This window comes from Halomonas sp. SS10-MC5, from assembly GCF_015992245.1.
GTDB classification, from domain to species: domain Bacteria; phylum Pseudomonadota; class Gammaproteobacteria; order Pseudomonadales; family Halomonadaceae; genus Halomonas; species Halomonas sulfidoxydans.
The window spans coordinates 957,622-1,013,028 of the sequence record NZ_CP065435.1; the positions used below are offsets into that span (position 1 = coordinate 957,622).

The following is a 55,407-nucleotide window of genomic DNA, read 5'->3' on the forward strand; positions in this document are numbered from 1 at the left end:
GTGCTGTGCTCATGTCAGGTTCCCGTCGAACGCGAATCGAGAGCTCGCGGTGGCGCAGGCCACGGCAAGATTCCCGGTTGAGGGTGATGCAGGTTAGAAAGCAGGGCGGATTCTAGCGCAGCCGCCTGACAGACTGAACCAAGGATACAAGCGAAACTCGTATAGGAAATTGACGTGTGTCCAACTTTGCACGATTAAGTGCGGTTCCCATTGAGGTAGTTCAGAGGCATGTACAGGGCGGCGTACGACAGCCCGGGCGCTGGTTTGTCGAAGGGCTCGGCCCGCTGGAAGTGCGCGGTGACGGCAGCGTCGGGCGCCTGCTGATCGCCCATGGCGCGGGGGCTGGACAGCATTCTCTTTACATGAATCAATTGCGAGGTGCGCTCGCCGAGCAGGGCGTGCAGACCCTTGCCATCGAGTTCGCCTACCTGCAGCGTGCGAGCGCGAGGGCCGGCGAATCCCGCCGCCACCCATCGACCGCTTGGTAGAAGAATTATCGCGCTGGTGCGACATTCTGACACATCCTCATGGAGGTACCCCCTGGCTTGGCGGCAAGTCCATGGGCGGGCGTGTGGCCAGCCTGCTGGCGGCACGTGAAAAGGCCGCCGGCCTGGTACTGTGCGGCTACCCCTTCCATCCGCCGCGCCGGCCTGATCGCCTGCGCCTCGCGCACTGGCCCGACATCGACTGCCCCACCCTGGTGGTGCAGGGCAGCCGCGACCCGTTTGGCACCCGCGAGGAGGTCGAGGCCTATTCGCTGGGCGAGCGGGCATGCGTCCACTGGCTGGAAGATGGCGACCACGACTGGAAGCCGCGGCGGCGATCGGGGCGTACCCAGGCGAAACTGATCGAGGAGGGGGCGGCCGCGATCGCCGCTTTCATGAAAGCGCATCGGGTGCCACAGTGAGCAATGACACGAACGACGCGGGCTTGAGCCATTTACGTCTCGAGAAAACGTGCTGCCGAGGCCGTTTTGCACGGCCAGGGCATTGACAACCAAGCCGATCCCTGTAGAATTCAGCGCCACGTGACCAGGGGTGGTTAGCTCAGCTGGGAGAGCACCAGCCTTACAAGCTGGGGGTCACAGGTTCGAACCCTGTACCACCCACCATCGCGCCCAGACACGGGCGATGGCGAGATCCTGAACACGTAGGAAGCATGCAGCGGACCGGTAGTTCAGTCGGTTAGAATGCCGGCCTGTCACGCCGGAGGTCGCGGGTTCGAGTCCCGTCCGGTCCGCCATCGTTTCCGTCGCTGGTGTCATCTGTCGTGGACCGGTAGTTCAGTCGGTTAGAATGCCGGCCTGTCACGCCGGAGGTCGCGGGTTCGAGTCCCGTCCGGTCCGCCATGATGTCCCGGCCTGCAAGTCCTCATCGCAGCAGTGCGATATGCGTGGGTGATTAGCTCAGTTGGTTAGAGCACCAGCCTCACATGCTGGGGGTCACTGGTTCGAGTCCGGTATCACCCACCACGCGGACCGGTAGTTCAGTCGGTTAGAATGCCGGCCTGTCACGCCGGAGGTCGCGGGTTCGAGTCCCGTCCGGTCCGCCATTTCGATTTCAGGCCCCGAGCCCAGGCTCGGGGCCTTTTCGTATCGTCTATACTCCCTCCGTCTCGCCTTCGCCCGATGGGCACGAGCTGCGGCGTCTCCTGTCGCGAGAGCCCAGCGCACTTCGCCTTTGGGCGAAAGCGTCGCTTTTCCTTTGCGCCTGTCGTCCGGCTATCATACAGTTGTTTGAAATTATCGTGACTCGACCCCAAGGAGGAGTTCGGCGTGCGCTATCCTCATCTCTTTCGTCCGCTCGAGGTGGGCCATCTGACCCTGCCCAACCGCGTGCTGATGGGCTCCATGCATACCAACCTCGAGGAGGCGCCCAATGGTTTCGCGCGCCTGGCGGCCTTCTATGCCGAGCGTGCCCGTGAAGGCGTGGGACTGATCGTGACCGGCGGCATCGCCCCCAACCCCGAAGGGGCGGTGTTCCAGGGCGCGGCCACGCTGGAGCGGGCCGAGCAGGTGGCCGATCATCGCGGCGTGGTCGAGGCGGTGCATGCCGAGGGCGGGCGCATCTGCCTGCAGATCCTGCATGCCGGGCGCTACGCCTACTCGCCCGAGCTGGTCGCACCGTCGCCGCTGCAGGCGCCGATCAACCCGTTCGTGCCGCGCGAACTCAGCGACGCGGACGTCGAACGCCAGATCGCCGACTACGTACGCTGCGCCTCCCTGGCCCGCGAGGCCGGCTACGACGGCGTCGAGGTGATGGGCTCCGAGGGGTACCTGATCAATCAGTTCCTGTGCCTGCGCACCAACCAGCGCGACGACCGCTGGGGCGGCTCGCTCGAGAACCGCATGCGCTTCGCGGTCGAGATCGTGTCGCGGATCCGCGCGGCGGTGGGCGACGACTTCCTGATCATCTTCCGCCTGTCGATGATCGACCTGGTGGAGGAGGGCAGCACCTGGGAGGAGGTCGTGACGCTGGGGCGTGCCATCGAATCCGCCGGCGCCAGCCTGATCAACACCGGCATCGGCTGGCACGAGGCGCGCGTGCCCACCATCGTCACCAGCGTGCCGCGGGCGGCCTTCACCGAGGTCACCCGGCGCATGAAGGCCGAGCTCGCCATCCCGCTGATCACCACCAATCGCATCAACATGCCCGAGGTGGCGGAGCGGGTGCTCGCCGAGGGGCACGCCGACATGGTCTCCATGGCGCGCCCCTTCCTCGCCGATCCGGCCTGGGTGAGCAAGGCGGCCGAAGGACGCGACGACGAGATCAACACCTGCATCGCCTGCAACCAGGCGTGCCTCGATCACACCTTCCAGGGCAAGCTCACCTCCTGCCTGGTCAACCCCCGGGCATGTCACGAGACCGAGCTCGTCATCGAACCGGCCGAGACGCCGCGTGACGTCGCCGTGGTCGGCGGCGGCCCGGCCGGCATGGCGGCGGCACTCACCGCCGCCCAGCGCGGCCACCGGGTGGTGCTGTTCGAGCGCACCGGCGAGCTGGGCGGCCAGTTCAACCTGGCGCGCAAGATCCCGGGCAAGGAGGAGTTCGACGAGACGCTGCGCTACTTCAAGGTGATGCTCGACAAGCATGGCGTCACGCTGAAGCTCGGCAGCGAGCCCGACGTGCAGGTTCTGCGCGGCTTCGACGCGGTGATCCTGGCCAGCGGCGTGCGCCCGCGCCGGCTCGACCTGCCGGGCATCGAGCATCCCAAGGTAATGAGCTATCCCATGGCGATCCTGCATCCCGAGCGGGTCGGGCGGCGGGTGGCGATCATCGGCGCCGGCGGCATCGGCTTCGACGTGGCGGAGCTGCTCACCCACGTGGGGCATCCTTCGCTGGACCGCGAGGCCTGGTGCGCCGAATGGGGCGTGGACCTCGGCGTTGCCGAGCGCGGCGGCCTCCGCCCGCCCGAGCGCCCCGACACACCGCGCCAGGTCTTCCTGCTGCAGCGCAAGCACTCCAAGCCCGGCAAGGGGCTGGGCAAGTCGACCGGCTGGGTGCACCGGGCGTCGCTGCGCCATCGCGGCGTCGAGGCCCTGGCCGGCTGCGAGTACGTCGGCATCGACGACGAGGGCCTGCACATTCGCCACCACGAGGAGCCGCGCCTGCTCGAGGTCGACAGCGTGGTGATCTGCGCCGGACAGGATCCGGTCCGCGAGCTGCTCGAGCCGCTCCGGGAGGCCGGCGTGGCGGTGCACCTGATCGGTGGCGCCGACGAAGCCGCCGAGCTCGATGCCAAGCGCGCCATCGACCAGGGTACGCGGGTGGCGGCGGGGCTGTGAACGGCCGTCGGGGCGAGGCGGGTGGCGAAGTCGGCGCGGATGGGCGACCCTGGGGCCAGGGGGAAAGCCGACGACAGGGAGGTGCGAGTGACCCAGCCCGACGAGCCTCACGACCTGGAACAGATGCTCGACCGCTTCAAGCGTGCCGGGGGTGACGAAGGTGCCGGCCTGGTCAGCCTCGGCGACCTGCTCGACGAGGTCGGCCGTCGCTCCTTTGCCCCCCTGCTGCTGGTGCCCGGCATCATCACCCTGATGCCGGTGGTCGGGGACATTCCCGGCGTTCCCACCCTGATGGCCCTGTTGGTCCTGCTGGTGGCCGTACAGCTGCTGTTTAGAGCGCACCACTTCTGGATCCCGGGGTTCCTGTTGAATCGATCCGTCTCCAGGCAGAAGCTCGACAAGGCGATCGGCTGGAGCCGTCGGCCCGCGCGCTGGGTGGACAAGTGGCTCAAGCCGCGGCTGACCTTCCTGACCCACGGCGCCGGAATCGTCGCCGTTGCCCTGGCCTGCATCGTCATTGCCCTGGCCATGCCGCCGATGGAGGTGGTGCCGTTCACCGCCAACGGTGCTGGCTTCGCCCTCACGCTATTCGGCCTGTCCCTGATGGCTCACGATGGGCTCCTGGCCGCCGTGGCGTTCGCCGTGACGCTCGCCACCCTGGTCTTCGTCTACCTGGGGCTTTTCTAGCCCTTGGCCAGGAGCCGGCGCAGGTCGCTCACCACCGCCTCCCTGGCGTCGTCCTGGCGAATGAGCAGCTGTGCCTCGCCGTGGCGATCGAAGGCGAAGATCGCGCTGGGGTGGGACACCGTGTAGCGTCCCCCGTCGTCCTTCTCGCCATAGCCGTAGGTCACCCGGTAGCGGCGGGTCAGGGCATCCAGCTCCTCCTTGCTGCCGGTGAGGCCGACGAACTCGGGGCCGAAATTCGCCGTGTACTCGCGCAGGGCCTCGGCATCGTCGCGGGCCGGATCCACCGAAACGAACAGCACTCGCAGGTCGTCGCGCGCCTCCTCGCCGAGCTCGTCGAGGATCGAGTCGAGGTGCGCCATGCTGGCCGGGCAGACGTCGTGGCACTGCGTGAAACCGAAGAACAGCAGCGTCGTGTCGCCGCGAAAGGCCTGCGCCTCGACCCGCTCCCCCGACTCGCTTGTGAGCTCGAACGCCAGGGGCGGCATGAGACCGGCGATGTCCTTGGTCTGCCAGCCCGGGTCGGAGCAGCCCATCAGCACGCTGCCCAGCGCGAGCAGCCCCGCCAGAACCCGGGTGCGGCGCAGCGGGGGACGGCTTGGCGAGTCGGGGCGGGGCGTCGTGGGTCTCATGGCTGGGGGACTCCTTCTGGCTGTTCCGGTTGGCCCGGGCGCGCGTCGCCCTTGCCGGATAGAATGGCGCGAATCACGATCAGCACACCTGCCACGCTCATCATCGAGGCGGGGATCCAGGTGATCAGCCCGCCCAGTTGCTGGTCGGTCAGTGGCGCGATGGGCCAGGCGCGACCGCAGACGGCATAGACGTCGAACAGCACGTTCTCGCTGAAGGTGAGGTAGGCCCCCAGCAGGATTTGCGGCGGAATCACCAGCAGCAGGGCCAGGATGCGCATGCCGTACCCCAGCCCGCCCTGGCGCGGCGTGCGTGGGTCGAGCACCAGCCACCAGAACAGCAGGCCGTCGAGCAGCATGCTCCAGTTCATCACCTGGTAGCGTTGGCGGCTGAGCATGGCATCAAAATGGACCTCGGGGATGAGCCAGAAGTAGATCAGCCCGACGAACAGCAGGGGGGCGACTGCCGGATGCTGCAGCAGACGGTAGATCGGCCGCAGGAGCCGGGCTGCCGCGGCCCGCCCCGGGAGGTGGCGAAGGCGATTCGGCATGCCGGCCGCCAGGACCGGCAGCGGCGCGGCCAGGGCGATCAGGAACGGCGCTGCATGATGCAGCACCAGGTGCTGGGCGCGATGGATGAAGAACATGTACTGCGAGAGGTAATCGAAGTGAGTCTGCGTCACCGCATAGATCGCGCCGACGCCCAGCAGATAGGCGAGTGCACGCCAGGTCCCCGCTGCCTGCCGCCGATGTCGCTGCAGGCCGCGCAGGTACAGGCCCGCCGCAAGCAGGCAGGCGGCGCTCCAAGACAGGGAAAACTCCCAGGGCTGCAAGACGCCCATGATGCGCTCGAACTCGAGCATTTGCCTTCCTTTGCCTTCCTTTGCCGAGGCGGCGGCAGTCGCCGTCTGGAAGTGTGTCCTCCAGCATAGCGAACTTGACCGGCCAGGAAACACCCGGGCGACAGCGCCGGAGGGATGCTCTGCCATCGCTTCGTGTGAAGGAGCGCATTGCTGCGGAAGGCGTAAGGATCGGTGGCCACGCTCGGCAGCGACGAGCAGGCCGCGCCATCCTGTACTAGGGTGAAGGCGAAACAGGGTCGACGCGCCGGCTCTGATCCGGTATCGGCGCTGGCGACGCTTTCTCGCTGCCTCGCCGGAACCGAGCCGTCTGAACGCGCCCCACGGCGCGTCTATCGGATCTTGCATGGAATGCGCCGCGGTAGCGTTTCGCGCACGCATCAGCAATGGATTGTCACGCCAATGCCCCTCAGCAAGTACGTTCGCTCAACAGGGCTGGCCGGGGCCGCCGCTCCGCTTCTGTCTGCCTGCGAAGGCCCCCAGTCGGCCCTCGACCCGGCGGGCTCGGCCGCCGCGCTGATCGCCAGGCTGTGGTGGCCGACGCTGTTCGTCGCCGCCCTGGTCACGCTGCTGGTGCTGACGCTGCTGGCCGTGGCCGTGCTGCGTGCCCGTCGCAAGCAGGCCGCGCTGCCGCTGAACGCCAGGCAGAGTCGCAACCTGGTGATCGCCGGCGGCATTCTCCTGCCGTTGGCGGCAACGATTCCCTTCGCTCTCTCGAGCTTCTCCATCGGCCGAGTGATCGAGGCCCCCGTGCCCGACGTTGCCATGACCGTGGAGGTCATCGGCAAGCAGTGGTGGTGGGAGGTGCACTACCTGGACGAGACGGGCGAGCGCATCGCCACGACCGCCAACGAGATCCACGTGCCCGTCGGCGAGCCGGTCCGCTTCCTGCTCAAGTCGGACAACGTCATTCACAGCTTCTGGGTGCCCAACCTGAAGGGCAAGACGGACATGATGCCGGGGCGCTCCAACGTCACCGCGATGACGGCGGACGAGCCCGGCGTCTATCGCGGCCAGTGCGCGGAGTACTGCGGCACGCAGCATGCGCTGATGGCCTTCCTGCTGGTGGCCGAGGCGCCGGAAGCGTTCGATGCCTGGCTGGAGGGCCAGCGCCGGTCAGCGATGGAACCGGAGACGGGTGCGCAAGCCCAAGGGCGCGACGTGTTTCTCGATGCCGGCTGCGCCGGCTGCCACACCATCCGCGGCACGCCGGCCGACGGCGATCTAGGCCCCGATCTGACTCATCTTGCCGGTCGGCGCACGCTGGCCGGCGCCACGGTGCCCAACCGAATCGGACACCTCGGCGGCTGGATCACCGACCCGCAGCACGTCAAGCCGGGCAGCAGGATGCCGCCGAGCGACCTGACACCGGAGGAGCTCAAGACCTTGCTCGATTACCTGGAGAGCCTGGAATGACGCTCGAGACACCCGCCACCCCCCACGACAGGATCGATTCGGCGGAGCAGGCCACGCAGCTGGAGCGCACCTGGCATTCGCCCGGCGGGTTGCTTGGCTGGTTCACCCACGTCAACCAGCGCATGATCGGCAAGCGCTTCATCATTACCGCCTTCATCTTCTTCCTGCTGGCGGGGATTCTCGGCATCCTGATTCGCCTGCAGCTGGCCGGCCCCGAGCAGCAGTTCATCGGGCCGGAGCTCTACAACCAGTTCTTCACCATGCACGGCACGGTAATGATGTTCTTCTTCGCCATTCCGGTGATGGAGGGCTTCGCCATCTACTTCGTGCCGCTGATGGTGGGCACGCGCGACATGGCCTTTCCCCGGCTCAACGCCTTCGGCTATTACGTCTATCTGATCGGCGGGATCGTGCTGTTCGGCTCACTGCTGCTGAGCATGGCGCCCAACGCCGGCTGGTTCAACTACGTGCCGCTGTCGAGCAAGCTCTACTCGCCCGGCTACGGGGTCGACGTCTGGACGACCATGATCACCTTCATCGAGGTCTCGGCGCTGACCGCGGCGGTGGAGCTGATCGTCACCACGCTGCGGATGCGCGCGCCGGGCATGTCGCTGAATCGCATGCCGCTGTTCGTCTGGGCGGCGCTGGTGATGTCGTTCATGATCGTCTTCGCCATGCCGGCGGTGATCGTCAGCAGTACGCTGCTGATCCTCGACCGGCTGGTGAACACCCAGTTCTTCATCGTCGAGGGCGGCGGCGAGCCGCTGCTGTGGCAGCACCTGTTCTGGTACTTCGGTCATCCCGAGGTCTACATCATCCTGGTGCCGGCACTGGGCATGATCTCGACGATCATCATTACCTTTACCCGACGGCCGATCTACGGCTACACGGCACTGGTGCTGTCGGTGGTGGCCATCGGCTTCGTCAGCTTCGGCCTGTGGGTGCACCACATGTTCACCACCGGCCTGCCCCAGCTCGGCATGAGTTTCTTCACCGCTGCCAGCGTCACCATCGCCATCCCCAGCGGGGTGCAGATCTTCTGCTGGATCGCCTCGCTGTGGGGCGCCAGGATCCGCTTCGCCACGCCGATGCTGTGGGTGCTGGGATTCTTCGCCATCTTCGTCATCGGCGGGCTGACCGGCGTCATGGTGGCCTCCATTCCCTTCGACACCCAGGTGCACGACACCTTCTTCCTGGTTGCCCACTTCCACTACGTGCTGATCGGCGGGGCGGTCTTCCCGCTGATCGGCGCGACCTATTACTGGTGGCCCAAGATCACCGGCCGCATGATGAGCGAAACGGCCGGCAAGTGGAGCTTCTGGCTGGCTTTCATCGGCTTCAACGTGACCTTCTTTCCCATGCATCAGCTGGGGCTCGAAGGCATGCCGCGGCGCATCTACACCTATGTCGAGGAGATGGGCTGGGGCGATCTCAACCTGCTGGCGACGATCGGCTCCCTGGTGCTGGCGACGGGCTTCGGCGTCACGCTGATCAATGCCATCTGGAGCGTGCTGCGCGGCCGGCGGGCCGAGCCGAACCCCTGGGGCGCGCCGACCCTGGAGTGGGCGGCGGACTCGCCGCCGGCCTCCTACAATTTTCGCCATATCCCCGTGGTTGAGAGCCGCTGGCCGCTGTGGGACTGGGAGCAGGCGGGCGAACGTGCCGTCGTCACCGGCCTGCGTCATGACCGTCGCGAGGTGGTGCTCACCAGCGTCCTCGATGCCAAACCCGTGGGCGTGCAGGTGCTGCCCGCCCCGACCATCTGGCCGTTCGTCTCGGCCGTGGCCGCCTCGATGGGGTTCATCGGCATCATCTTCCATCCGATCTTCTTCGTGATCGCCTTCTTCCTGGTGGCCTTCACCCTGGTGGCCTGGTTCTGGCCACGCCGACCCTGGAGGGACGATTGATGAAAGTCGTGCAGGGGTTCGACGTCTCGGACATGACCCGTTTCAACCCCGACCAGCGCGCGCCATTGTGGTGGGGCATTCTCGGCCTGATCACGATCGAGTCGGCGGTGGTACTGACCTTCTGCGTCAGCTACATGTACTTGGCGGCCTACGCCGACACCTGGCCGCCGCGCGGCGAGTCGGCCCCGCCCATGCTGTGGCCGAGCATCAACCTGGGGCTGCTGATGCTGAGCAGCCTCACCATGTACCTGGCCGGACGCGCCATCAAGCGCGGCAACCAGCGCGGGCTGGCCATCGGCGTCACCGCCAGCGTGCTGCTGGCGACGACGGTGCTGGTGCTGCGCTCGCTGGAACTCATGGCCTACGAGTTCAGTTGGAAGGATCACGCCTACGGTTCGATCGTCTGGACCATCTCCGGCTTTCACTACGTTCACGTGACGTCGATCGTCTTCGGCAGTGCGGTAGTCGCCATCCTGGCCTGGCGCGGCTATTTCACCCGGCAGCGACAGATCGGCGTCGTGGTGGATACCAACTACTGGTATTTCGTCTGCTTCGCCTGGATTCCCTTTTATCTACTCTTGTACTGGGGGCCGCGCGTCTATGGCCAGTGAACCGGATCGCGGCGTGCTGCTGCACCCTCTGATGTTGTGGCTCGGCTGGGTGATCGGTCCCGCTGCCTGGGCGCTTCACCTGCTGGGCAGTTACCTGCTGGTGGCCCGGGCCTGCGAGAACGGCGTCATGTGGATGCTGCACGCCACGACCCTGGTCACCTTGTTGCTGAGCCTGGCCGGCGCTGCGATGGCCTGGCGACAGTGGGGCCGCGCCGGGCGGCACTGGCCGGGCTCCGGCGATGGCGAGGCGGGGCGCATGCGCTTCATGGCGGTCATGGGGCTGCTCATCAGCGCGTTGTCCGCGCTGCTCGTCGTGGCCGAAGGTGTGCCCAACTTCTTTCTGGGGCCGTGCCTATGACAGCGAGAACTGTGCTCCTCTTGCTGCCGCTGCTCATCGCCAGCGGCTGCAGCAGTGACGAAGCCGAGCCACCGCCGGGCGACCCGGAAGTGGGCCAGGCGGCGATCCGTGAGTACGGCTGCGGCAGCTGTCATGTCATCCCCAGCATCGGCGGAGCAGATGGCCGCACGGGGCCGTCGCTCGAGCGCATCGCCAGGCGTGTCTACCTGGCTGGCGTATTGCCCAACACGCCCGACGACATGGTGCGCTGGATTCGCGAGCCGGAAGCGGTCGACCCGCGCACGGCCATGCCGAACATGGGTGTCGGCGAGAGTGACGCCCGAAATATCACCGCCTACCTGTACACGCTCAAATGAACGATCAGGAACGCCAAGACTCCGTCCGTAGGATCCGCAAGCGGATCGAAATCCATGTCGGCCTCGCTATCGCGGCGCTGGTCGTCGCCATGGGAGTGGGCGCGGCCGGCTTCGTCTATTGGGGCGCTTATAACGTCTCGGCGCTGCAGCAGCATACCGAGCCCGTCTTCACCCTGCTCAACCTGGCGCTGGACCGCTCCATCCGCCAGCGAGCCGAGGAGATCGAGGTCCCGTCGTTGACGCCGGACATGGCCGAGGAGGGGCGACGCCTCTACCAGGCCCGCTGCGTGCAGTGCCATGGCGCGCCCGGCGTGGGCCGCGACGATGTCGGCAAGGGCATGACGCCGGTGCCGCCCAACCTGGCGCATACGGCGAAGGCCAAGAGCGCCGCCGAGCTCTTCTGGCCCATCAAGCACGGCATCAAGATGACCGGCATGCCGAGCTGGCAGTTCAAGTTCACCGACGAGCAGATCTGGACCATCGTCGCCTTCATCATGCAGATGCCGGAGATGTCCCCGGCCGATTACCAGGCGCTGCGCGGTGGTGATGCGCGCGAGCCGCCGCGCGACGTGACGACCGTGAGCGCCTCCGCTCCGGCACGTGCCGCCGCGGAACCCGATCCCGCCCGCGGCAAGCTGGCCCTGTATGGCTATGCCTGCATCGCCTGTCATCGTATTCCGGGCACGGTGGGACCGCATTCTGACGTCGGCCCGCCGCTCGCGGGCATCGGCGGGCGTCGCTATATCGCCGGGGTGCTGGCCAACACGCCCGAGAACATGGTGCACTGGCTGCGCCACCCCACCGAGGTGGATCCGCTCACTGCCATGCCGGACCTGGACGTGACGGAGCAGGATGCCCTGGACATGGCGGCCTATCTGGAGACGCTGAAATAGGTCTGCGGGCACCACGTTCGCAGCGATCCTGGACGCACCACCGGGTGAGTGGCGTTTGTTCCTGCCGGTGGCCGCAACTACGCTGTGTCAAGGGGCGCCCGGGCCTGATATTCGCTCAAGGAGAGACAAGGTCCGCGTATACACACTGGGCTTTTGAACGCAACGCGAGGGATTCGCATGGCGCTGCTCACCCTGACAACCGTCCTGTTGACGACCTTGGGCCTTGGATGTCTGCTGCAATGGCTGCCGGCCCGTGGACAGCCAAAGCCGACCTACCCCCAGCGGGCACCTTTTCTCGGTGGCGGCAGCCCCGATACGCATGCCTGGAACCGCTATCACATTCGCTACTACCCCATGACGCTGCTGCTGATCGCCTTCGAGATGGAGATGATGTTCATGTATCCATGGGCGGTGGTATTCGTCGAGAAGGGGGCCACGGCGGTCATGGAAATGGGCATGTTCCTGGCCATCCTGGCGGTGGGCATCGTCTACGCCTGGCGTGAGGGGGTGTTCCGGTGGCAGTGAGCTGGCAACGTCGCCTGGCGGCTCGCGCGCCGGCGGCCGTCTTCCTTGCCGAGGCGGCGCGTATCGGCCCGGTGCGCGAAACGCTTGCGCTCGTGCCCGGTATTCGTCTCGTCGACACGCCTCGCCATGCCAGCGTGCTGCTGGTGGCGGGCGTTATCCCGACCGGCTGGCGCGACGACCTGCGCCGTATCCACGATCAGTTGCCCGCCCCGTTCGCCAGCGTGTGGTGTCGTTGCGAGCCATTCGAGGCACTGCGCAACCCCATACGTATCGATGTCGTCGAGGCGTTGCCCCAGGGCGTGGTCGAGACGCATCGCGAGCTGATGCTGGGCAAGCGCGACAGTGCGCCCCGGCTGCTACCGGACGAGCCGCCGAATCCCTGGGAGGGGCTCGGCGACGATGGCCATGGCGGCGAGGGCATGATGGGCGGCACGCCCTACGGTCGGCCCATGGCCATGAACATGCAGGACGATCGTCGCGATGGCCTGACGCTGGATACGCTGACCTTCCGGCTGGGGCCGTTTCATTCCGCGTTGCCGCCGGGTCTTCAGGCCGAGGTCAGCCTGCAGGGTGATCTGGTGCAGGCCTGGACGGTCACGCGCAAGCCCTTCGCCGGCGTCGTCGAACCGATCTTTCATGCGGCTCGCCAGTCGTCGGTGCCGATCGCCGAGCTCGAGCTCGCTCGCGCCCGTCATCACCTGCACCGGCTTTACCGGGGGCTGTGGTTGGCAGGCTGGCCGACAATGGCGGAACGGGCCCTGCGCCTGGCCGAAAAGCTGGGTCCGAACAGCGATGTTGCGGGCCTGCGCCGCGAGCTGGAGCGCGGGGGGCTGTGGCGGCTGGCGCTGCCCGAGCCTGGTCGCGGCGTGCTGGACGAAGCGCAGGCGCGGCAGCTCGGTGGTCCGGCGGCCCGCGCGGCGGGCATCGATGCGGACCTGCGCAGCGAGGATTCCAGCTACCGTCGGCTCGGTTTTGCACCGACCTGCCGAGAAGCGGGCGATACGGCGGCTCGCTGGCGGCAGTGGCTCGACGAGATCGAGCAGTCCCTGTCGCTGGCCGGCCGGGCCGCCCGTTACGACCTGAAGACCGCCGAGACCGCTGCCGTCGAGACCCCGCGCGGCCCTTGGGCCGAGGGCTTCCCTCACGATATGAGCGACCTGCTGGGTGAGGTGCTCCCGGAACTGGAGTGGGGCGAAGCGCTGCTGACCCTGGCCAGCCTGGACGTCGCTGCCCTTGATCCGCTCCCCCTCGCTAACGACTGGCGGACCGGCTTCGCCGAGGCGAAACGGGAGGGGAGTCCATGATCCTCGATCAGTTGATCCTGCCGTGGCTGCTGGCCTGGCTGATGGCTGGCCTGGGCGCCTATCTCGTGGCCGTGCTCGACCGTTGGATGGCGACGGGCTCGACCCAGGCGGGAAGCGTTTGGCTCGCTCCCCTGGCCAGCGCCGCCTGGCTGTTGACGCAGCAGGCCACGACCACCGAGGCACCGGACGCAGGTGCCTGGCGGTTGGCGCCGGCGCTCTACCTGGCCCTGGCCGCCACGGGGCTGGCACTGGTGCCGTGGTCGCCGACGCTGGTCGGGGTCGACCTGGCGACCAGCCTGGTGCTGTGGGGCAGCCTGGAGGCGCTGGCCACGGTGGTGATCTTTTTGCATGGGTGGTCGGCCAATTCTCACCTGGCGTTGATCGGCGCCTACCGCTACGTCGCCTTGGGGATCTCCTACCTGCTGGTCAGCATGTTCGTGCTGATCGGCGTGGCGCTGCCGGCCGAGTCGCTGCGCTGGACCGAGGTGGTCGCAGCGCAGGAGTCGCTCTGGCACGTGGTGTCCCAGCCGCTGGGGCTGCCGCTGTTCCTGGTGGTGGGGCTGGGTCTGACCTTCTGGGGACCGCTCGACCTGGCCGACTCGACGGATCTCTCGACGGGCACCGCGGTCGAGCGTTCGGGCCCGCCGCGTCTGGTGTGGGCGCTGGCGCGCGCCGCCATGCTGGTGGCCTTCAGTGCGATTGCCGCCACCGCCTTCCTCGGTGGCTGGATGGGTCCCTGGCTGCCGGGGCCGGCCTGGCTGCTGCTCAAGAGCCTGGCGGTACTGGTGGTGCTGCTATGGCTGGGGCGTCGGCTGCCCAGGCTCGCTCCCGAGCGCTGCCTGACGCTGATGTGGGTGGTGCTGCTGCCGCTCTCCTTCGTCGACCTGATCTGGGCCGGGGCGGTGGCCCTGTGGATGGCCTGAGTGAGGCCAGGGAGCCGACATGACGCCAAGTCTCGCTACGCATATTGCCTTTGTGGTGCTGGCGGCGCTGGCCGTGCTCAGCGGCTGGCGGGTGTTCTGCACCGATTCGATGGTGCGGGCGTCGTTCTTCCTGTTGCTGTCGTTCATCGCCGTAGGCGGGATCATGATCCTGCTCACCGCCGAGTACCTGGGGGTGGCGATGTTCTTCATGATGGCCGTCGAGATGATGGTCATGGCGCTGTTCATGGTCATGTTCATGATGAACCCGGCCGGCCTCAATCCGATGAAGATGGTGCACCAGGAGAGAGTTGCCATCGTCGCCGGTGTCGCTGTCTTCGGCGTGCTCTCGGCGGTGGCCGTGCTCGGCGATTTTCCCGATATGCCGCTGCCGGCGGAGCATGCGCCGGTGATCTCGCTGGGCCGTGAGCTGCTCGGCGATTCGATGCTGGTCTTCGAGACCGCCGGCGTGGTGCTGCTGACCACCATGGTCGGCGTGGTGGTGCTGTCGAGCCGACGTGGCCGCTATGGCCGCGCCGACGAGGGCTCGGTACCGCCCGGGCTCGAGCCCGGCGGCGAGCCGGCAGGCCGGCCAAAGGAGAGCGAAGAGGAAAAAGGAGAAGAGGGCGGCCACGCCCACCAACACCACCATTAGCGATGACGCGGTGGAACGACGCGTAACACAGGCCAGGAGGGCGACATGACACTCACCACGCTACTCGTTCTTGCAGCGGCGCTGATCGGCATCGGCTTCTATGGGGCGCTGTCGCAGCAATCGTTCGTGATGCTGATGATGGGCCTCGAACTGATGCTCAACGGGGCGATGTTGGCGGCCGTGGCCTTCTGGGCCTATAGCGGCGCCGGTGCCCCCGAAGGGCAGCTGTTGACCATCGTGATCATGGCAGTCATGGCGATCGAGATGGCGCTCGGCTTCGCCCTGGTGGTGGCGGTGTTCCGCGCCAAGCAGGCCGACACGACCGAAGCCCTGAGCGAGTTGAAGCAATGACGCTCTGGGCCGTACCGCTGACGCCGTGGTTGCTGTCGCTGCTGCTTTACGGGGCCGGGCGGCGATTCGGGCCGCTGGCTCTCGGGCTCTCGGGCTCTCGGCGGGGGTGGCGCTATTGCTGACTCTTGCCGTGACGGGGCTTTCGCTGAACGCCGGGGTAGTGGCGAGCTATCGCTGGAGCGAGTCCCTGACGCTGGGGCTGGAACGCTCCCTGGCAGGCGACGTTTTCGCCTGGCTGGTACCGCTGGTGGCATTGCCGGTGACGCTCTATGCCGCGATCCATGTCAGACAGGCGCCGCACCGCCTGGTGGCCCTGCTGCTGGCCTTTGTTGGCGCCATGCAACTGTTGGTGCTGGCCAGTGACCTGCTGACCCTGCTGGTAGCCTGGGAGCTGGTCGGGGCCTGTTCCTGGGGCTTGATCCTGCATCGCTGGCAGGAGGAGGGCATCCCGAGCCAGGCGATGCACGCCTTCCTCGCCACCCGGCTGGGCGACCTGGGGCTGTATGTTGCCGCAGGGGCGCTGTTCGCCGGCACCGGCGGTTTCGGCTATGCCGCCCTCGACGATCTCTCGGGTGGGCTGTTGCACGTCGCCGTGGCCGGCATCGTACTGGCGGCGGCGGCCAAGTCAGCACAGCTGCCGTTCAGTGCTTGGTTGTTTGCCGCCATGGCCGGGCCGGTGCCGGCCTCGGCCCTGCTGCATTCGGCGACCATGGTCGCCGCCGGAACCTTCCTGCTCGCTCGGCTGGCGCCGCAGCTCGAGCAGGCCGCCTGGTTTTCGCCCCTGGTGATTTTCCTGGGGCTGGCCACGGCGCTGACAGGCGGCCTGGTGGCGAGCTGCCAGGGCCACGCCAAGCGGCTGCTGGCCGCTTCCACGTCGGCGCAGTATGGGCTGATGTGGGTCGCCGTGGGGGCGGGCTTCCCCGGTGTGGCACTGCTGCACGCCGTCACCCATGCCTGCCTCAAAGCGGGGCTGTTCCTGGTCGCGGGGCTGGCCGAACGGCGCGTCGACAGCTACCGGCTGGCGGACATGCGACTGGGGCGACAGCTGCCGGGCGTGGCGGGGGCGAGCCTGGTGCTGTGCCTGGCGCTGGCCGGCGTGGCGCCGCTGGGGGCGGCCTGGAGCAAGGAGCAGATCGCCTCCGCCGCCGTCGATATCTCGCCCTGGCTGGCGCTGTTTGTGGCCATCGCCGGCGGGCTCAGTGCGCTCTATGCCACCCGCTTCCAGCGGCTGGCCTTCGGTCGCTCGCCACGGCGACTCGTCTCGGGCCGGCCGCCGGCCGGGGCGGAGCGAATTTCGCTGGCGGGGCTGGCGCTTGCCACGCTGATGCTCTCGCTGCTGTGGTGGCGGCCGTTCTCCGAGTCGATCGCGGCGAACTTGGGGGTCGTGCTGCCCAAGGAGCATGCGTGGCTGATGGTGGTGTCGCTGGCGCTTGTGGCGCTGGGCATTGGCATGGGGCTGTGGTTAACCCGTGGGAGCCCGCGTGAGGCGGAACCGGCCTGGCAACCGGTCCTGGCCGACTGGTTCGGCCTGCCGACGTTGCATAGCGGCGTGGGATTGGGTGTCATGCGGTTCGCCCGGGCCCTGGCTCGCTTTGACGATCGGGTATTCGACTTGCCATTGACCCGCCTGGCGCAAGGTGCCAGTGCCGGTGCAAGTGGCCTGGCGCGTGGCGACGACGCCCTGCTGGCCGTGCCTATCAACCAGCTGGCAAAAGGCATTCACGCAACCGCACGAGGCTTGGCGCGCGGAGACGATCGGGTCGTCGACTCCGGCTTGATGATCACCGCGCGCTGCGCGCAGTGGCTGGCCGACGTCAACACTCGGCGCGGCGAATGGCTGGCCGACGGCCTGCCCAGTGCGCTGGCACAGGGGGTAGAGGCCGGCGGGCGCTGGGCCCGGGCGACGCAGTCCGGCCAGACCCACCACTACTACACCGCCATGGCCGCCGGCCTCGGTACGTTCTTCCTGCTGCTGCTGATAGGAGCCTCGATGTGATGCTGACCGTCGCGCTGTTCGCTCCCCTGCTGGGCGCTCTCCCGCTTGCCTTGAATTCGCGCTGGAGTGCCGCTCAGGCGCGCTGGATCGCCGTGGTAGCATCCGGCGCCTCGTTGCTGGCGCTGGCGCTGGCCTGGCTGACGTTCGATCCGGCCGGTCCGCTGTTCCAGCATGTCGACGAGGTGCAGTGGGTGCCGTCGCTGGGCATGGCCTACCGGGTTGGCGTCGATGGTATCGCCCTGGCCGTGGCGACCATGAGTGCGGTGCTGTTCGTTGCCGCCGTCGTCTATCCCTTCGATACCCGGGGGGAGGCGCGCCAGTACTATGCCTGGCTATTGTTCCTGCACGGCGTGTCGCTAGGGGTCTTCCTGGCCCTCGATCTGCTGATGTTCTATGTCTGCTTCGATCTCACTCTGGTGGGCATGTACTTTCTGATCGGGCGCTGGGGTCACGGCGACCCCCAGCTCGCCGCCTTCAAGTTCTTCCTCTATACCTTTGCCGGCTCGCTGGCACTGCTGCTTGGCATCATCGGGCTCTATCTCGCTCTCGAGACGCCGACATTCGACATGCGCGCCATCATCGAGCAGCAGCCGCTGGCGGGCAGGGGCACCTATGCCAGCCTGGTATTTCTGGCGATGATGGTGGGGCTGGCGGTCAAGACCCCGCTGGTGCCGGTGCATACCTGGCTGCCCCAGGCCCACGTCGATGCGCCAGGGCCGGCCTCGGCGATTCTTGCCGGGGTACTGCTCAAGATGGGTACCTACGGCATGATCCGGCTGCCGCTGGCCATGCTCGGCGAGACCTTCTCCCGTTTCGCCCTGCCGGTGGCAGTGCTGGCGCTGGTGGCGATTCTCTACGGTGCCCTGGTGGCGCTGGGGCAGACCAACCTCAAGCGGCGTATCGCCTATACCTCGATCAACCACATGGGCTACACCGTGCTGGGGATTGCCGTGGCCGCTTCGCTGATAGGCGGGCATGACGAAGCACGGCGGCTGGCGCTGACCGGTGCCACGGTGGAGATGGTTGCCCACGGCCTGATTACCGGCTCGCTGTTCCTGATCAGCGGCTCGCTGTGGCAGCGTACGGGGGATTATGCCATGGCGCGTTATGGTGGCCTGGCTCGCCGGGCGCCGCAGCTGACCGCATTGACCGTGCTGGCCGCCTTCGCCAGTCTCGGCATGCCGGGGCTGGCCGGCTTCGTCGCCGAGTTTCAGGTGTTTACCGGCACCTTCGCCGTCTATCCCTGGCTGGCGGTGCTGGGGGTGCTGGGCATCGTGATCACCGCGGCGCTGTTCCTCGACCTGCTGTGGCGGCTGTTCTTCGGCCGGCTGCCCGAGCACCTGGCACATTTCCCCGACCTCAACCGGATCGAAATCGGGGTGCTCGGTGTGCTGGCACTGGGGGTCGTGGCGATCGGTGTGGCGCCACACTTCCTGCTCGAGGTGGTTGAGGCCTCGGCGAGCCTGCTGGCCGGAGGACGCTGATGCCCGTGGCGGACCTGACCCCCGAACTGGCGCTGCTGATCGGGGCGGTGATGATCGTGTTGGGTGCCGCCTTCCTGCCGCACGCCCGCCAGGGCTGGCTGGCCGGTGCGGCTCTGGTGACGCTGACGATCGCCCTGGGTGCCGTCGTCGTGCAGTGGCCGGCAGCGCCTTCGCTAACGTTCTCTGGGGTGTGGATCCTGGATGCACCGGCCTCGCTGGCCAAGCTCGTCATTCTGGGTAGCGGCGCACTTGCCGTGGCGATGTCGCCCGACTGGATGCGCAGCGACCCGCGGCATGGCGAGTACTATGCGCTGTGCCTGTTCGCGCTGCTGGGCGCCGTGGTCATGGCGGCGGCTGGCGACAGCATGGAGCTGCTGCTCGGCGTGCTGCTCTCCTCGGCGGCGAGCTACCCGCTGGTGGCCTACCACCGCGGGTTCGCGCCGGCGCTGGAAGCGGGCATGAAGTACTTCCTGATCGGCGCTCTGGCCAATGCGCTGCTGTGTGTCGGGGTGGTCATGCTGTTCGGCCTGGTCGGTGACACCGACTACCGCGTCCTGGCCGCGTTTCTTGCCCAGAGCGACCGGCTGGTGCTCAGTGTGGCCGTGGGCTGCGTGATCCTGGGGCTTGCCTTCAAGCTGGCGGCGTTTCCGGCGCATGCCTGGATGCCGGATGTCGCCCAGGCGGCCCCGGCGCCGGTTGCGGCGATGCTCAGCGTGGCGCCCAAGGTAGGAGCGGCGCTGGCGCTGGCGCGTCTGGTGGCGCTGTTGCCGGGAGAGCAGGGGCTCTGGCTGGTAGCGCTGGTCTCGGCGGTCACCATGACCCTGGGCAACCTGGCGGCGCTTCGCCAGATCGACGTTCGCCGGCTGCTGGGCTGGTCATCGGTCTCCCAGTCCGGGTATGCGTTGATGGCGGTGGCCGTGATCGGGCGCGCCGAGGGTGCCGTGTCGGCATTGCTTGTCTTCCTCGTCGCCTATGCGCTGGCCAACCTGGCCGCCTTCGCCGTGGTCACTCATCTGCGCGGACGCACCGACCTTGCCGATTATCGCGGCCTGGCCAGGGCGCAACCCTTGGCGGCTGTGGTGCTGATCGTTGCCATGCTGTCACTGGTGGGCATTCCGCCGCTGGTGGGTTTCTTCGGCAAGTTCCTGCTGTTCGAGGCTACGCTGGCGGCCGACCATGCCTGGCTGGCCATAGTCGCGGCGCTCAATACCCTGGTTTCGCTGTACTACTACCTGCGAGTGGCTGCCGTCATGGTCTTTACGCGCCCAACCGGGCCCGTCGCGGTGTTGGGGGGGCATTCAAGGCTCGCCATGCTGGCAGGGGGCGTGGGAATCGTGGCGTCAGCCCTGCTCATGGAGCTCCTCCTGGGGGCGTCAGGCGTAGTCATGCTCCCCCTGCCGTCCTGACACCTCGGAGACAGGGGGCGGGGCTGGCGGCGAGAATGGGAGCGCAGGGAGGTCCTCCTCATGCGATCCGGCTGGCGAGACGAGGCAGAGCGGGGGCGGCGGGAAGCCCTGCGCTGCCTGCGTCCAAGCAGCGTTTAATTATCGCCATGCGCTGATCGAACCCTTGGCACGCCCTGCGTTCTCATGATTATCCTTACCTTGCGTTGATTCTTTGCCACCCACTCTGCCCCGAAGTGTCTAGGCTGATGAGTAACCCACGGTGGTCATACGGATCGATGGCCAGGGGGTAAGGCAAACAGGAGGCTTCGATGAGCATCTTCGATCATGTGCAGAACCGCTTCTCTCGTGTCCAGCAGGAGGAAATGAGCCTGCAGGAGTACCTGGAGCTGTGTCGTGAGGACCCCATGGCCTACGCCAGCGCCGCCGAGCGGATGCTGAAGGCCATCGGCGAACCCGAGGTGATAGACACCGCCAAGGATCCGCGGCTCTCCCGAATCTTTTCCAACAAGGTGATTCGCCGCTATCCGGCCTTCTCCGAGTTCTACGGCATGGAGGAGGCGATCGAGCAGATCGTGGCCTACTTCCGCCACGCCGCGCAGGGGCTCGAGGAGCGCAAGCAGATCCTTTATCTGCTGGGCCCGGTGGGCGGCGGCAAGTCGTCGCTGGCCGAGCGGCTCAAGCTGTTGATGGAGCGAATCCCGTTCTATGCCATCAAGGGCTCGCCGGTCTTCGAGTCGCCGCTGGGGCTGTTCTCGCCGGAGGAGGACGGTGAGCTGCTCGAGAAGGAGTACGGCATTCCGCGGCGCTACGTGAAGAGCGTGATGTCGCCCTGGGCGGCCAAGCGGCTCAAGGAGTACGGTGGCGACATCTCGCAGTTCAAGGTGGTGCGCCTGTATCCCTCGCGGCTCAACCAGATCGCCATCTCCAAGACCGAGCCGGGCGACGAGAACAACCAGGACATCTCCTCGCTGGTGGGCAAGGTCGACATCCGCCAGCTCGAGCTCTACTCCCAGGACGACCCGGATGCCTACAGCTTCTCCGGGGGGCTGTGCAAGGCCAATCAGGGGCTGATGGAGTTCATCGAGATGTTCAAGGCACCCATCAAGGTGCTGCATCCGCTGCTGACCGCGACCCAGGAGGGCAACTACAACCCCACCGAGGGCATGGGGGCGATCCCCTTCGACGGCATCGTGCTGGCCCACTCCAACGAGAGCGAGTGGCAGGCGTTCCGCAACAACCGCAACAACGAGGCGTTCCTCGATCGCGTCTACATCGTCAAGGTGCCGTACTGCCTGCGCGTGACCGAGGAGATCAACATCTACAAGAAGCTGCTCGAGCACTCTTCGCTGGCCGAAGCGCCCTGCGCGCCGGACACGCTGCGCATGCTGGCACAGTTCTCGGTGTTGTCGCGCCTCAAGGAGCCGGAGAACTCCAGCATCTATTCGAAGATGCGCGTCTACGACGGCGAGAACCTCAAGGACACCGACCCCAAGGCCAAGTCGATCCAGGAGTATCGCGATGCAGCGGGGGTCGACGAAGGCATGGACGGGCTCTCCACCCGCTTCGCCTTCAAGATCCTGTCGAAGGTGTTCAACTTCGACAACCACGAGATCGCCGCCAACCCGGTCCACCTGCTCTACGTGCTGGAGCAGCGCCTCGAGCAGGAGCACCTGCCGAAGGAGACCTTCGAGCGCTACCTGCGCTACATCAAGGAGTTCATGGCGCCGCGCTACGTCGACTTCATCGGCAAGGAGATCCAGACCGCGTATCTCGAATCCTACTCCGAGTACGGTCAGAACATCTTCGATCGCTACGTCACCTACGCCGACTTCTGGATCCAGGACCAGGAGTACCGCGATCCGGAGACCGGCGAGCTGTTCAACCGTCAGGCGCTCAACGAGGAGCTGGAGAAGATCGAAAAGCCGGCCGGCATCTCCAACCCCAAGGACTTCCGCCACGAGGTGGTCAACTTCGTGCTGCGGGCGCGGGCCCAGAACAACGGCATGAACCCCAGCTGGCAGTCCTACGAGAAGCTGCGCGGCGTGATCGAGCACAAGATGTTCGCCAACACCGAGGAGCTGCTGCCAGTGATCTCCTTCAACGCCAAGGCCTCCACGGCCGACCAGAAGAAGCACGAGGACTTCGTGGCCCGCATGAAGGAGCGTGGCTATACCGAGAAGCAGGTGCGGCTGCTCTCGGAGTGGTATCTGCGGGTGCGTAAATCGCAATAACCGGCGCGAGCCAGGAGGTCGGCATGACCTATTTCATCGATCGACGCGCCAACGCCAAGAACAAGAGCGCCGTGAACCGCCAGCGCTTCCTCGATCGCTACCGGACGCACATCAAGCGTTCGGTCGAGGAGGCCGTCAACCGCCGTTCGATCACCGACATGGAGCGTGGCGAGAAGGTCTCGATTCCGACTCGCGACATCTCGGAGCCGGTGTTCCAGCACGGCCCGGGCGGCAAGCGCACCATCGTCAGCCCCGGCAACAAGGAGTTCGTCGAGGGAGATCGCCTGCGCCGCCCCAGCGGGGGCGGCGGAGGAGATGGCTCCGGCGAGGGCGGGGCCTCCAACCAGGGCGAGGGCATGGATGAGTTCGCCTTCAGCCTGACCCGAGAAGAGTTCCTCGACTTCGTCTTCGATGGCCTGGAACTGCCGCACCTGGAGCGCAAGGCGCTCAAGGACCTGGACGAAGTGAAGCCGGTGCGCGCCGGGGTGACCCGCGATGGCGTGCCGGCGCGGATCAACATCGTGCGCTCCATGCGCGAGGCCTATGCCCGGCGCATCGCCATGCGCGCGCCCCTGCGCCGCGCGCTGCGCGCTGCACAGGAGGCGCTGGACGAGGAGGAGCGCAAGGACCCGGTGCTGCGCAACCCATCTCGCATCGCCGAACTCAAGGCCGAGATCGAGCGCCTCGAGAAGCGGCTCGAGGCGGTGCCCTTCATCGACACCTACGACCTGCGCTACAACAACCTGATCAACCAGCCGCAACCCTCGAGCAAGGCGGTGATGTTCTGCGTCATGGACGTCTCGGGCTCCATGACCCAGGCCCACAAAGACATCGCCAAGCGTTTCTTCCTGCTGTTGTACCTGTTCCTCGAGCGCAACTACGAGAAGGTCGAGCTGGTCTTCGTGCGCCACCACACCGCGGCCAAGGAGGTCGACGAAGAGGAGTTCTTCTACTCCCGGGAGACCGGCGGCACCATCGTCTCCAGTGCCCTGACCCTGGTCGACGAGATCATCACCCGGCGCTATCCGCCGACCCAGTGGAACCTCTACGTGGCCCAGGCCTCGGACGGCGACAACTGGGACGACGACTCGGTGAACTGCCGCGAACGGCTGATGAAGTCGCTGATGCCGCGCCTGCAGTACTACACCTACGTGGAGATCACCCCCCATGCCCACCAGGCGCTGTGGGAGGAGTACGAGACCGTGGCCTCCGAGTTCCCCGACCGCTTCGCCATGCGCCAGATCGTCGAGGCGGGCGATATCTATCCGGTGTTCCGCGAGCTGTTCAAGCGCCGTGCCGCCCATTGACGCGACGAGGAGGCATCATGACCCGACGCAAGCCGATCGCCACCGGTTCCGACTGGAACTTCGAGATCCTCGAGGCGTATGAGCACGAGCTGGCCAGGCTGGCCGACGAGTATCGGCTGGACACCTATCCCAACCAGATCGAGATCATCACCACCGAGCAGATGATGGATGCCTATGCCAGCGTGGGGATGCCGGTGGGCTATCATCACTGGTCGTTCGGTAAGCAGTTCCTGGCGGTCGAGCAGGCCTACCGGCGTGGCCAGATGGGGCTGGCCTACGAACTGGTGATCAACTCCGACCCCTGCATCGCCTATCTCATGGAGGAGAATACGCTGATGATGCAGGTGCTGGTGATGGCACACGCCTGCTATGGCCACAACTCCTTCTTCAAGGGCAACTACCTGTTCCGCACCTGGACCGACGCCAGCTCGATCGTCGATTACCTGGTCTTTGCCCGCAAGTACGTGGCCGAGTGCGAGGAGCGTCACGGCGTGACCGCCGTCGAGCAGCTGCTCGACGCCTGCCACGCGCTGCAGAACTACGGCGTCGACCGCTACAAGCGGCCGTCGCCGATCTCCGCCGAGGAGGAGGTGCGGCGCCAGGCGGAGCGCGAGGAGTACCTCCAGGCTCAGGTCAACACGCTATGGCGCACGATTCCCGGGCGTCAGCGGGCCGATGCCCTGCCCAGCGACCTGGACAGCGAGGAGGACCCCCTGGGGCTGCATGGGGGAGGGCGCTATCCTCCCGAGCCGCAGGAGAACCTGCTCTACTTCCTCGAGAAGAACGCGCCGCTGCTGGCGCCCTGGCAGCGCGAGATCGTGCGGATCGTGCGCAAGCTGGCGCAGTACTTCTATCCCCAGCGCCAGACCCAGGTGATGAACGAGGGCTGGGCCTCCTTCTGGCACTACACCCTGATGAACCGGCTCTACGACGAGGGCCTGGTGGACGAGGGGCTGATGCTGGAGTTCCTGCAGTCGCACACCGCGGTGGTCAGCCAGCCCGGCTTCGATAGCCCTTTCTACAGCGGCATCAACCCCTATGCGCTGGGTTTCGCCATGTTCAGCGACATCCGGCGCATGTGCGAGAACCCCACCGACGAGGATCGCGAGTGGTTCCCCGACACCGCGGGCAGCGACTGGCTCGAGGCGGTGCACTTCGCCATGCGCAACTTCAAGGACGAATCCTTCATCCAGCAGTTCCTGTCACCCAAGGTGATGCGCGACCTCAAGCTGTTCAGCATCGTCGACGACGACCAGGAGGAGATGCTCGAGGTCACCGCCATCCACGACGAGCGAGGCTATCGCCGGATCCGCGAGGCGCTGGCGCAGCAATATGCGCTGTCGCTGCGCGAGCCGAACATCCAGGTCTACGAGGCCAACATCCGTGGCAATCGCTCCCTCACCCTGCATCATGTGCAGGACAGCCGGCGTCCGATGGGCCGCAGCGTCTACCCGGTGATCCGCCACCTGCACCAGCTCTGGGGCTTCCCGGTGCGGCTGGAGTCGCTCTCGGAGGACGGGGCGGTGGTAAGACGCTACCAGTGGCCGTTACCCGACGAGGAAGGCAAGGAGTAGCCTGAGGGTTGGCGGGCCATGGGCCCGCTCACTCCCTGGTAACCCAGGACTGGCACCAGCCGCCGGGTTCGACGCTGTTCTGGGGAAAGAGCTGGCAGCCTTCGCCGCGGCGCTGGAAGAACATGCAGTTACTGCAGGTTTCGCCCTCCTCGTAGGCGGGGTGATCGCTGGCCTGCTCGGCCGCTTCGACGTAGTTCAGCGCCTGTGCCTGCTCGTCGCTGGGGTCGAGCCTCGGCAGGTCCTGGGCATAGGCTTGACGCGAGAGGACACCGATCCCCAACGGCAGGGCAGCGACACCCAGCAACCCACTGCGAAGAAACGTTCGTCGGCTCTGTCGTTTGGCCATGCAAGGTTTTTCGGCCATGGAAAGGTCTCCTGCTTCGACACGGTCCTATGAGAGGAAGAATACCCGTTTCAGGCCAGGCTGGCGCCAGGGTTGCTGCCGGCATGCACCAACCGCTCATCTGACCCGGTGAGAGGCCTGAAGTTCTGGTGTCAAGCAGGGAACACCTTTTCTATCCGGGTCGCAATTGCCGAATGTATCGCAGCGTTGCCGTCCGGTGTCGGTCGGTTTCGGAAAGCCGGGCGCGCCAGCGGCGTGGCCCCGTCGAGGTGGACGCATCAGCGGCGGTAAACCTGGCCCCGCTGCCCTACATTGGTTAGGGTGGGTTCACACTGCTGCTGCAAGGATGCCGTTATGCCGTGGATCAAGATCCTGCACATCGCCACGCTGCTGTGCTGGTGTGCGGCGCTGCTCTATCTGCCGGCTCTGCTGCTGGCAAGCGCCAGGGCGCGTGGAGGAGAGGCCACCTTCGACGTGCCTGCTCCGGCTCTGCTGCGCTTCTTCTTCACCCATGTCGCCACCCCCTTCGCCCTGCTGGCGATCATGAGCGGCACGCTGCTGTTCATCGTCGGGCGGTTGACCGGCGGATGGCTGGTGCTGAAGTTGATGGCGGTGAGCGGCATGGTGCTGTGCCATGTCCTGTGCGGTGCCCTGATCGTGCGACTGGAGCAGGAGCAGTATCGATTCCTGGCACCTGCCAGCGGGCTGCTCGCTGCCACCTCCGCGGCGCTGATGCTCACCGTGCTGGTGCTGGTGCTGAGCAAGCCATTCGACTGAGGCATGACAAGGAGAGTCACGATGCCGGATCCCACCCAGTCTGCCTCACTTGTCGTCGATCTCGACGCCCACCGCCTTCTCGTAGACCAGCGTGCCGCCAAGGGCGCCGGTGAGGCCGACCAGGACAGCGGTGAGGAGGGACAGGGCGATGGCCCAGGGCAGCAGGTCGGCGGCGTCCAGGTAGCGCCACAGCCAGTTGAGCGAGGCCAGAGACAGCATCATCACCGCCACGATGGCGTGACACCAGCCGAGAAGCTTGCGTCGGATCCGATAGATCGTGACAAGGTCGATCAGGCCCACGGTGCTGGCGATCCAGCCACTCAGTGCGCCGATACCGGCCAACCACAGGCTCGCCTCGGCCCAGAATGGGTTTCCGGAATAGAGGTAGGCGGCATCGCTGCCGACCAGCAGCAGCAGGCAGGCGACGGGAAAGTGCACCAGGGTCGGATGCATGGGGTGGCCGAAGATGGCAATGCGGCTATTGATGGTGCGGATCGGTTGGTCGGCCATGTTCGCGTCCTTTGCGATCGGTTCAGGGCTCTCCCTGGCATTCAACGCCCTGGCCGGCATCGGGTCAACTGCTCGGGCCGGCCCCCTTGGTGGACCCTGTGGCTGCCAGGCCTGCTGGCCGGCTGCGGCGGCGAGATGTCGATCCTGGACGCCGCGGGGTCGGCCGCTCGCCAGCAGTTCTGGATCTGGTGGGCCATGCTGGGCGTCGCCGTCGCCGTCTCGCTCGGGGTCTATGCGCTGTGGTTCTACACCTTCCGTCGCCGCGAGCCGCCGCCTCGCACGCCGCGCGAGGAGCGGCGCATCATGCTGCGCTGGGTGCTGGGCGGCGGCATTGCGCTGCCGGTGGCCAGCATCATAGCGCTGCTGGTGTTCGCCGCACCTACCGGCCGCGGCATGCTGCCGCTCCCGGATGACGGCGCCGAGCGCATCGAGGTGATCGCCCACCAGTGGTGGTGGGAGGTGCGCTATCCCGGCGAGGAGGGGGAGCGCGACGTGGTCACCGCCAACCGCCTGGTGATGCCGGCCGGCGAGCCCGTCGACTTCCGCCTCACCAGCACCGACGTCATCCATGCCTTCTGGATACCGCGCCTGGGCGGCAAGCGCGACATGATCCCCGGGCGGTACAGCAGCGTTCGCCTCGAGGCCGACTCGCCTGGGGTGTTCGGGGCGCAGTGCGCCGAATACTGCGGTGCGCAGCACACCCACATGCTGCTTCACGTCGAGGCGCTGGAGCGCGGCGACTACGATGCCTGGCTCGCCGAGCGGCGCCCGCCGCCGGGACCCGGCGAAGGCTTCGCCGAGGCGAAGGAAGCCTTCGGCGAGCACTGCGCGGCCTGTCACACGGTGGGGGGATTCGCCGAGGAACTCGTCGACGACGACCTGGAGCACGACATTCGCGGCCCCGACCTCAGCGACATCGGCTCCCGCCCGACGCTGGGGGCCGGCGTGCTGCCCATGGAGGAGGGCGCCATCGCCTACTGGCTGCAGCACCACCAGACGCTCAAGCCCGGCAACAGGATGCCGGCCCATGACCATATCGATACCGAGACGTTGCAGGCGATCGGTGCCTGGCTGGAGACGTTGGAACCATGAGTGATGCCAAGGACGCTACCCTGACTCCCGAGGTTCGCCGCCTGCACAAGGGCATGGCCGAGGTCTGGGCCAATCCGCGCGGCCTGGGTGCTCTCACCGTGGTCAACCATACCAGCGTCGGGCTGCGTTTCATGGTCACCGGGGCGGCGTTCTTCCTGATCGGCGGGCTGTTGGCAATGTTGATCCGCACCCAGCTCGCCTTCCCCGACAACGACTTCATGTCGCACGAGATCTACAACCAGGTCTTCACCATGCACGGCACGGTGATGATGTTCCTGTTCGCCATTCCCATCCTCGAAGGGGTGGCGATCTACCTGATCCCCAAGATGATCGGTGCGCGCGACCTGGTCTGCCCGCGGCTCTCCGCCTTCGGCTATTTCTGCTACCTGTTCGGCGGCATCATCCTGGTCTCGAGCCTGCTGTTCGAGATGGCGCCGGCCAGCGGCTGGTTCATGTACACCCCGCTCAGCAGCGGCGACTACTCGCCCGGGCGCGGCTCGGACTTCTGGCTGCTCGGCATCACCTTCGTCGAGATCTCGGCGCTCTCGGCCGGGGTGGAGCTGGTGGTGTCGATCCTGCGCACGCGCACCGAAGGCATGGCGCTGCACAAGATGCCGCTGTTCGCCTGGTACATCCTGGCCATGGCGCTGATGATCGTGGTCGGCTTCCCGCCGCTGATCCTCGGCAGCATCCTGCTCGAACTGGAGCGCGCCACCGGCATGCCGTTCTTCGATGTGGCCGGCGGCGGTGACCCGGTGCTGTGGGCGCACCTGTTCTGGCTGTTCGGCCACCCCGAGGTCTATATCATCTTCCTGCCGGGGGCGGGCATCGTCTCGACCCTGATCCCGGTCTTCGCCCGGCGCCCCATCGTCGGCTATGGCTGGGTGGTGGCGGCCATCGCCATCATGGGCTTCGTCAGCTTCGGCCTGTGGGTGCATCACATGTTCACGCTGGGCATCCCGCAGCTGGCGCTGGCCTTCTTCTCGGCGGCGAGCATGCTGGTGGCGATTCCTACCGGCATCCAGATCTTCGTCTGGCTCTCCACGCTGTGGCTGGGGCGGCCGGTGATGTCACTGCCGATGCTGTGGGTCGCCGGTTTCCTGGTGATCTTCGTGCTGGGCGGGCTCACCGGCGTGATGCTGGCGCTGGTGCCGTTCAACTGGCAGGTCCACGACACCCACTTCGTGGTCGCCCACATGCACTACGTGCTGGTGGGCGGCATGCTGTTCCCGCTGATCGCCGGGCTTTACTACTGGCTGCCGCTGATCTCGGGGCGGATGCCCTCCGCGCGGCTGGGCAAGTGGAGCTTCTGGCTGATCTTCCTCGGCTTCAACACCACCTTCCTGGTCATGCACTGGACGGGGCTGTTGGGCATGCGCCGGCGCGTGTTCACCTACGACACCACCATGGGATGGGACATTTACAACCTGATCTCTTCCGTTGGCGGGTTCATGATGTCCGCCGGCGTGGCGCTGCTGATCCTCGACGTGGCGCTGCATTTCCGCTTCGGCAGGAGGGCGCCGCAGAACCCCTGGAACGCCGACGGCCTTGAGTGGGCCATGCCCAAGCCGCCGACACCCTACAACTTCGTCAGCCTGCCACGGCTGGAGACGCGCCACCCGCTGTGGGAGGACCCGGCACTGCCACGTACCATCGTCGAGGGGCGCCACGGCCTCGGCACCATCGACCACGGCCGGCGCGAGACCTGGGGCAGCGACCCCCTGACCGGCAAGCTGCGCGAGGTCGTCCATCTACCCACCAACTCCTGGTGGCCGTTCTTCGCCGCCCTGGCGCTGGCGGTGGTCTGCCTCTGCCTGCTGGCCAGGCTCTATCCGCTGGCGGGTATCGCCACGCTGGTGGCCGGCGTGTTCCTGCTGCGCTGGTCATGGGAGAACGGGGCTCACCCCAGGGCCGCTCCCGATGCCAGGGTGGCCCCCGGTCAGCCGCCGCTGCATTCGCGCACCATGAACGGCCCCGGGGTCTGGGCCATGTCGGTCTCGCACCTGGCCAACGGCTCGTTCTACCTCTCGCTGCTGTTCGGCTGGTTCTACCTGTGGACCGTGGCGCCCGAGTGGCAGATGCCGGCAACGTCGCCGCTCTCGTTGCCGCTGCTGGTGGGGGCGGGCCTCGCCCTGACGCTGGGAGGCGTGTGGCTAGCCAAGCTGGTACGCCGGCTGCGTCGGGGCAACGACTCGGGGCTTGGCGGTGGCATGTACCTGGCCGCCGGGCTCGGTGCACTGCAGTCGGCGCTGCTCGGCCTGGCGATCTGGCAGGCACCGCTGGCGCCTGGCGAAACCGCCCACGATGCCACTCTGCTGGTGGCGCTGGTCTACGTCCTGATCCATGCGCTGCTGGGGGCGCTGCTGTGCCTGCTGCAGGGGCTGCGGGTCGGCTATGGCTACGTTGGCGCCGAGGCCCCCATGGAGCCGGTAGTGGTGCTGCGCCTGTGGTACTACAACCTGGTCGTCTACTGGTCCCTGCTCGTCGCCCTCTGGCTGCTGCCGACGGTATTGGGAGGGGCGTCATGAAGCGCTTGCTGAGACTGACTCATCCGATTCACCTGGTCAGTGGCCTCACCATCTGGGCCGTCTGGTTCGTGGCGATCTACGCCGGGCTCTCGGTGGCCTGCTCGGTGGCGCCCCCCGACCCCGGACGCGACATGCTGACCGGCATCAATCTCGCTGTCGGGGTGGCCACGCTCGCCACCACCGCGCTGCTGCTGTGGTTGAGCTGGGCCAGCGTGGCGGCGGGGCGCAGGGCGGAGCGGCGGCGCGAGTGCTACTTTGCCTATCTGTCGGCCGGGGTCTTCCTGTTCTCGGCGGGCGGCACCCTGTTCGTCGGCTACCCGGTGGTCTTCCTGCCGCCCTGCGTCTAGCCGGCGCGAAGCATGCGCCGGGCCAGGGCGCGATTCAGCCGACGCCGGTGGCCTGCTATACTCGCGCCAGGTCGCGGCGAATGCCTGCCGCGGTGGAACCCGACTGGGGGCAAGACGAGGGAGAGCCTGATGCAGAATGCCGTGATCCTGATCAATACCGACAAGGGCCAGGTCAAGGCGGTGGCCGAGCGGCTCGCCGATGTCGAGGGAATCAGCGAAGTCTACTCCACCTGTGGCCGCTACGACCTGGTGGCGATCGCCCGCACCCGTGACTTCGAGAGCCTGGCCGAGCTGGTCACCGAGCGCCTCAATGCCGTCGAGGGTATTCGCGACACCGAGACCCTCAATGCCATGCAGGTGCACTCCCGGCACGACCTTGAGACCATGTTTTCGCTGGGTTGGTAGCCTGGCGCCTTTCCCATACTGACCGAACCTGCCGCTGCCGCCATGTGTCGGCAGCGGCGCCCCCTTGGATCGATCCATGGCCCTAGCACGTTCCCGCAGCCGGCGCCGCCGCACCTCGCTGCCACGCTGGCGCTCTCGCGTCCGCCAGTTCGCCGTCACCCTCGTCTTTGTCGCGGTCGGCAGCGGCCTGTGGTACGCCCAGGAGCAGGAGTACCGCGACCAGCTGAGCTGGATGGGGGTGCCCGCCTGGGAAAGCCCGACGCCGCTGAGCGTGCACCGCGTGCTGCGCAACGACGGCTTCCTGGTCGGCTGGTCCGACGTGCGGGTCAACCCGCTGTGGGTGAGCTACCTGCTGCATGAAGTGGAGGACCCTCGCGCCGGCCCCCGGCCCGAGTTTCGCCAGGATTGGCGCACCCTGTGGCCGATCGGGGCCGACAGCTACTTCGGCAGCGGCTACGACCGCGGCCACCTGGCGCCGAACTACGCCATCGCCGCGGTGCATGGGCGGCGTGCCCAGGAGCAATCGTTCCTGATGAGCAATATCTCGCCCCAACGGCCGGATCTCAATCGGCGGCTCTGGCAGCGCCTCGAGGAGGTGGTGATCGACCACTTCGTGCCGCGCTTCGGCGTGGTGCAGGTGATCACAGGCCCGATCTTCCCCGAGCGCTTCCTCGACAACGTCACCAACCGGGTGGGGCTGGTCGAGGTTCCCGAGGCTTTCTTCAAGATCGTCGTGGTGCCGGCAGAGACGCCGCGGGCGCTGGCCTTCATCATGCCCCAGGAGGTGCGTGGCGACGAACCGCTGGACGACTACCTTGTGAGCATCGACGAAGTGGAGGCGCGCACGGGGTTGAATTTCTTCCCGCGCCTGCCCGAGGCGGTCGCCGAAGCGCTGGAGGGAGAAGTGGTGGCCGAGGGGTGGGCATTAGAGGAGGTGGCGCGCCTTCCTTCTCGTTATTAAAAAGTCGCTGCGCGAGCGAATCGCAGGCACAAAAAAACCGCGATTGGTCGCGGTTCTTTTCATTCATCGATTCGCTCTGGCGATGTGTCAGCCTGCATGACGCAATCCGCTCGTAAGAGCGGTGGTGCCCAGGAGAGGACTTGAACCTCCACGTCCGTAAGGACACTAGCACCTGAAGCTAGCGCGTCTACCAATTCCGCCACCTGGGCGCATCATGCCGTTGTCGTTATCGCCGCGTGTCCGCGTGTCTGGGATGGTGCCCAGGAGAGGACTTGAACCTCCACGTCCGTAAGGACACTAGCACCTGAAGCTAGCGCGTCTACCAATTCCGCCACCTGGGCGAACACGAGCGATTCGAGCTGACAAAGAGCGGGGCTGCCCGGCCCAGCCATCGTTCCGAAGAAGGCGATGGTGCCCAGAAGAGGACTTGAACCTCCACGTCCGTAAGGACACTAGCACCTGAAGCTAGCGCGTCTACCAATTCCGCCATCTGGGCAGGCGACGCGTATCTTACCCAATTTATGGCCCAATGCAAGAGCGACGGGCGAAATTCGCCCCGCGCCGGGCGGTTCGGACGGTGTCGGGGCGGCGTTCGTCGGGTCTGCCCCGGGTGGGTCGTGTTGCCGGAGGCTGCCGCCATGGTTGGGCCGAGCCGGCACCGGCGCTATACTGCGGGGCATGACAAACGACTCCATTAGCAAGACCCTACGCCCGCGGCCTCTCTCCCGCGCCCTTCCCGGAACGCTGCCCCCGTTGCCAAGGATGCCCCACGCATGACCCATTGGACGCTCAGCGACGACCCCCATGCCAGCCGCGAGGCCCACAAGTACGACAAGCCGGCGCCAAGCCGCGAGTACCTGCTGGCGCGCCTGGAAGCGTATGGCAAGCCGATCACCCACGAGAAGATGAGTCGCCTGCTGGGCCTCGAGGACGAGGAGCTGCAGGAGGCGGTGCGCCGCCGGCTGGCGGCCATGGAGCGCGACGGCCAGGTGCTGCGCAACCGCGCCGGCGCCTATGCCTTGATCGACAAGCTCGACCTGATCAAGGGCAAGGTGCTGGGGCATCGCGACGGCTTCGGTTTCGTGCTGCGCGACGACGGCAAGAAGCCAGACCTGGTGCTGCCGCCGAGGCAGATGCGCCGGGTCTTCCATGGCGACTACGTGCTGGTGCGCATCAGCGGGCGCGACCGCCGCGGCCGTGACGAGGCGACCATCGCCGAGGTGCTGTCGCGCAATACCCAGACCATCGTCGGGGTCTATCGCGAGAACACCTCCGAGTTCGGCGTGCTGATTCCCGAGAACCCGCGCATCACCCAGGAAGTGATCGTCCCGCATAGCGCCTGCGGTGGGGCGCGCGACGGCCAGGTGGTGTCGGCCAGGATCGTGCAGCAGCCCGAGACCCGGGTGCAGCCGGTGGGAGAGGTGGTCGAGGTGCTCGGCGAGCGCATGGATCCGGGTATGGAAATCGACATTGCCATCCGCAGCTACGAGATCCCGGCCGAGTTTCCCCCCGAGGTCCACGATCAGATCGCCGGGATGTCCGCCGAGGTGGCCGAGCAGGACAAGCAGCATCGCATCGACTTGCGTCACCTGCCGCTGGTGACCATCGACGGCGAGGACGCCAAGGATTTCGACGACGCGGTATACGCCTGGAAGACCAAGTCCGGGAGCTGGAAGCTGCTCGTCGCTATTGCCGACGTCTCCCACTACGTGCGTCCGGGCAGTGCGCTCGACGAGGAGGCGATACGCCGCGGCAACTCGGTCTACTTCCCCGGGCAGGTGGTGCCGATGTTGCCCGAGCTGCTCTCCAACGGGCTGTGCTCGCTCAATCCGCACGTCGACCGCCTGGCCATGGTTTGCGAGATGAATATCTCCAAGAGCGGGACGATCAGCCGCTATCACTTCTACGAGGCGGTGTTCCAGTCGCATGCCCGGCTCACCTACAACAAGGTGGCGGCGATTCTCGACGACGACGATCCCGAGGGCGATGCGCTGCGCCTCGAGTATCGCGAGCTGGTCAAGCCGCTCAAGGAGCTGCACCAGCTCTACAAGGTGCTGCGCCAGGCTCGCGAGGAGCGGGGTGCCATCGACTTCGAGACCACCGAAACGGCGATCGTCTTCAACGAGGAGCGCAAGATCGAGAAGATCGTGCCGCGCACCCGCAACGATGCCCACAAGCTCATCGAGGAGTGCATGCTGGCGGCCAACGTGGCCACCGCGCGCTTCCTCGACAAGCACGACCTGCCGGCGCTCTACCGCATCCACGAGCGGCCCGCGCCGGAGCGCCTCGACAAGCTGCGCCTGTTCCTCAACGAGCTGGGGCTCTCGGTGGGCGGCGGCGACGAGCCCACGCCGCAGGACTACCAGGCCCTGGCCGAGGCGATCCGCGGTCGCCCGGACGCCGACGTGATCCAGACCGTGATGCTGCGCTCGATGAGCCAGGCGGTCTATTCGCCGCACAACGAAGGGCACTTCGGCCTGGCTTATCCGGCCTACGCCCATTTCACCTCGCCGATTCGCCGCTACCCCGACCTGCTGGTGCACCGGGCGATCCGCTCGGTGATCCGCGGGCCGCGCCAGACCAACACAGTGCTGCGCGCCGAGGGGGGGCCGGTGGAGCCACCCAGCAAGTGGTGCCCCTACACCTTCGAGCAGATGCTCGAGCTCGGCGAGCACTGCTCGATGACCGAGCGCCGCGCCGACGACGCCACCCGCGACGTGGAGGACTGGCTCAAGTGCGAGTTCATGTCCGACAAGCTCGGCGAGGTCTATGAAGGCACCATCGCCTCGGTGACCCAGTTCGGTATCTTCGTGCGCCTCGACGAGGTCTATGTCGAGGGGCTGGTGCACGTCACCTCGCTGCCCTCCGACTATTACCACTACGAGCCCGAGAAGCACCGCCTCAAGGGCGAACGCACCGGCATGAGCTACCGCCTGGGTGACGGCGTCACGGTCCAGGTGGCGCGCGTGGACCTGAACGATCGCAAGATCGATTTCGCCCTCGAGGACGAGAAGCCGCGGCCCAGGCGCGAGCCGCGCAAGCGGCGCGGGGCAGGCGAGGCGACCGTTTCCCCCGAGCCCGGCGTCGGCAAGGCCCAGGCCGATGACAAGGGTGGCAAGGGCAGGGGTGGCAAGCGACGTCGTGGCCCGCGCAAGCCGAAGGCGCGTAGCTGATGTCGCAGGGACGCAAGGAGCCGCGGCGCGACAGCGGCCGCAAGAGAGCGCCGCGCCGCCCATCCAGCCTGCCAGGCGGACTCGACGCGGTGTTTGGCGTGCACGCGGTGCGTGCCCTGCTGGCGCGCGGCGAAGTGCCCCGGGTGCTGTGGGTCCAGGAGGGCGAGGCGCAGCAGCGTCTCGTCGAGCTGATCGACCAGGCTCGCCGTGGCGGGGCGCGAATCGAGCCGCACCCGCGCGAGGAACTGGACCGCCTGGCCCAGGAGGCGTCGCACCAGGGTATCGTCGCCTTCGCCGCGCCGCTCGCCTTCGAGAGCGAGGCGGCGCTGTGGTTCAAGCTCGAGGCCTGGCCTCACGGGGCACCGCCGCTGCTGCTGGTCCTCGATGGGGTCACCGACGTGCACAACTTTGGCGCCTGCCTGCGCAGTGCCGATGCCGCCGGCGTGCATGGCGTGATCGTGCCCAAGGACAAGTCGGCGCCGCTCAACGCCACGGTGCGCAAGGTGGCCTGCGGGGCCGCCGAGGGCGTGCCGGTCTATCAGGTGACCAACCTGGCCCGTGCCCTGGCCCGGCTCAAGGAGTTCGGCGTATGGATCACCGGCACTGCCGGCGAGGCCGAGGCCATGCTCTTCGAGGCCGAGTTCACCGGCCCCACGGCGCTGGTGATGGGCGCCGAGGGCAAGGGCATGCGCCGCCTGACTCGCGAGGCCTGCGACGGCCTGGTCAAGCTGCCCATGGCCGGCAGCGTCACCAGCCTCAATGTCTCGGTGGCCACCGGGATCTGCCTGTTCGAGGCGGTGCGCCAGCGTCGCGGTGTCGGCGACTGAGCCGCGAACCGCCTTCCTGTCTTGCAAGTGGCGGCTCGGATCACTAGAATGCAGGCGCCCGTTCCTGCGTGAGCGGGCATTGCCATTTTCGACTATCACCTCCTTGCTTCCCTTGAGTGCCGGTCCGGTATGGAGCGGGCGCCACGCGGAAGCTGCCAACCCGAAAGGAGATCCCATGCGTCATTACGAGATCGTGTTCATGGTCCACCCGGACCAGAGCGAGCAAGTGCCGTCCATGGTCGAGCGTTACTCCAGCATCGTCACCGAGAGCGGTGGCACCGTGCATCGCCTGGAGGACTGGGGCCGTCGTCACCTGGCCTACCCGATCAACAAGATCCACAAGGCTCACTACGTGCTGATGAACGTCGAGTGCAGCGGCGAGACCCTCGAGGAGATCGAGAACATCTTCCGCTTCAACGACGCCATCATTCGCAGCCTGGTGGTGCGCTGCAAGGAAGCCATCACCGAAGCTTCGCCGATGATGAAGCCGGCAGACGACAAGCGTGCGCGTCGCGAAGAGAAGCCGCGCGCCGAAGAAACTGCCGAAGCCAACTGATCGCACGTACCGAGGAGTCTTTACATGGCACGCTTTTTCCGCCGTCGCAAGTTCTGCCGTTTCACCGCTGAAGGCGTGAAGCAGATCGACTACAAGGATCTGGATACGCTCAAGGCCTACATCACCGAAACCGGCAAGATCGTACCCAGCCGCATCACCGGTACCAAGGCCCGTTACCAGCGTCAGCTGGCTACCGCCATCAAGCGCGCGCGCTACCTGGCTCTGCTGCCTTACACCGACAGCCACCAGTAAGCCGCGACTCGATGTTGCCGATTGCCCGATGGCTGATGCGCGGCACGCCCTACGCCGCAGGCGGGGCGGCGCTGGCAGCGTTCGTGCCCTGGCTGTTCTGGCTGAGCGGCGCCATCGTGGCCCTGGTCACGCTACGCCGCGGCCTGTCGCCGGCGTTGCCGGTGCTGGTGGCGGCAGCCATCCCCACCGGCTGGTGGTGGACCCAGGGCGATGCCATCCCGCTGGCCAGCGTGCTGCTGGTGGCGTTGATGGCGGTGGTGCTGCGCTCCCGCATGCGCTGGAGCGAGGCGCTGATCGTCGGCACCCTGGCTACGGCGGCGTTGATCCAGCTCGGCGTCTTCGTGCCGCCGGGCGGCACCGGGCCGCTGCTGGAGCAGCTGCGCCAGGGCTCGGACGAGATCGACCGCATGCTGGCCGAGCTGGTGCGACAGGGCTACGACACCGAAGAGCTGGCGTCGCTGCTGATCGGTGGCATTACCGGCCTGGTCGTGCTGATTGCCGCCATCGGCTGCCTGGCACTGGCACGGGCGTGGCAGGCGGGGCTCTACAACCCCGGCGGCTTTCGCCAGGAGTTCCATGCGCTGCGCCTGGCGCCGCGCGAACTCGCGCTGCTGGTACTGTTCGGCGTGGTGGGCATGGTGCTGGACCTGCCGTCGCTCTCCATGCTGGTCTGGGTGCCGCTGCTGGTGGCCGGAATGGCACTGGTGCACGGCTTCATCGGGATGAAGGGTATGAACGGGCTGTGGCTGATCGCCTTCTACGTACTGCTGATCACCACCTGGCCCATGATTCTGATAGTGCTGCTGGTGGCCTTCATCGACGTGTTCGTGGATTTCCGCGGCCGTCTGGCCCCTCGCAGCGACTGACAAGAGGTTAACGAGATGGAAGTCATTCTGCTCGACAACATTGGCAAGCTGGGTGGCCTGGGTGACAAGGTGACCGTGAAGCCCGGCTATGGTCGTAACTACCTGGTGCCCTACGGCCTCGCCGTGCCGGCCACCAAGGGCAATGTGGAAGCCTTCGAGGCGCAGCGCGCCGAGCTCGAGGCCCAGGCCGCCGAGCGCAAGGCGATCGCCGAGTCCCGCGCCGCCCAGCTGGCCGAAATCGAGCTGTCGCTGGTGGCCAAGGCCGGTGACGAAGGCAAGCTGTTCGGCTCCATCGGCCCGCGCGACCTGGCCGAGGCGCTGGGGCAGGCCGGCATCGAAGTCGCCAAGAGCGAAGTTCGCATGCCCGAAGGCCCGATTCGCCAGACCGGCGAATACGACATCGACCTGCACCTGCACGCCGAAGTCGACGCCACCGTTCGCGTGGTCGTCGTGGCCGAGTAAGCCGCCGAGTCAGCTTCTAGCTGGCTCAGCAGCGACGCCAAGGGGCGCGGGGGTTTTCCCGCGCCCCTTGTTCGTTTGTCCCGGCTTTGCTGCCCCCGGATTTCGACTTAGACATTGGTAGTAATATTACGGTTTACCTTTGCGCCACGACTCTTAAACGATTAAGTTTTGCCTGGGTCGGGAGCGTTGCGCTTCAGGCCAGGGGAGCAGGGCTGGCAGGCAGCGTCGTGAAGCCTGTCTGAATCGATATAGTGCCGTGTCTCGCCCGTTCTCCTTGTGAAAACAAACGAACATACAAACATAAAAGGAACAACTGCGATGAAGACCGCCTTGCTACGAACCCCACTCGTCGCTGCCGTGGCCGTGGCCAGCTTCGGCATGGTGGGGCATGCCGCCGCCGATACCGCCGACCTGGAACAGCGTCTGCTCGAACTCGAGAATCGCATCGCCGCCGCCGAGCAGCGTGCCAGCGCCGCCGAGCAGCGCGCCGAGCTCGCCGAGGCCCAGGCCGAGGGGCGGCTCTCCGCCGAGGAGGTGGAGGAGCGCCTGGCCAAGGTCGAGCGCCAGGCCAGCGGCGAGGAGGGCTTCTCGTTCAACGTCTACGCCCGCTCGGGGCTGCTGCTGGGCGAGGATCGCAAGAGTATCGAGGGTGGCCCCTACGTGACGCCGGCCGGCGGGCTGGGCGGGGCCGTGGGGCGCCTGGGCAACGAGCCGGATACCTACGCCGAGGCGATCCTCAACTATCGCATGCAGTTCGACAACGGCGCCAAGGCGCTCTACCGCACCATGCTGGCCAGCGGCACCGAGACCAGCAACGACTGGGACGACGACTCCAACCTCAACGTGCGCCAGGTCTTCGCCGAGTTCAGCGACCTGCCGAGCTTCACCGGGGCCTTCGAGAACGCCTCGATCTGGGCCGGCAAGCGCTTCGACCGCGACAACTTCGACATCCACTGGCTCGACAGTGACATCATCTTCCTCGCCGGTACCGGCGCCGGTATCTACGACATGCAGTTGGCCGACAACTGGCGCTCCCACTTCTCGCTTTACGGGCGCAGCTTCAGCGACTTCCCCGTCGATAGCGAGAATCCCGACGATACCGGCTCCACCGATAGCCTGATCGTCACCTCCAATAACTACTTCGGCAACTGGCAGTGGATGGTCAACGGCCTGTCGGCGGCCGACAATGAAGAGCGTGACATCGACGAGGGACAGACTGCTGCCGACAGCGGCTTCCATACTATGGTGGCCTATCACGGCGACAGCTTCTTCGGCCTGGGCGAGGGCAACTTCAAGGCTGCGGTACTGCACGGCCAGGGGCTGGGCGCTCAGGTCAAGGGGCTCGGCAGCGACGGCGATCTCACCGACGACGCCACCGCGACGCGCCTGGCCCTTTATGGGACCACCTACGTGGCGCCGAAGTGGCGTGTGGCCCCGGCGATCCTCGCCGAGACCAGCGAGGACCGCTACGTCGAGGGCGACCAGTACGACTGGGCCACCGTCAACGTGCGCCTGGCCAACGAGCTGACCGAGAACTTCGAGATGCAGTACGAGGCCAGCTACCAGTGGATGGACCTCGACCCCCGCGGTCGCGGCGGCAACAGCGCGGTGGATGGCGACTACACCAAGTTCACCATCGCGCCGACCTTCAAGCCCCAGGTGGGCGGCTTCTGGCAGCGCCCCGAGATTCGCCTGTTCGCTTCCTGGAGTGACTGGGACGAGGAGCTCAACGATTACAGCGGCGACGACGCCTTCGGCAGCGACGGCTTCACCGGCGGCCAGTGGAGCTTCGGCGTGCAGACGGAGGTCTGGTTCTAGGTTCCCAGTGCGGCCCGGCCGCGGCCGGGCCACTGCTCGCGCACGGTTTCGATCCCTTGCCGCGACCGCTTTCGGTCGCGGTTTTTGTCGTTTCGAAAGGTAGGGTGGACCCCGGCCATCGGGTAGAATGGCACGGCCCGTCCTCATCAAGGTTACCGCACCATGAACGACACGCTCGAGCTCGATCAGGAAACCGCTGCGCTCAAGGTGCCGCCGCATTCGCTTGAGGCGGAGCAGTCGGTGCTGGGCGGCCTGATGCTCGACAACCAGGCCTGGGACAACGTGGCCGACCGGCTGGTGGCGGACGACTTCTACCGCTACGAGCATCGCCTGGTCTTCAACGCCATGATCGGCCTGGCCGAGGCGGGCAAGCCGCTCGACGTGGTCACGCTTTCCGAGGCGCTGGAAAGGCGCGACCAGCTCGATACCGTCGGCGGGCTCGCCTCTCTGGCCGAGTTGGCGCGCAGTACTCCCTCGGCGAGCAACATCCGCGCCTACGCCGACATCGTTCGCGAGCGGGCTACCCTGCGCAAGTTGATTCGCGCGGCCAGCCAGATCGCCGACGGTGCCTTCAGCCCCCAGGGCCGGCCGGCCGACGAACTGCTCGACGAGGCCGAGCGGCTGGTGTTCCAGATCGGCGAGGAGCGACCCAAGTCGGGCGGTCCCATCGGCATGAGCGAACTGCTGGCCAAGGCAGTGGACCGCATCGACGAGCTGTTCAACATGAAGGGCGAGATGACGGGGCTCTCCACCGGCTTCCGCGACCTCGACGAGATGACCTCGGGGCTGCAGCCCTCGGATCTGGTGATCATTGCCGGGCGCCCCTCCATGGGCAAGACCACCTTCGCCATGAACCTGGTCGAGCATGCGGTGATCTCGAGCGACAAGCCGGTCATGGTGTTCTCCATGGAGATGCCGGCGGATGCGCTGATGCTGCGCATGCTGTCGTCGCTGGGACGCATCGACCAGACCCGGGTGCGGACCGGCCAGCTCGAGGACGAGGACTGGCCGCGGCTGACCTCGGCGGTGAACCTGCTCAAGGACAAGCAGCTGTTCATCGACGACACCGCGGCGCTGTCGCCCAACGAGATGCGTTCGCGGATGCGTCGCCTGGTGCGCGAGCACGGCAACCTGGCGCTGGTGATGATCGATTACCTGCAGCTGATGCAGATACCCGGCTTCTCCGAGAACCGTACCGGCGAGATCTCCGAGATCTCGCGCTCGCTCAAGGGGCTGGCCAAGGAGTTCGGTTGTCCGGTGATCGCGCTTTCTCAGCTCAACCGCTCGCTGGAGCAGCGCCCCAACAAGCGGCCGGTGATGTCGGACCTGCGTGAGTCGGGCGCCATCGAGCAGGACGCCGACGTGATCGCCTTCGTCTACCGCGACGAGGTCTACAATCCCGACAATCCCGACAACCAGGGCCTGGCCGAGCTGATCATCGGCAAGCAGCGTAACGGCCCCATCGGTACGGTGCACATGGCCTTCATCGGCAAGTACACTCGCTTCGAGGACCTGGCACCGGACAGTTACGGTGAGGCATTCGGCGAATGACCTCGCGGCGGTTGAGCCTCGTCCCCGGCCCCGTATAATGCCGAGCCCCCGACAGTCGATTTCGAGGAGTGACCATGGCAGGCGGATTTCGGCGCGGCAAGCGCCAGCGCACCCCCAAACTGGAAGCGCGCGGCGAGCTTCAGTCGCTGGAGCGTGAGGGACCCTTCAAGGAGTGGCTGGGCATGCCGGACCTCTATCGCTTCCACCTGGTCGTCGACGGCGAGGCCTACAGCTACCAGACCGAGGATGCCGAACTGGCCGTGGCCGTGGGCGACCGCGTGGTGTTTCGCTACAAGGAGACCAAGGCGGGCAAATGGGTCGACCGCAACTCGCTGGCCAAAGCAATCGATCCTTCCGACTATCGATAGCTGACGCTGCGGCGGGTGTCGGGAACCCTCCCGAGGCCGGCACTGTCATAAAAACAATACGCCAGCGTCATGCAGAACACATCGGGCACAGTCATGCTGTGCCCGACGCATATCCGCAGGCACGAGGATCATTCCAGAACATGGAGGGAGCCATGGAATTCGAACAGCTCAAACATTTCGTCACCCGTCACGACAACTTCGAGGTGCGCGTCATCACCCATGCCGGCAGCCACTGCTACCAGGTGGAACTCGAGGATGTGGAAGGGAGGCGTCATCTTCTCACCCGTCGCGGCAAGCCCACGGTGTTTCGCTCGTTGGAGGACGTCTATCTCGAGCTGCAGCGCGCCGGCATCCATCGCGCCTTTCTGGTCCAGCACGTGCCGCAGGACGAGGTGATCGGCCGTGGGGCCCACTACCGCGATCCGTTGACCTCACGCATGCCGCTCGTGTTCTAGCGCCTGGCCCGTTGCGGGCCACTACCTTGATCCAAGTTATACAAATTGCTTTCATAGTATAACTTCATGCCTCGTGCGCTCCTCGCCTGATACAATGGCCGCTCCTTTTCTCTCACCCAGAGGAGCGCAGCGCATGGCCGCATCGCAAGTGCAACCGAGTTCGACGCAACGTCAATGCCCTGCGCATGCTCCGGCGGGGCATCCCGCGGTTCCCGCACCCAAGGTGGGCGTCGTGCTGGCAAACTTGGGCACGCCGGACGCGACCAACTACTGGTCGATGCGTCGCTACCTCAGTGAGTTCCTCTCCGACAAGCGGGTCGTCGACTACCCGAGCTGGAAGTGGCAGCCGCTGCTGCAGCTGATCATCCTGACCCGGCGTCCGTTCAAATCGGGGGAGGCCTACCGCAGCATCTGGAACAACGAGAAGGACGAGAGCCCGCTGCTGACCATCACCCGGAAGCAGACCCTCAAGCTGGCCGAGGCGTTCCGGCAACGTCATGGCGACCGGGTGCTGGTGGACTTCTGCATGCGCTACGGCAACCCCTCGACGCAGAGTGTGCTGCATCGGCTGCAGGCCGAGGGCTGCGAGCGCATCCTGTTCTTCCCGCTCTATCCGCAGTACGCCTCACCGACCACCGCCACCGCTAATGACCAGGCCTTCCGCGCGCTGATGAAGCTGAAGTGGCAGCCGGCCATTCGCACCGTGCCGGCCTACTTCGAGCATCCGTCCTACCTCGAGGCGCTGGCCAGCTCGGTGCGCGAGGCGTACGCTGCCGCCGACTCGCCCCCCGAGGTGCTGGTGGCCTCCTATCACGGCGTGCCCAAGCGCTTCCTGCTCGAGGGCGACCCCTACCACTGCCAATGCCAGAAGACCACGCGGCTGCTGCGTGAACGCCTCGGTTGGTCCGAGGGGACGATCCAGACCGCCTTCCAGTCGCAGTTCGGCCCCGAGGAGTGGGTCGGGCCGCAGACCGTCGACCATGTCGCCGAGCTGGCGCGCCAGGGCAGGAAGCACATCGCAGTGGTTTCCCCGGCGTTCGCCTCCGACTGTGTGGAAACGCTGGAGGAGATTAACGAGGAGATCCGCGACAGCTTCCTCGCCGCCGGCGGCGAGCGCTTCACCTACGTGCCCTGCCTCAACGAGCGCGACGACCATATCGCCGCGCTGCTGGCCATCGCCGAGAACGAACTGGCCGGCTGGCTGTAGCCGCCGGCCCGCTTCAGCCGTGGCCGCGGTCGGGGTGGGGCACGGGCTTGTCGCCGATCTCCTCGGGGCGCAGCTCGGGTGGGCGCCCGCCGGTCTCGTCGATGTGCTTGAGCTGCATGTGCAGCCCGGTCTTGGCCAGCAGGTGGGCGCTCACCGGGGCGGTGATGAACAGGAACAGCGTGATCAGCATCTCCTGGATGTCGGGCTTGCCCTGGGTGACCCAGAAGTAGAGCATCGAGGCGATCAGCATGCAGCCGATGCCCAGGGTGGTGGCCTTGGTGGGGCCATGCAGGCGCATGTAGAAGTCGCGCAGGTGGGCCATGCCCAGCGAGCCGATGAAGGCGAAGACGCCGCCGGCGACGAGAAAGAAGGCGATCACGCCTTCGAGGATCACGTACAGGGTCATGGGGCCTCCTATTCGATGATGTCGCCGCGCAGCAGGTACTTGCACACCGCCACGGTGCTGATGAAGCCGAGCATGGCGATCAGCAGTGCCGACTCGAAGTAGGTCTTGGTATTGAGCCACAGCCCCATCAGTACGATCAGGGCGATGGAATTGATGTACATGGTGTCCAGCGCCAGGATGCGGTCGGGCATGTCCGGCCCCACGGCGAGCCGGTAGACGTTCAGCAGCAGGGCCAGCACCACCAGTGTCAGGCTGATCGTCAACGCGATATCTAGCATTCGTAGATCTCCTTCAGCGGCTGCTCGTAACGCTCTCGGATATGGGCGATCAGGGCGGCCTCGTCCTTGGCATTCAGGGCATGGATCAGCAGGGTCCTGCCGTCCATGCGCAGGTTGGCCGAGACCGTGCCAGGCGTCAGGCTGATGGTGTTGGCCAGCAGGGTGATGGTGAAGCGGTCCTTCAGCATCAGCGGGTACTCCACGAAATGCGGATGCAGGCGGCGGCGGGGGTTGATGATCAGCCAGGCGACCTCGATGTTGGCGATCAGGATGTCGCCCAGCACGCGCAGCACGAAGCGCAGCAGCAGCCAGGGCTTGGCGATGTGCGGCTGGGCGTCCCAGAAGCGGTGGGTCGCCAGCGGGATCGTCACCGCCAGGAAGCTGCCCAGCAGCAGGTGGCCGAAGGCCAGGCTGCGTACCAGCAGCAGCCAGACCACGAGCAGCAGCAGCGACAGCAGCGGCGTTGGCAGCCAGGGGCGAGGCTTGATCATGGGGCGTCTCCGGCGGTGGGCAGCAGCGCATCGATCACGCGCTGGGGGTCGGCGAGCTGGGCGGCGGTGGCTTCGGTGTAGTCGCTGACCGGGCCGGCCAGTATCACCAGCAGCGGCGAGGCGGCCAGCAGCCAGGTCACGCCGAACCACTTGCGCCAGGTCAGCGCTTCCCCGGACGGCTCGCCCTGGCTGCGCCAGAACAGCGTGGAGCCGGCGCGGGAGAGCGCGACCAGCGAGCACAGCCCGGTGAGCAGCAGCGTCGGCCACAGCCAGGGGCGCTGCCCGCCCTCGGCGGCGGCCAGCAGCAGCGCCTTGCCGATGGCGCCGGAGAGCGGCGGCAGGCCGGCCACAGAGACGGCACCGAGGAAGAACAGCCCGGCGAGCCAGCCACCCTGCTGCAGCGGGCGGCCGCGTACCAGGCGGGTGCCGGCCTTGCCACGCTGCTGGCCGATCAGCTCGGCCAGCAGGAACAGCCCGCCGGTGATCAGGGTGGTATGGATCAGGTAGTAGAGCAGTGCGGAGACCGCCCGCGGCGAGCCCATGCCGATGCCGGCGAGCAGGGTACCCACCGAGACCAGCACCAGGTAGGCCACCAGCAGGCGCAGGTCGCGCGCTGCCAGCACGCCGACGCCGGCCGCAACCAGGGTCGCCAGCGATAGCCACCAGACCCAGGCCTGTTCCAGGTTGGCCAAGGGCCCCGCGGCCTCGCCGAAGATCAGTGAATAGACGCGCAGGATGGCATAGACGCCCACCTTGGTCATGATGGCGAACAGGGCCGCCACCGGTGCCGGGGCGGCGGCATAAGTGCGCGGCAGCCAGAAGTAGAGCGGCAGCATGGCGGCCTTGAGCCCGAACACCACCAGCAGCATCAGCCCGCCGGCGGTGACCAGGCCGGCCCGCTCGGCGGGCAGCTCGGCAAGGCGCGCCGCCATGTCGGCCATGTTCAGGGTGCCGGTAGCGCCGTAGAGCACGCCCACGGCGATCAGGAACAGCGCGGAGCCGGCCAGGTTGAGCACCACGTAATGCACGCCGGCCTGGATGCGCGCCTTGCCGCCGCCGTGCAGCAGGAGGGCATAGGAGGCCAGCAGCAGCACCTCGAAGAAGACGAACAGGTTGAACAGGTCGCCGGTCAGGAAGGCGCCGTTGATGCCCATCAACTGCCACTGGAACAGGCCGTGAAAGTTGCTGCCGCGCTCGTCGTCGCCATCGCAGGCGAAGACCACGGCGCCCAGCGCCAGGACGGCGGTGAGCAGCACCATCAGCGCCGACAGGCGATCGAGCACCAGCACGATGCCGAAGGGGGGCTGCCAATCGCCCAGCGCGTAGTAGGTCACTTCGCCGCTCGCGGCCTGGCCGACCAGGGCGATGCCGACCAGCACCAGCAGGGCGGTGCTGCCGACGCCGGCCAGGCGCTTCAGCCGGGTGCCGCCCTGGCGACGATAGAGCAGCAGGATGCCGACCACCAGCGGCAGCACGATGGGCAGTACGATGAGATGCATCATCGGCTGCGCTCCTCATCGTCATGCGAGCGGCCGTCGACATGGTCGTTGCCGACCTCGCTGCGAGCACGCATCGCCAGGATCACCACGAAGGCGGTCATGGCGAAGCCGATGACGATGGCGGTGAGTACCAGCGCCTGCGGCAGCGGGTCGGCGTAGTCCCCCGCGCCATCGACGATGGCGGCGCCGTCGGTGGTCAGCCCGCCCATCGAGAACAGGAAGAGGTTCACCGCGTAGGAGAGCAGGGTCAGGCCGACGACCACCGGAAAGGTGCGCCCGCGCAGGGTCAGGTAGAGCCCGCAGGCGGTCAACACGCCGGTGGTGATGGCGTAGAGGCTTTCCATCAGGAGGTCTCCTTGCTGGGGCGCGGGTTGGAGTCGGTGAAGCTCTCGGCGGGCTCCTTGGCCGGCCGGTGGGGCGTGGTGACCTTGCCCAGGTTGGCGAGGATCATCAGGGTGGCGCCGACCACGGCGAGATAGACGCCGAGGTCGAAGAGCAGTGCCGTGGCCAGTTCGAACTTGCCTACCAGCGGCAGGCTGAAGTAGCCGAAGGCCGAGGTCAGGAAGGGGTAGCCGAACAGCCAGCTGCCCAGCCCGGTCAGCGTGGCGATGCCGACCCCGGCGACGGCCACCGGCTGGTAGGGGAAGTCGAGCCGCTCCTGCGCCCATTCCACGCCGCGCGCCATGTAGAGCAGGATCAACGCCACGGCGGTGATCAGGCCGGCGATGAAACCGCCGCCGGGCAGGTTGTGGCCGCGCAGGAAGATGAAGGCCGACACCAGCAGGGCCAGCGGCAGCAGCGCCATGGAGATCGAGGTGAGGATCGCCGGGTAGCGATCCGGCGACCACACGCGCCCCTCGCCGTCGCTGTGCGGCATGAACAGGCGCAGGCGATTGAGCAGCTTGAAGATGGCCAGGCCCGCCAGGGCCAGCACGGTGATCTCGCCCAGGGTATCGAAGCCGCGGAAGTCGACCAGGATGACGTTGACTACGTTGTGGCCGCCGCCGCCGGGCACGCTGTTGTCGACAAAGAAGCCGGCAATGGAGGCGTTGTCGCGGGTCAGCACGGCGTAGTTGAGGCTGGCCACCACCAGGCCGAGGGAGCCGGCCAGGACGATATCGCGCAGGCTGCGGCGGTGCGAGGACTCCGGCGGTGTCTTCTGCGGCAGGAAGAACAGCGCCAGCATCAGCAGGATCATGGTGACCACTTCCACCGAGAGCTGGGTCAGGGCCAGGTCGGGGGCCGAGAAGCGGGCGAAGGTCAGCGACACCACCAGGCCCACCACCGACAGCAGCAGCAACGAGATCAGACGATAGCGGTGCGTGACCGCCGTGCCGATACCGCCGAACAGCAGCAGGCCGGCGCCCAGCAGCAGAATGCCATCGAGGGGCTGGTTGCCCTTCTCCCCGGTGAGGCCGGTCATTTCGGCGAGCCCCAGCGCACCGACGATCAGGGTGGCGAGGAGCAGCCAGCTCATATAACGCTGCAGCGAAGCCCCGTCGAACCAGGCCAGGCCGGCTTCGGCGGCGTTGCCCAGGCGCTGCAGCGCGGCTTCGAACACCAGGCGGGCGTCGATGGGGTGAAAGGTGCGCACGAAGCGCTGCAGGTCGGCGTGGCGCCAGTAGGTGGCGACACCCGCGGCCAGGGCGACCAGGCTCATGACCAGCGGCAGGTTGAAGCCGTGCCAGATCGCCAGATGAAACTCGAGCGGCTCGCCCAGCGCCGCCTGTACGGCCGGGACGAGGATGCCTTCGGCCAGCACCGGGGCGAGCCCCACCGCCACGCACAGTACGACCAGCAGCTCCACGGGCGCGCGCATCAGGCGCGGCGGCTCGTGGGGGGCCTTGGGCAGCGGTTGCTGGGCGGGCTTGAAGAAGACCGCATGGACCAGACGCAGGGAGTAGGCGACCGAGAGAATGCCGCCCAGCGTGGCCAGCGCCGGCATCAGCCAGCTCAGCCCGCCGAGAACGGGGGTGGCCAGGGTCTCGGTGAAGAACATCTCCTTGGAGAGAAAGCCGTTGAGCAGCGGGACGCCGGCCATGGCGGCGGCGGCCAGGGTGGTCAGCAGGGTGGTCACCGGCATGGCACGGCGCAGTCCGCCCAGGCGGCCGAGTTCTCGGGTGCCGGTCTCGTGGTCGACGATGCCGGCACTCATGAACAGCGCCGCCTTGAAGGTGGCGTGGTTGATGATATGGAACAGCGCCGCGAGCACGGCCATGGGGCTGCCGATACCCAGCAGCATGGTGATCAGGCCCAGGTGGCTCACGGTGGAGAAGGCCAGGATCCCCTTGAGATCGGTCTTGAGCAACGCAAACCAGGCCCCGTAGAGCAGGGTGGCGGCACCCACCAGTGATACCGTCACCGACCACAGGCCGCTGTCGGCGATGGCCGGGTGCAGGCGTGCCATCAGGAAGATGCCCGCCTTGACCATGGTGGCGGAGTGCAGGTAGGCCGAGACCGGCGTCGGCGCGGCCATGGCGTGGGGCAGCCAGAACTGGAACGGGAACTGGGCCGACTTGGTGAACGCTCCCAGCAGCACCAGCACGAGCATCAGTGGGTAGCGCGGATCGGCGACGATGACGTCGCCGCTGGCGAGCACGAGGTCCATGGAGAAGCCGCCGGCCATGTCGCCGAGCAGCAGCAGCCCGGCGAGCAGGGCGAGGCCGCCGGCGCCGGTCACGGTCAGCGCCATTCGCGCGCCCTTGCGCGCCTCGCTCTGGTGGGACCAGTAGCCGATCAGCAGAAACGAGGAGATGCTGGTCAGCTCCCAGTAGAGCCACAGCAGGATCAGGTTGTCGGCCATGACGATGCCGACCATCGAGGCCATGAACAGGATCAGATAGGCGTAGAAGCGCCCGAAGGGTTCCTCGGGCGCGAGGTAGAAGTGCGCATAGAGCAGGATCAGCAGGCCGATGCCGAGGATCAGCAGGTTGAACAGCAGCGACAGCCCATCCAGCCGGAAGGCCAGCTCGAGGCCCAGCGCGGGCAGCCACTCCAGCGCGAAGCGCAGCGGTTCGTCAGCCGCCAGCGCCGGCCAGTGGCCCAGCGCCAGAAGGAGGGCGATGGCCGGTGGCACGGCGGTGGCCAGCGTACAGAAGCGGCGGCCTCGGTGCGCGCTGAGCATGGGCATCAGCATGCCCAGCAGCGGTAGCAGGGGTATCCACAACAGTGTCATCGTTTGCTCGTCCTGCGCGGGTCCGTGAGGAGAGGGGCATAGTTTGCCTACGGGACGGGAGGACGCAAGCATCAAGCGTTTGTTTCCCGTCCTTGGGCCAGAACGTCCCTATAATGCCGCCTCCCGCTACGTCAAAGCAAAGCGGGTGCGTCCGCGGCTCCTTGCCATTCAATACCTTGTCTCTATAAAGTGGTTGCGTCGAACCGATGGGAGCGATGCCTGCGCGTGGCTCCGTCCACTGACTGGGAGGGCGCCGTATGCAGCTGGCCGTGCTGGGTGGCTTCGTGGTGGCGGGGATGGCCCCGCTGCTGCACCGCTGGTTCGGCGATCGAACGCCGCTGGTGATGGCGCTGCTGCCGGCCTCCCTGGCGGCCTGGCTGCTCGGGCAGTGGCCGGCCATCGCAGCGGGCGAGGTGTTGCTGCTCGAATGGGCCTGGGTCCCCGGGCTCGACATCTCGCTGAGTTTCCTCATCGACGGCCTGGCCTGGCTGTTCGCCCTGCTGATCACGGGAATCGGTGCGCTGGTGCTGGTCTACACCGGCGACTATCTGCGCGGTCATCGCGACCTGCCACGCTTCCTGGTCGTGCTCACCGCCTTCATGATGTCGATGCTCGGCCTGGTGCTGGCCGACAACCTGGTGACCCTGTTCGTTTTCTGGGAGCTCACCAGCATCACTTCCTTCCTGCTGATCGGCTTCAACCACGGCGACCTGTCGGCGCGCAAGGCGGCCCAGCAGGGGCTCTACGTCACCGTCGGCGGCGGGTTGGCGCTGCTCGCCGGCTTCGTCATGCTGGCCATGGCCGGGGGCAGCTGGTCGCTGGCCGAGCTGACGACCCGGGGCGATGAGCTGCGCGACCATGCCCTCTATCCGCCGTTGCTGGCGTGCCTGCTGATCGGCGCCTTCACCAAGTCGGCCCAGTTCCCGTTTCACTTCTGGCTGCCCAGCGCGATGGCCGCGCCGACGCCGGTCTCGGCCTACCTGCACTCCGCCACCATGGTCAAGGCGGGGGTCTATCTGTTGGCCCGGCTGCATCCGGCCCTCGGCGGTACCGACGCCTGGACGCTCAGCCTGTCGCTGGTGGGTGCCTTCACCATGGCCACGGGTGCCTTCCTGGCGATCCACCACACCAACCTCAAGAAGCTGCTGGCCTACTCGACGGTCATGGCGCTGGGCACCCTGACCATGCTGCTGGGGCTGGGTACGCCTGCGGCGCTGGTGGCGTTCGTGACCTTCCTGCTGGCGCATTCGCTGTACAAGGGGGCGCTGTTCATGGTGGCCGGCATCCTCGATCACGAGACCGGCACCAAGGATGTCACCCACATGGGCGGGCTGCGCCGGGTGATGCCGCGCACCGCCGTGGTCGCCGCCGTGGCCGCGCTGTCGCTGGCCGGCATGCCGCCGCTGCTGGGCTTCGTCGGCAAGGAGCTGATGCTCGAGTCGGCGCTGGCCGCCACGCACTTCCGTGTGATCATCGTCGGGCTGACGTTCGTGGCCGCCTTCCTGACCTTGGCGGTGGCGGCCATCGTCGCCCTGCGACCGTTCCATGGCGCCTGGCGGCGCACGCCGCGCTCACCCCACGAGGCGCCGCCGGGCATGCTGGTGGGGCCGGCCCTGCTGGCCGCGCTGTCGCTGCTGCTTGGCCTGGTGCCGGGGCGGCTCGACGCGCTGGTCGCCTCGACGGTCGCCGGGCTCGGCGCCGTCGATCACGAGGTGCACCTGGCGCTCTGGCACGGCATCAACCTGCCACTGCTGCTGTCGTTGGCCAGCCTGGCGCTGGGGCTGGCGGTGTGGCACCGCTGGGATCGCCTGCGAGCCCGTCTGGCCCGCCTCAGGCCGCTCATGGCGCGTGGGCCCGAAGCCGGCTACGAGGCGCTGATGGCGGGCCTGGTGGCGGGCGCCGAGTGGCAGACCCGCATGCTGCAGAACGGCCATATCCGCAACTACCTGGTCGTGACGCTGCTGACGCTGCTCGGGCTGGTCGGCCACGCGCTGTTCTTCCGCCATGCGCCGAGCCTCGACGTGCCCGTCGAGGCCTACCTGCACGAGGCCGTGGTCGCCGGCCTGATGGTGGCCGGGGCGGTAGCCGCCTGCGTGATGCGCTCGCGCCTGGCGGCGGTCGCCGCGGTGGGCATCATGGGCTTCTCCATCGCCCTGGTGTTCGTCCTGTTCAGCGCCCCGGACCTGGCCATCACCCAACTGCTGGTCGAGACCCTGACGGTGATCCTGCTGGTGCTGGTACTGTTCCGGCTGCCGCGCTTCGCCACCCTGTCGACGCCCACCGAGCGCGCCCGCGACGTCGTCGTGGCGGGGCTGAGCGGGCTGATGATCACGCTGCTGATGCTCTCGGTGCTGGCCGGCGAGCGGCTGCCGCGCATCTCCGACTACTTGATCGCCAACAGCCAGCCGCAGGGCCACGGCCACAACATCGTCAACGTCATCCTGGTCGACTTCCGCGCCCTGGATACCCTGGGCGAGATGTTCGTGCTGGCCCTGGCGGCCATCGGCGTGCTGGCCATGCTGCGCTTCCACGCCGGCGATCACGAGGTTGGGCGCAGCTCGCCGCGGGAGCATGACGATGGTTAGATCCGGTACCCTGATCCTCAGCGTGGCGGCCCGCCTGCTGCTGCCGCTGCAGCTGCTGTTCTCGCTGTTCCTGCTGCTGCGCGGCCACGACGAGCCGGGTGGCGGCTTCATCGCCGGGCTGGTGGCGTCCGGTGCCTTCGCGCTCTATCTGTTCGCCTACGGCGGACGAGCCATGCACGCCATGCTCAAGGTCTCGCCGCGCGACCTGATCGGCGTCGGTTTGACGCTCGGCGTGCTCTCGACCCTGCCGGCGCTGTGGCAGGGCGAGCCATTCTTCACCGCCCAGTGGTGGACGATTCCGCTGATCGACTTCAAGGCATCGACGCCGCTGCTGTTCGACATCGGGGTCTATCTGGTGGTGCTCGGCTCCGTGCTGACCGCCATCACCGCCCTGGTGGACAACGACCGCGAAGACGATGCCTGACATCGAGGAGGCGCCATGGAACCCCTGCTAGCCGTTGCCATCGGTATCCTGTTCGCCGCGGCGATCTACATGATGCTGCGCCGTTCCATCGTCAAGCTGGTGATCGGGCTGATGCTGCTCTCCAATGCTGCCAACCTGCTGATCTTCGTCTCCGCGGGCCTGACCCGCGGCGGGCCGCCGCTGGTACCGCAGGGCCTGGATGCGCCGCCGGCAGCCGTGGCCGACCCGCTGCCGCAGGCGCTGGTGCTCACCGCCATCGTGATCGCCTTCGGCGTGCTGTCGTTTGCCGTGGTGCTGGTGCGCCGCGCCTGGGAGATCGTGCGCGCCGACGACCTCGACCGCATGAGGGATACCGACACGTGAACCTTCAGCTCGCGCTCCCGATCCTGATCCCGCTGCTCGCCGGGGCGGTGTCGCTGCTGTTCTGGCGCTCACGCCTGATGCAGCGGATGATCGCCGTGGCCGGTACCGGGCTGCTGCTGGTGGCCAGCGTGTGGTTGCTGGCGTCGGTCAGTCGGGGCGGCATCCTGGTGCTGCAAGTGGGCAACTGGCCGGCACCCTTCGGCATCAGCCTGGTGGCCGATCTGCTCGGCGCCATCATGGTGGTGCTGACCGGTATCATCGGCTTCGCGGTGGCGCTCTACTCGCTGGCCACCACCGGCCGCGGCCACGAGGCCTACGGCTACTTCCCGCTGATGCACCTGCTGCTGGCCGGGGTGGCGGGCGCCTTTCTCACCGGCGACATCTTCAACCTCTACGTCTGGTTCGAGGTGATGCTGGTGGCCTCCTTCGCGCTGCTGATACTGGGCAGCGAGAAGGCGCAGATGGAGGGGGCGATCAAGTACGTCACCCTCAACCTGCTGTCGTCGGTGATCTTCCTGGTGGCCGTGGGGCTACTCTACGGCATGGTCGGCACGCTCAACATGGCCGATATCGCCCGGCGCCTGGCGAGCCTGGAGGATACCGGCATGGTCGATGTGCTGGCGATGATGTTCATGGTCGCCTTCGGCATCAAGGCGGCCGCCTTCCCGCTGTTCTTCTGGCTGCCGGCCTCCTACCACACGCCGCCGGTGGCGGTGTCGGCGCTGTTCGCCGGGCTGCTGACCAAGGTCGGCGTCTATGCGCTGTTCCGGGTGTTCACGCTGATCTTCCACCACAGCCCGGGCTATACCCACGAGATCCTGCTGTGGGGCGCGGGGCTCACCATGCTCTCGGGGGTGCTGGGGGCGGCGGCCCAGTTCGAGTTCCGCCGCATCCTGTCGTTCCACATCGTCAGCCAGATCGGCTACATGATCCTGGGCCTGGCGCTGTTCACGCCGCTGGCCATCGTCGGCGGCGTGTTCTACATCGCCCACCACATCCTGGTGAAGACCAACCTGTTCCTGGTCAGCGGCATCGTCCATCGCCTGCAGGGCAGCTACCGCCTCAAGCGCCTGGGCGGGCTCTATCGCAGCCACCCCTGGCTCGCCGTGCTGTTCCTGATCCCGGCGCTGTCGCTGGCGGGGATGCCGCCGCTGTCGGGCTTCTTCGCCAAGTTCATCGTGATCCGCGCCGGCATCGAGGCCGAAGCCTACGGCGTGACCGCCATCGCCCTGCTGGTGGGGCTGCTCACGCTCTACTCGATGATCAAGATCTGGTCCGAGGTGTTCTGGAAGACGGCGCCCGACGGCGACGAGGCCGACGCCCAGGCGGCGGTGGGCCAGCGTGAGCTGTGGCTGATGTCGCTGCCGGCGGTGGGCCTGGCGCTGTGCACGCTGTTGATCGGCCTGAACGCCGGCCCCCTGTATGCCCTGGCCGAGGCCTCGGCGGGAGAATTGCTCGCCCCCGAGCGCTACATCGAAGCGGTGCTGGGGCCGCGCGGGGAGGGCGGGCCATGATCGGGGCCGCCTGGAACCTGCTGCTGGGTGTCGCCTGGGTGGTGCTGACCGGCGACTTCAGCGGCCGCAACCTGCTCGCGGGTCTGACCTTCGGCTACCTGGTGCTGGCGCTGATCCAGCCCCAGGTGCCGGCGCTGGCGGGATATGCCCAGCGCCTGCCGCGGCTGATCCGCTTCGTCGGGTTCTTCTTCAAGGAGCTGCTGCTGGCCAACCTCAAGGTCGCCTTCGATGTCGTCACGCCGCCCTGGTACATGCGGCCCGGCGTGATCGCCATGCCGCTCAAGGCACGCAGCGAGTTCGAGATCGCCCTGGTGGCCAACCTGATCTCGCTGACGCCGGGTACCCTGAGCCTGGACGTCTCCGATGACCGCCGGGTGCTCTACATCCACGCCATGTTCCTCGACGACGAGGCCGAGCTGCGCCGCAACCTGGCGGAGCTCGAGCGCCGCGCGCTGGAACTGTTCCACTGAGCCGAGGAGGAGAACCGTGTCGATCGTGATCCTGGCGAGTCTGGTACTCATGACCCTGGCGCTGTGCCTGGCCTTCGTGCGCCTCTATCTTGGCCCCAGCCTGCCGGATCGGGTGGTGGCGCTGGAGCTCTTCTCGTCGATGATCGTCGGCATCATCGGGGTGGTGGCGATTGCCACCGACGTGCCGAGCCTGCTGGACGTGGCCATCGTCATGGCACTGATGGCGTTCATGGCGGCCATCGGTTTCGCGCGCTTCCTTGAGCGCGGGGGGCCGCGCGATGATTGAGATGCTCAAGGGCGGCCTGATCCTGGTCGGCGCCATCTTCATGTTCCTGGCCGCACTCGGCCTGGTACGTCTGCCCGACCTGCTCACGCGCATGCATGCCACCACCAAGGCGGCTACCCTCGGCGCCTCGCTGATCATGCTGGCGGTGGCGCTGCACTTCGGCGAGG

Annotated in this window: 54 protein-coding genes, 8 tRNA genes and 1 pseudogene (2 of these 63 cut by a window edge); 49 read left to right on the forward strand and 14 right to left on the reverse strand. The window is 66.9% G+C overall.

The genetic code is table 11. From position 1 onward, the window contains the following. Positions 1-13: the 5' end (the start) of a cytochrome-c oxidase, cbb3-type subunit I gene (gene ccoN / locus I4484_RS04485; RefSeq protein WP_197449818.1), read on the reverse strand. Its footprint begins 1,415 nt before the window's first position; only the first 13 of its 1,428 coding nucleotides appear in the window; its start codon is at positions 11-13; the stop codon falls past the left edge of the window. 349 nt (positions 14-362) lie between these two features. Here ccoN and I4484_RS04490 point away from each other — a divergent pair. From I4484_RS04490 to I4484_RS04525, 8 genes and pseudogenes are all read left to right on the forward strand, one after another. Next, positions 363-907 (forward strand): annotated as a pseudogene (locus I4484_RS04490) (alpha/beta family hydrolase). A 128-nt stretch (positions 908-1,035) separates the two neighbouring features. Then, positions 1,036-1,111: transfer RNA gene (locus I4484_RS04495), tRNA-Val, on the forward strand. Between the two features lie 54 nt (positions 1,112-1,165). Then, positions 1,166-1,242 (forward strand) — tRNA-Asp (locus I4484_RS04500). 29 nt (positions 1,243-1,271) lie between these two features. Beyond that, positions 1,272-1,348: transfer RNA gene (locus I4484_RS04505), tRNA-Asp, on the forward strand. Between the two features lie 46 nt (positions 1,349-1,394). Continuing rightward, positions 1,395-1,471: transfer RNA gene (locus I4484_RS04510), tRNA-Val, on the forward strand. A gap of 3 nt (positions 1,472-1,474) precedes the next feature. After that, positions 1,475-1,551 (forward strand) — tRNA-Asp (locus I4484_RS04515). 223 nt (positions 1,552-1,774) lie between these two features. Then, entirely contained in the window at positions 1,775-3,784 is a 2,010-nt protein-coding gene (locus I4484_RS04520) for an FAD-dependent oxidoreductase (protein WP_197449819.1), read from the forward strand. 87 nt (positions 3,785-3,871) lie between these two features. Then, positions 3,872-4,471 (forward strand): exopolysaccharide biosynthesis protein, encoded by a 600-nt coding sequence (locus I4484_RS04525; RefSeq protein ID WP_234283584.1) that lies wholly within the window; start codon positions 3,872-3,874, stop codon positions 4,469-4,471. Here the strand turns inward: I4484_RS04525 and I4484_RS04530 are convergent. After that, entirely contained in the window at positions 4,468-5,100 is a 633-nt protein-coding gene (locus I4484_RS04530; protein WP_234283583.1) for an SCO family protein, read from the reverse strand. The two genes, I4484_RS04525 and I4484_RS04530, sit on opposite strands and share 4 nt — an antisense overlap. Next, a complete protein-coding gene (locus tag I4484_RS04535) occupies positions 5,097-5,960 on the reverse strand; it encodes a cytochrome c oxidase assembly protein (RefSeq protein WP_197449820.1) in 864 nt (287 codons plus the stop codon). The genes I4484_RS04530 and I4484_RS04535 overlap by 4 nt, the downstream gene beginning before the upstream one ends. 399 nt (positions 5,961-6,359) lie before the next feature. Between I4484_RS04535 and coxB (I4484_RS04540) the strand changes: the two genes are divergently transcribed. The 17 genes from coxB (I4484_RS04540) (at position 6,360) to I4484_RS04620 (ending at position 25,251) form a co-directional block, all read left to right on the forward strand. After that, the gene (gene coxB / locus I4484_RS04540; RefSeq protein WP_197449821.1) at positions 6,360-7,373 is read left to right on the forward strand and encodes a cytochrome c oxidase subunit II; all 1,014 of its coding nucleotides are present in this window, start codon (positions 6,360-6,362) and stop codon (positions 7,371-7,373) included. Next, positions 7,370-9,280 (forward strand): cytochrome c oxidase subunit I, encoded by a 1,911-nt coding sequence (ctaD, locus tag I4484_RS04545; RefSeq protein WP_197449822.1) that lies wholly within the window; start codon positions 7,370-7,372, stop codon positions 9,278-9,280. Before coxB (I4484_RS04540) ends, ctaD (I4484_RS04545) begins: the two co-directional genes overlap by 4 nt. Next, positions 9,280-9,891: a cytochrome c oxidase subunit 3 gene (locus I4484_RS04550; RefSeq protein ID WP_197449823.1), complete on the forward strand. Its 612-nt coding sequence runs from the start codon at positions 9,280-9,282 to the stop codon at positions 9,889-9,891. The genes ctaD (I4484_RS04545) and I4484_RS04550 overlap by 1 nt, the downstream gene beginning before the upstream one ends. Continuing rightward, positions 9,881-10,249 (forward strand): hypothetical protein, encoded by a 369-nt coding sequence (locus I4484_RS04555; protein WP_197449824.1) that lies wholly within the window; start codon positions 9,881-9,883, stop codon positions 10,247-10,249. The genes I4484_RS04550 and I4484_RS04555 overlap by 11 nt, the downstream gene beginning before the upstream one ends. Beyond that, entirely contained in the window at positions 10,246-10,605 is a 360-nt protein-coding gene (locus tag I4484_RS04560; RefSeq protein ID WP_197449825.1) for a cytochrome c family protein, read from the forward strand. Before I4484_RS04555 ends, I4484_RS04560 begins: the two co-directional genes overlap by 4 nt. Further along, positions 10,602-11,498, forward strand: a complete 897-nt coding sequence (locus tag I4484_RS04565) for a c-type cytochrome (protein WP_197449826.1) — start codon at positions 10,602-10,604, stop codon at positions 11,496-11,498. Before I4484_RS04560 ends, I4484_RS04565 begins: the two co-directional genes overlap by 4 nt. Positions 11,499-11,675: 177 nt before the next feature. Next, the gene (locus tag I4484_RS04570) at positions 11,676-12,023 is read left to right on the forward strand and encodes an NADH-quinone oxidoreductase subunit A (protein WP_197449827.1); all 348 of its coding nucleotides are present in this window, start codon (positions 11,676-11,678) and stop codon (positions 12,021-12,023) included. Then, positions 12,014-13,327: a hypothetical protein gene (locus I4484_RS04575; protein WP_197449828.1), complete on the forward strand. Its 1,314-nt coding sequence runs from the start codon at positions 12,014-12,016 to the stop codon at positions 13,325-13,327. Before I4484_RS04570 ends, I4484_RS04575 begins: the two co-directional genes overlap by 10 nt. Continuing rightward, on the forward strand, positions 13,324-14,250 hold the full coding sequence (locus I4484_RS04580) for an NADH-quinone oxidoreductase subunit H (protein ID WP_197449829.1): 927 nt from the start codon (positions 13,324-13,326) through the stop codon (positions 14,248-14,250). Before I4484_RS04575 ends, I4484_RS04580 begins: the two co-directional genes overlap by 4 nt. 19 nt (positions 14,251-14,269) lie before the next feature. Continuing rightward, positions 14,270-14,902 (forward strand): NADH-quinone oxidoreductase subunit J, encoded by a 633-nt coding sequence (locus I4484_RS04585; protein WP_197449830.1) that lies wholly within the window; start codon positions 14,270-14,272, stop codon positions 14,900-14,902. 45 nt (positions 14,903-14,947) lie between these two features. Beyond that, positions 14,948-15,253 (forward strand): NADH-quinone oxidoreductase subunit NuoK, encoded by a 306-nt coding sequence (gene nuoK / locus I4484_RS04590; protein ID WP_167111567.1) that lies wholly within the window; start codon positions 14,948-14,950, stop codon positions 15,251-15,253. Between the two features lie 115 nt (positions 15,254-15,368). Then, positions 15,369-17,249 (forward strand): NADH-quinone oxidoreductase subunit L, encoded by a 1,881-nt coding sequence (locus I4484_RS04595; RefSeq protein WP_197449831.1) that lies wholly within the window; start codon positions 15,369-15,371, stop codon positions 17,247-17,249. Continuing rightward, the gene (locus I4484_RS04600; RefSeq protein ID WP_234283641.1) at positions 17,249-18,733 is read left to right on the forward strand and encodes a NuoM family protein; all 1,485 of its coding nucleotides are present in this window, start codon (positions 17,249-17,251) and stop codon (positions 18,731-18,733) included. The genes I4484_RS04595 and I4484_RS04600 overlap by 1 nt, the downstream gene beginning before the upstream one ends. Beyond that, complete coding sequence (locus I4484_RS04605; RefSeq protein WP_197449833.1) at positions 18,733-20,139, forward strand: NADH-quinone oxidoreductase subunit N; 1,407 nt, start codon at positions 18,733-18,735, stop codon at positions 20,137-20,139. The genes I4484_RS04600 and I4484_RS04605 overlap by 1 nt, the downstream gene beginning before the upstream one ends. A gap of 308 nt (positions 20,140-20,447) precedes the next feature. Next, positions 20,448-22,370, forward strand: a complete 1,923-nt coding sequence (locus I4484_RS04610) for a PrkA family serine protein kinase (protein ID WP_197449834.1) — start codon at positions 20,448-20,450, stop codon at positions 22,368-22,370. Positions 22,371-22,393: 23 nt separating this feature from the next. Further along, positions 22,394-23,677, forward strand: coding sequence for a YeaH/YhbH family protein (locus I4484_RS04615; RefSeq protein WP_197449835.1), 1,284 nt, complete (start codon positions 22,394-22,396; stop codon positions 23,675-23,677). Positions 23,678-23,694: 17 nt separating this feature from the next. Beyond that, the gene (locus tag I4484_RS04620; RefSeq protein WP_197449836.1) at positions 23,695-25,251 is read left to right on the forward strand and encodes a SpoVR family protein; all 1,557 of its coding nucleotides are present in this window, start codon (positions 23,695-23,697) and stop codon (positions 25,249-25,251) included. A gap of 28 nt (positions 25,252-25,279) precedes the next feature. On the opposite strand, the gene I4484_RS04625 is transcribed toward I4484_RS04620, so the two are convergent. After that, positions 25,280-25,597, reverse strand: a complete 318-nt coding sequence (locus I4484_RS04625) for a high-potential iron-sulfur protein (protein ID WP_197450924.1) — start codon at positions 25,595-25,597, stop codon at positions 25,280-25,282. A 351-nt stretch (positions 25,598-25,948) separates the two neighbouring features. Between I4484_RS04625 and I4484_RS04630 the strand changes: the two genes are divergently transcribed. Next, positions 25,949-26,371, forward strand: coding sequence for a CopD family protein (locus I4484_RS04630; protein WP_197449837.1), 423 nt, complete (start codon positions 25,949-25,951; stop codon positions 26,369-26,371). A 45-nt stretch (positions 26,372-26,416) separates the two neighbouring features. Here the strand turns inward: I4484_RS04630 and I4484_RS04635 are convergent, their stop codons facing one another. Next, complete coding sequence (locus tag I4484_RS04635) at positions 26,417-26,881, reverse strand: DUF2231 domain-containing protein (protein WP_197449838.1); 465 nt, start codon at positions 26,879-26,881, stop codon at positions 26,417-26,419. A gap of 135 nt (positions 26,882-27,016) precedes the next feature. Here I4484_RS04635 and coxB (I4484_RS04640) point away from each other — a divergent pair, with 135 nt between their 5' ends. The 5 genes from coxB (I4484_RS04640) to I4484_RS04660 all read left to right on the forward strand — a co-directional run bounded on the left by coxB (I4484_RS04640) (position 27,017) and on the right by I4484_RS04660 (position 32,214). Continuing rightward, entirely contained in the window at positions 27,017-27,973 is a 957-nt protein-coding gene (gene coxB, locus I4484_RS04640) for a cytochrome c oxidase subunit II (RefSeq protein WP_234283582.1), read from the forward strand. After that, positions 27,970-30,501 carry a cytochrome c oxidase subunit I gene (gene ctaD, locus I4484_RS04645; protein WP_197449840.1) on the forward strand — a complete coding sequence of 844 codons (2,532 nt, stop codon included), beginning with the start codon at positions 27,970-27,972 and terminating at the stop codon, positions 30,499-30,501. The genes coxB (I4484_RS04640) and ctaD (I4484_RS04645) overlap by 4 nt, the downstream gene beginning before the upstream one ends. Next, positions 30,498-30,848 (forward strand): hypothetical protein, encoded by a 351-nt coding sequence (locus tag I4484_RS04650; RefSeq protein WP_197449841.1) that lies wholly within the window; start codon positions 30,498-30,500, stop codon positions 30,846-30,848. The genes ctaD (I4484_RS04645) and I4484_RS04650 overlap by 4 nt, the downstream gene beginning before the upstream one ends. A gap of 129 nt (positions 30,849-30,977) precedes the next feature. Continuing rightward, positions 30,978-31,253, forward strand: a complete 276-nt coding sequence (locus I4484_RS04655; protein ID WP_043510462.1) for an Lrp/AsnC family transcriptional regulator — start codon at positions 30,978-30,980, stop codon at positions 31,251-31,253. Between the two features lie 76 nt (positions 31,254-31,329). Next, complete coding sequence (locus I4484_RS04660) at positions 31,330-32,214, forward strand: DNA/RNA non-specific endonuclease (protein ID WP_197449842.1); 885 nt, start codon at positions 31,330-31,332, stop codon at positions 32,212-32,214. Positions 32,215-32,336: 122 nt separating this feature from the next. On the opposite strand, the gene I4484_RS04665 is transcribed toward I4484_RS04660, so the two are convergent. The 3 genes from I4484_RS04665 to I4484_RS04675 all read right to left on the reverse strand — a co-directional run bounded on the left by I4484_RS04665 (position 32,337) and on the right by I4484_RS04675 (position 32,710). Continuing rightward, positions 32,337-32,423, reverse strand: a tRNA-Leu gene (locus tag I4484_RS04665). Between the two features lie 45 nt (positions 32,424-32,468). Continuing rightward, positions 32,469-32,555, reverse strand: a tRNA-Leu gene (locus tag I4484_RS04670). 68 nt (positions 32,556-32,623) lie between these two features. After that, a tRNA-Leu gene (locus tag I4484_RS04675) sits at positions 32,624-32,710 on the reverse strand. A 277-nt stretch (positions 32,711-32,987) separates the two neighbouring features. Between I4484_RS04675 and rnr the strand changes: the two genes are divergently transcribed. From rnr to hemH, 11 genes are all read left to right on the forward strand, one after another. Further along, positions 32,988-35,387: a ribonuclease R gene (rnr, locus tag I4484_RS04680; RefSeq protein ID WP_197449843.1), complete on the forward strand. Its 2,400-nt coding sequence runs from the start codon at positions 32,988-32,990 to the stop codon at positions 35,385-35,387. Then, positions 35,387-36,214: a 23S rRNA (guanosine(2251)-2'-O)-methyltransferase RlmB gene (gene rlmB / locus I4484_RS04685; protein WP_234283581.1), complete on the forward strand. Its 828-nt coding sequence runs from the start codon at positions 35,387-35,389 to the stop codon at positions 36,212-36,214. The genes rnr and rlmB overlap by 1 nt, the downstream gene beginning before the upstream one ends. A gap of 175 nt (positions 36,215-36,389) precedes the next feature. After that, positions 36,390-36,770, forward strand: a complete 381-nt coding sequence (gene rpsF, locus I4484_RS04690; protein WP_197449844.1) for a 30S ribosomal protein S6 — start codon at positions 36,390-36,392, stop codon at positions 36,768-36,770. 24 nt (positions 36,771-36,794) lie between these two features. Beyond that, positions 36,795-37,022 carry a 30S ribosomal protein S18 gene (gene rpsR / locus I4484_RS04695; protein ID WP_010629658.1) on the forward strand — a complete coding sequence of 76 codons (228 nt, stop codon included), beginning with the start codon at positions 36,795-36,797 and terminating at the stop codon, positions 37,020-37,022. Positions 37,023-37,033: 11 nt separating this feature from the next. Continuing rightward, on the forward strand, positions 37,034-37,888 hold the full coding sequence (locus I4484_RS04700; RefSeq protein WP_197449845.1) for a hypothetical protein: 855 nt from the start codon (positions 37,034-37,036) through the stop codon (positions 37,886-37,888). 15 nt (positions 37,889-37,903) lie between these two features. Further along, positions 37,904-38,350, forward strand: a complete 447-nt coding sequence (rplI, locus tag I4484_RS04705; RefSeq protein WP_197449846.1) for a 50S ribosomal protein L9 — start codon at positions 37,904-37,906, stop codon at positions 38,348-38,350. A gap of 318 nt (positions 38,351-38,668) precedes the next feature. Then, positions 38,669-40,168 carry a carbohydrate porin gene (locus tag I4484_RS04710; RefSeq protein WP_197449847.1) on the forward strand — a complete coding sequence of 500 codons (1,500 nt, stop codon included), beginning with the start codon at positions 38,669-38,671 and terminating at the stop codon, positions 40,166-40,168. 162 nt (positions 40,169-40,330) lie between these two features. Continuing rightward, a complete protein-coding gene (gene dnaB, locus I4484_RS04715; protein WP_197449848.1) occupies positions 40,331-41,719 on the forward strand; it encodes a replicative DNA helicase in 1,389 nt (462 codons plus the stop codon). A gap of 74 nt (positions 41,720-41,793) precedes the next feature. After that, entirely contained in the window at positions 41,794-42,087 is a 294-nt protein-coding gene (locus tag I4484_RS04720) for a hypothetical protein (protein ID WP_111413247.1), read from the forward strand. Between the two features lie 152 nt (positions 42,088-42,239). Then, positions 42,240-42,542, forward strand: a complete 303-nt coding sequence (locus I4484_RS04725; protein ID WP_197449849.1) for a DUF6482 family protein — start codon at positions 42,240-42,242, stop codon at positions 42,540-42,542. Positions 42,543-42,675: 133 nt separating this feature from the next. Further along, on the forward strand, positions 42,676-43,749 hold the full coding sequence (gene hemH, locus I4484_RS04730) for a ferrochelatase (RefSeq protein ID WP_197449850.1): 1,074 nt from the start codon (positions 42,676-42,678) through the stop codon (positions 43,747-43,749). A 13-nt stretch (positions 43,750-43,762) separates the two neighbouring features. On the opposite strand, the gene I4484_RS04735 is transcribed toward hemH, so the two are convergent. From I4484_RS04735 to I4484_RS04760, 6 genes are read right to left on the reverse strand one after another with little or no spacing between them, the layout of a single operon-like run. Beyond that, positions 43,763-44,155 (reverse strand): Na+/H+ antiporter subunit G, encoded by a 393-nt coding sequence (locus I4484_RS04735; protein ID WP_197449851.1) that lies wholly within the window; start codon positions 44,153-44,155, stop codon positions 43,763-43,765. Positions 44,156-44,163: 8 nt separating this feature from the next. Further along, the gene (locus I4484_RS04740; RefSeq protein ID WP_111413250.1) at positions 44,164-44,433 is read right to left on the reverse strand and encodes a K+/H+ antiporter subunit F; all 270 of its coding nucleotides are present in this window, start codon (positions 44,431-44,433) and stop codon (positions 44,164-44,166) included. Beyond that, a complete protein-coding gene (locus I4484_RS04745) occupies positions 44,427-44,924 on the reverse strand; it encodes a Na+/H+ antiporter subunit E (protein WP_197449852.1) in 498 nt (165 codons plus the stop codon). Before I4484_RS04745 ends, I4484_RS04740 begins: the two co-directional genes overlap by 7 nt. Then, the gene (locus tag I4484_RS04750) at positions 44,921-46,426 is read right to left on the reverse strand and encodes a monovalent cation/H+ antiporter subunit D (RefSeq protein ID WP_197449853.1); all 1,506 of its coding nucleotides are present in this window, start codon (positions 46,424-46,426) and stop codon (positions 44,921-44,923) included. Before I4484_RS04750 ends, I4484_RS04745 begins: the two co-directional genes overlap by 4 nt. Continuing rightward, positions 46,423-46,767 carry a Na+/H+ antiporter subunit C gene (locus I4484_RS04755; protein ID WP_197449854.1) on the reverse strand — a complete coding sequence of 115 codons (345 nt, stop codon included), beginning with the start codon at positions 46,765-46,767 and terminating at the stop codon, positions 46,423-46,425. The genes I4484_RS04750 and I4484_RS04755 overlap by 4 nt, the downstream gene beginning before the upstream one ends. Next, positions 46,767-49,598, reverse strand: a complete 2,832-nt coding sequence (locus I4484_RS04760; RefSeq protein WP_197449855.1) for a monovalent cation/H+ antiporter subunit A — start codon at positions 49,596-49,598, stop codon at positions 46,767-46,769. The genes I4484_RS04755 and I4484_RS04760 overlap by 1 nt, the downstream gene beginning before the upstream one ends. Positions 49,599-49,855: 257 nt before the next feature. Between I4484_RS04760 and I4484_RS04765 the strand changes: the two genes are divergently transcribed. The 7 genes in view from I4484_RS04765 to mnhG are tightly spaced (at most 16 nt apart) and all read left to right on the forward strand, a layout consistent with a single transcriptional unit that may run on beyond the window. Continuing rightward, entirely contained in the window at positions 49,856-52,183 is a 2,328-nt protein-coding gene (locus I4484_RS04765) for a putative monovalent cation/H+ antiporter subunit A (protein WP_197449856.1), read from the forward strand. Continuing rightward, positions 52,176-52,607 (forward strand): Na+/H+ antiporter subunit B, encoded by a 432-nt coding sequence (locus I4484_RS04770; protein ID WP_197449857.1) that lies wholly within the window; start codon positions 52,176-52,178, stop codon positions 52,605-52,607. Before I4484_RS04765 ends, I4484_RS04770 begins: the two co-directional genes overlap by 8 nt. A 15-nt stretch (positions 52,608-52,622) precedes the next feature. After that, positions 52,623-52,970, forward strand: coding sequence for a Na+/H+ antiporter subunit C (locus tag I4484_RS04775; RefSeq protein ID WP_197449858.1), 348 nt, complete (start codon positions 52,623-52,625; stop codon positions 52,968-52,970). Continuing rightward, positions 52,967-54,484 (forward strand): Na+/H+ antiporter subunit D, encoded by a 1,518-nt coding sequence (locus tag I4484_RS04780; RefSeq protein ID WP_197449859.1) that lies wholly within the window; start codon positions 52,967-52,969, stop codon positions 54,482-54,484. Before I4484_RS04775 ends, I4484_RS04780 begins: the two co-directional genes overlap by 4 nt. Next, the gene (locus tag I4484_RS04785; RefSeq protein WP_197449860.1) at positions 54,481-54,954 is read left to right on the forward strand and encodes a Na+/H+ antiporter subunit E; all 474 of its coding nucleotides are present in this window, start codon (positions 54,481-54,483) and stop codon (positions 54,952-54,954) included. Before I4484_RS04780 ends, I4484_RS04785 begins: the two co-directional genes overlap by 4 nt. Before the next feature lie 16 nt (positions 54,955-54,970). Then, entirely contained in the window at positions 54,971-55,240 is a 270-nt protein-coding gene (locus I4484_RS04790) for a monovalent cation/H+ antiporter complex subunit F (protein ID WP_197449861.1), read from the forward strand. Continuing rightward, positions 55,233-55,407 carry the beginning of a monovalent cation/H(+) antiporter subunit G gene (mnhG, locus tag I4484_RS04795; protein WP_197449862.1) on the forward strand. 230 nt of this gene lie beyond the right edge of the window, so 175 of the gene's 405 nt are visible here — the first part of the coding sequence; its start codon is at positions 55,233-55,235; the stop codon falls past the right edge of the window. The genes I4484_RS04790 and mnhG overlap by 8 nt, the downstream gene beginning before the upstream one ends.

Bases quoted from the DNA above. Each gene is read 5' to 3' on its own strand.
- I4484_RS04765 (WP_197449856.1), top strand. From the start codon at position 49,856: ATGCAGCTGGCCGTGCTGGGTGGCTTCGTGGTGGCGGGGATGGCCCCG.
- nuoK (WP_167111567.1), top strand. From the start codon at position 14,948: ATGACACTCACCACGCTACTCGTTCTTGCAGCGGCGCTGATCGGCATC.
- I4484_RS04775 (WP_197449858.1), top strand. From the start codon at position 52,623: ATGGAACCCCTGCTAGCCGTTGCCATCGGTATCCTGTTCGCCGCGGCG.
- dnaB (WP_197449848.1), top strand. From the start codon at position 40,331: ATGAACGACACGCTCGAGCTCGATCAGGAAACCGCTGCGCTCAAGGTG.
- rnr (WP_197449843.1), top strand. From the start codon at position 32,988: ATGACCCATTGGACGCTCAGCGACGACCCCCATGCCAGCCGCGAGGCC.
- I4484_RS04725 (WP_197449849.1), top strand. From the start codon at position 42,240: ATGGAATTCGAACAGCTCAAACATTTCGTCACCCGTCACGACAACTTC.
- rplI (WP_197449846.1), top strand. From the start codon at position 37,904: ATGGAAGTCATTCTGCTCGACAACATTGGCAAGCTGGGTGGCCTGGGT.
- I4484_RS04555 (WP_197449824.1), top strand. From the start codon at position 9,881: ATGGCCAGTGAACCGGATCGCGGCGTGCTGCTGCACCCTCTGATGTTG.
- I4484_RS04740 (WP_111413250.1), bottom strand. From the start codon at position 44,433: ATGCTAGATATCGCGTTGACGATCAGCCTGACACTGGTGGTGCTGGCC.
- coxB (WP_197449821.1), top strand. From the start codon at position 6,360: ATGCCCCTCAGCAAGTACGTTCGCTCAACAGGGCTGGCCGGGGCCGCC.
- rpsF (WP_197449844.1), top strand. From the start codon at position 36,390: ATGCGTCATTACGAGATCGTGTTCATGGTCCACCCGGACCAGAGCGAG.
- I4484_RS04745 (WP_197449852.1), bottom strand. From the start codon at position 44,924: ATGATCAAGCCTCGCCCCTGGCTGCCAACGCCGCTGCTGTCGCTGCTG.
- I4484_RS04535 (WP_197449820.1), bottom strand. From the start codon at position 5,960: ATGCTCGAGTTCGAGCGCATCATGGGCGTCTTGCAGCCCTGGGAGTTT.
- I4484_RS04635 (WP_197449838.1), bottom strand. From the start codon at position 26,881: ATGGCCGACCAACCGATCCGCACCATCAATAGCCGCATTGCCATCTTC.
- I4484_RS04570 (WP_197449827.1), top strand. From the start codon at position 11,676: ATGGCGCTGCTCACCCTGACAACCGTCCTGTTGACGACCTTGGGCCTT.
- I4484_RS04560 (WP_197449825.1), top strand. From the start codon at position 10,246: ATGACAGCGAGAACTGTGCTCCTCTTGCTGCCGCTGCTCATCGCCAGC.
- I4484_RS04610 (WP_197449834.1), top strand. From the start codon at position 20,448: ATGAGCATCTTCGATCATGTGCAGAACCGCTTCTCTCGTGTCCAGCAG.
- rpsR (WP_010629658.1), top strand. From the start codon at position 36,795: ATGGCACGCTTTTTCCGCCGTCGCAAGTTCTGCCGTTTCACCGCTGAA.
- I4484_RS04650 (WP_197449841.1), top strand. From the start codon at position 30,498: ATGAAGCGCTTGCTGAGACTGACTCATCCGATTCACCTGGTCAGTGGC.
- I4484_RS04770 (WP_197449857.1), top strand. From the start codon at position 52,176: ATGGTTAGATCCGGTACCCTGATCCTCAGCGTGGCGGCCCGCCTGCTG.
- ctaD (WP_197449822.1), top strand. From the start codon at position 7,370: ATGACGCTCGAGACACCCGCCACCCCCCACGACAGGATCGATTCGGCG.
- I4484_RS04760 (WP_197449855.1), bottom strand. From the start codon at position 49,598: ATGACACTGTTGTGGATACCCCTGCTACCGCTGCTGGGCATGCTGATG.
- I4484_RS04735 (WP_197449851.1), bottom strand. From the start codon at position 44,155: ATGACCCTGTACGTGATCCTCGAAGGCGTGATCGCCTTCTTTCTCGTC.
- I4484_RS04630 (WP_197449837.1), top strand. From the start codon at position 25,949: ATGCCGTGGATCAAGATCCTGCACATCGCCACGCTGCTGTGCTGGTGT.
- I4484_RS04580 (WP_197449829.1), top strand. From the start codon at position 13,324: ATGATCCTCGATCAGTTGATCCTGCCGTGGCTGCTGGCCTGGCTGATG.
- I4484_RS04720 (WP_111413247.1), top strand. From the start codon at position 41,794: ATGGCAGGCGGATTTCGGCGCGGCAAGCGCCAGCGCACCCCCAAACTG.
- I4484_RS04750 (WP_197449853.1), bottom strand. From the start codon at position 46,426: ATGATGCATCTCATCGTACTGCCCATCGTGCTGCCGCTGGTGGTCGGC.
- ctaD (WP_197449840.1), top strand. From the start codon at position 27,970: ATGAGTGATGCCAAGGACGCTACCCTGACTCCCGAGGTTCGCCGCCTG.
- rlmB (WP_234283581.1), top strand. From the start codon at position 35,387: ATGTCGCAGGGACGCAAGGAGCCGCGGCGCGACAGCGGCCGCAAGAGA.
- coxB (WP_234283582.1), top strand. From the start codon at position 27,017: ATGTCGATCCTGGACGCCGCGGGGTCGGCCGCTCGCCAGCAGTTCTGG.
- I4484_RS04785 (WP_197449860.1), top strand. From the start codon at position 54,481: ATGATCGGGGCCGCCTGGAACCTGCTGCTGGGTGTCGCCTGGGTGGTG.
- I4484_RS04565 (WP_197449826.1), top strand. From the start codon at position 10,602: ATGAACGATCAGGAACGCCAAGACTCCGTCCGTAGGATCCGCAAGCGG.
- I4484_RS04530 (WP_234283583.1), bottom strand. From the start codon at position 5,100: ATGAGACCCACGACGCCCCGCCCCGACTCGCCAAGCCGTCCCCCGCTG.
- I4484_RS04585 (WP_197449830.1), top strand. From the start codon at position 14,270: ATGACGCCAAGTCTCGCTACGCATATTGCCTTTGTGGTGCTGGCGGCG.
- I4484_RS04700 (WP_197449845.1), top strand. From the start codon at position 37,034: ATGTTGCCGATTGCCCGATGGCTGATGCGCGGCACGCCCTACGCCGCA.
- I4484_RS04710 (WP_197449847.1), top strand. From the start codon at position 38,669: ATGAAGACCGCCTTGCTACGAACCCCACTCGTCGCTGCCGTGGCCGTG.
- I4484_RS04660 (WP_197449842.1), top strand. From the start codon at position 31,330: ATGGCCCTAGCACGTTCCCGCAGCCGGCGCCGCCGCACCTCGCTGCCA.
- I4484_RS04620 (WP_197449836.1), top strand. From the start codon at position 23,695: ATGACCCGACGCAAGCCGATCGCCACCGGTTCCGACTGGAACTTCGAG.
- I4484_RS04755 (WP_197449854.1), bottom strand. From the start codon at position 46,767: ATGGAAAGCCTCTACGCCATCACCACCGGCGTGTTGACCGCCTGCGGG.
- hemH (WP_197449850.1), top strand. From the start codon at position 42,676: ATGGCCGCATCGCAAGTGCAACCGAGTTCGACGCAACGTCAATGCCCT.
- I4484_RS04625 (WP_197450924.1), bottom strand. From the start codon at position 25,597: ATGGCCAAACGACAGAGCCGACGAACGTTTCTTCGCAGTGGGTTGCTG.
- I4484_RS04605 (WP_197449833.1), top strand. From the start codon at position 18,733: ATGCCCGTGGCGGACCTGACCCCCGAACTGGCGCTGCTGATCGGGGCG.
- I4484_RS04550 (WP_197449823.1), top strand. From the start codon at position 9,280: ATGAAAGTCGTGCAGGGGTTCGACGTCTCGGACATGACCCGTTTCAAC.
- I4484_RS04600 (WP_234283641.1), top strand. From the start codon at position 17,249: ATGCTGACCGTCGCGCTGTTCGCTCCCCTGCTGGGCGCTCTCCCGCTT.
- I4484_RS04655 (WP_043510462.1), top strand. From the start codon at position 30,978: ATGCAGAATGCCGTGATCCTGATCAATACCGACAAGGGCCAGGTCAAG.
- I4484_RS04615 (WP_197449835.1), top strand. From the start codon at position 22,394: ATGACCTATTTCATCGATCGACGCGCCAACGCCAAGAACAAGAGCGCC.